Annotated in this window: 63 protein-coding genes (1 of these 63 only partly in view); 41 read left to right on the top strand and 22 right to left on the bottom strand. The window is 62.6% G+C overall.

Annotated elements, in window-relative coordinates; genetic code table 11:
* The 3 genes from tkt to FHX11_RS20480 form a co-directional block, all read left to right on the top strand.
* Positions 1-1,819: the 3' portion of a transketolase gene (tkt, locus tag FHX11_RS20490; RefSeq protein WP_184359988.1), read on the top strand. 164 nt of this gene lie to the left of the window's left edge; only the last 1,819 of its 1,983 coding nucleotides appear in the window; the start codon falls outside the window, past its left edge; the stop codon is at positions 1,817-1,819.
* A 64-nt stretch (positions 1,820-1,883) separates the two neighbouring features.
* The gene (gene gap, locus FHX11_RS20485; protein WP_184359987.1) at positions 1,884-2,894 is read left to right on the top strand and encodes a type I glyceraldehyde-3-phosphate dehydrogenase; all 1,011 of its coding nucleotides are present in this window, start codon (positions 1,884-1,886) and stop codon (positions 2,892-2,894) included.
* A 2-nt stretch (positions 2,895-2,896) separates the two neighbouring features.
* Positions 2,897-3,481, top strand: coding sequence for a putative glycolipid-binding domain-containing protein (locus tag FHX11_RS20480; protein WP_184359985.1), 585 nt, complete (start codon positions 2,897-2,899; stop codon positions 3,479-3,481).
* 9 nt (positions 3,482-3,490) lie between these two features.
* Here FHX11_RS20480 and FHX11_RS20475 read toward each other — a convergent pair whose 3' ends face one another.
* Both FHX11_RS20475 and FHX11_RS20470 read right to left on the bottom strand, forming a co-directional pair.
* Positions 3,491-3,850: a transcriptional regulator gene (locus tag FHX11_RS20475; RefSeq protein ID WP_184359983.1), complete on the bottom strand. Its 360-nt coding sequence runs from the start codon at positions 3,848-3,850 to the stop codon at positions 3,491-3,493.
* Entirely contained in the window at positions 3,837-4,130 is a 294-nt protein-coding gene (locus FHX11_RS20470) for a DUF6516 family protein (RefSeq protein WP_184359981.1), read from the bottom strand. The genes FHX11_RS20475 and FHX11_RS20470 overlap by 14 nt, the downstream gene beginning before the upstream one ends.
* A gap of 338 nt (positions 4,131-4,468) precedes the next feature.
* On the opposite strand from FHX11_RS20470, the gene FHX11_RS20465 reads away from it, so the two are divergent.
* The 4 genes from FHX11_RS20465 to FHX11_RS20450 all read left to right on the top strand — a co-directional run bounded on the left by FHX11_RS20465 (position 4,469) and on the right by FHX11_RS20450 (position 9,910).
* On the top strand, positions 4,469-6,298 hold the full coding sequence (locus FHX11_RS20465; protein WP_184359978.1) for a potassium/proton antiporter: 1,830 nt from the start codon (positions 4,469-4,471) through the stop codon (positions 6,296-6,298).
* 72 nt (positions 6,299-6,370) lie between these two features.
* Positions 6,371-7,573 carry a phosphoglycerate kinase gene (locus FHX11_RS20460; protein WP_184359976.1) on the top strand — a complete coding sequence of 401 codons (1,203 nt, stop codon included), beginning with the start codon at positions 6,371-6,373 and terminating at the stop codon, positions 7,571-7,573.
* 209 nt (positions 7,574-7,782) lie between these two features.
* The gene (locus tag FHX11_RS20455) at positions 7,783-8,805 is read left to right on the top strand and encodes a class I fructose-bisphosphate aldolase (RefSeq protein ID WP_184359974.1); all 1,023 of its coding nucleotides are present in this window, start codon (positions 7,783-7,785) and stop codon (positions 8,803-8,805) included.
* A 187-nt stretch (positions 8,806-8,992) separates the two neighbouring features.
* Positions 8,993-9,910, top strand: coding sequence for a PhzF family phenazine biosynthesis protein (locus FHX11_RS20450; RefSeq protein WP_184359972.1), 918 nt, complete (start codon positions 8,993-8,995; stop codon positions 9,908-9,910).
* Positions 9,911-9,944: 34 nt separating this feature from the next.
* On the opposite strand, the gene FHX11_RS20445 is transcribed toward FHX11_RS20450, so the two are convergent.
* On the bottom strand, positions 9,945-10,106 hold the full coding sequence (locus FHX11_RS20445; protein WP_184359970.1) for a hypothetical protein: 162 nt from the start codon (positions 10,104-10,106) through the stop codon (positions 9,945-9,947).
* Positions 10,107-10,333: 227 nt separating this feature from the next.
* On the opposite strand from FHX11_RS20445, the gene FHX11_RS20440 reads away from it, so the two are divergent.
* On the top strand, positions 10,334-11,608 hold the full coding sequence (locus tag FHX11_RS20440) for an MFS transporter (protein ID WP_184359967.1): 1,275 nt from the start codon (positions 10,334-10,336) through the stop codon (positions 11,606-11,608).
* 133 nt (positions 11,609-11,741) lie between these two features.
* The gene (locus tag FHX11_RS20435; protein WP_184359965.1) at positions 11,742-11,933 is read left to right on the top strand and encodes a DUF1192 domain-containing protein; all 192 of its coding nucleotides are present in this window, start codon (positions 11,742-11,744) and stop codon (positions 11,931-11,933) included.
* 157 nt (positions 11,934-12,090) lie between these two features.
* On the opposite strand, the gene FHX11_RS20430 is transcribed toward FHX11_RS20435, so the two are convergent.
* On the bottom strand, positions 12,091-12,324 hold the full coding sequence (locus FHX11_RS20430) for a hypothetical protein (RefSeq protein WP_184360717.1): 234 nt from the start codon (positions 12,322-12,324) through the stop codon (positions 12,091-12,093).
* Between FHX11_RS20430 and FHX11_RS20425 the strand changes: the two genes are divergently transcribed.
* The gene (locus tag FHX11_RS20425) at positions 12,302-12,814 is read left to right on the top strand and encodes a DUF1465 family protein (protein WP_184359963.1); all 513 of its coding nucleotides are present in this window, start codon (positions 12,302-12,304) and stop codon (positions 12,812-12,814) included. The genes FHX11_RS20430 and FHX11_RS20425 overlap by 23 nt on opposite strands.
* A gap of 101 nt (positions 12,815-12,915) precedes the next feature.
* Here FHX11_RS20425 and FHX11_RS20420 read toward each other — a convergent pair whose 3' ends face one another.
* A complete protein-coding gene (locus FHX11_RS20420; RefSeq protein ID WP_184359961.1) occupies positions 12,916-13,200 on the bottom strand; it encodes a helix-turn-helix domain-containing protein in 285 nt (94 codons plus the stop codon).
* 187 nt (positions 13,201-13,387) lie between these two features.
* Here FHX11_RS20420 and gstA point away from each other — a divergent pair, with 187 nt between their 5' ends.
* Positions 13,388-14,017: a glutathione transferase GstA gene (gene gstA, locus FHX11_RS20415; protein ID WP_184359959.1), complete on the top strand. Its 630-nt coding sequence runs from the start codon at positions 13,388-13,390 to the stop codon at positions 14,015-14,017.
* Positions 14,018-14,133: 116 nt separating this feature from the next.
* Here gstA and rpmE read toward each other — a convergent pair whose 3' ends face one another.
* Positions 14,134-14,355, bottom strand: a complete 222-nt coding sequence (gene rpmE / locus FHX11_RS20410; RefSeq protein WP_104824196.1) for a 50S ribosomal protein L31 — start codon at positions 14,353-14,355, stop codon at positions 14,134-14,136.
* Between the two features lie 193 nt (positions 14,356-14,548).
* On the opposite strand from rpmE, the gene FHX11_RS20405 reads away from it, so the two are divergent.
* From FHX11_RS20405 to FHX11_RS20390, 4 genes are all read left to right on the top strand, one after another.
* Positions 14,549-16,351 carry an ABC transporter transmembrane domain-containing protein gene (locus FHX11_RS20405; RefSeq protein ID WP_184359956.1) on the top strand — a complete coding sequence of 601 codons (1,803 nt, stop codon included), beginning with the start codon at positions 14,549-14,551 and terminating at the stop codon, positions 16,349-16,351.
* Between the two features lie 108 nt (positions 16,352-16,459).
* Entirely contained in the window at positions 16,460-16,648 is a 189-nt protein-coding gene (locus FHX11_RS20400) for a YegP family protein (protein ID WP_015341032.1), read from the top strand.
* Positions 16,649-16,899: 251 nt separating this feature from the next.
* On the top strand, positions 16,900-17,238 hold the full coding sequence (locus tag FHX11_RS20395) for a YciI family protein (protein ID WP_184359954.1): 339 nt from the start codon (positions 16,900-16,902) through the stop codon (positions 17,236-17,238).
* Between the two features lie 7 nt (positions 17,239-17,245).
* Positions 17,246-18,484, top strand: a complete 1,239-nt coding sequence (locus FHX11_RS20390; protein WP_184359952.1) for a DUF6596 domain-containing protein — start codon at positions 17,246-17,248, stop codon at positions 18,482-18,484.
* Positions 18,485-18,547: 63 nt separating this feature from the next.
* Here the strand turns inward: FHX11_RS20390 and FHX11_RS20385 are convergent, their stop codons facing one another.
* The 5 genes from FHX11_RS20385 to FHX11_RS20365 all read right to left on the bottom strand — a co-directional run bounded on the left by FHX11_RS20385 (position 18,548) and on the right by FHX11_RS20365 (position 23,612).
* Entirely contained in the window at positions 18,548-19,579 is a 1,032-nt protein-coding gene (locus FHX11_RS20385; protein ID WP_184359950.1) for a peptidoglycan -binding protein, read from the bottom strand.
* A 3-nt stretch (positions 19,580-19,582) separates the two neighbouring features.
* Complete coding sequence (locus tag FHX11_RS20380; protein ID WP_184359948.1) at positions 19,583-20,626, bottom strand: flagellar motor protein MotA; 1,044 nt, start codon at positions 20,624-20,626, stop codon at positions 19,583-19,585.
* A 122-nt stretch (positions 20,627-20,748) separates the two neighbouring features.
* The gene (locus FHX11_RS20375) at positions 20,749-21,549 is read right to left on the bottom strand and encodes an inositol monophosphatase family protein (protein WP_184359947.1); all 801 of its coding nucleotides are present in this window, start codon (positions 21,547-21,549) and stop codon (positions 20,749-20,751) included.
* A gap of 173 nt (positions 21,550-21,722) precedes the next feature.
* Positions 21,723-22,949: a tetratricopeptide repeat protein gene (locus FHX11_RS20370; RefSeq protein WP_246781095.1), complete on the bottom strand. Its 1,227-nt coding sequence runs from the start codon at positions 22,947-22,949 to the stop codon at positions 21,723-21,725.
* A gap of 9 nt (positions 22,950-22,958) precedes the next feature.
* On the bottom strand, positions 22,959-23,612 hold the full coding sequence (locus FHX11_RS20365; RefSeq protein ID WP_184359945.1) for a thiamine phosphate synthase: 654 nt from the start codon (positions 23,610-23,612) through the stop codon (positions 22,959-22,961).
* A gap of 213 nt (positions 23,613-23,825) precedes the next feature.
* Between FHX11_RS20365 and FHX11_RS20360 the strand changes: the two genes are divergently transcribed.
* Positions 23,826-24,086, top strand: coding sequence for a metalloregulator ArsR/SmtB family transcription factor (locus tag FHX11_RS20360; protein WP_184359943.1), 261 nt, complete (start codon positions 23,826-23,828; stop codon positions 24,084-24,086).
* 280 nt (positions 24,087-24,366) lie between these two features.
* On the opposite strand, the gene FHX11_RS20355 is transcribed toward FHX11_RS20360, so the two are convergent.
* Positions 24,367-24,540: a DUF465 domain-containing protein gene (locus FHX11_RS20355; protein ID WP_184359941.1), complete on the bottom strand. Its 174-nt coding sequence runs from the start codon at positions 24,538-24,540 to the stop codon at positions 24,367-24,369.
* Positions 24,541-24,769: 229 nt separating this feature from the next.
* Here FHX11_RS20355 and FHX11_RS20350 point away from each other — a divergent pair, with 229 nt between their 5' ends.
* The 6 genes from FHX11_RS20350 (at position 24,770) to FHX11_RS20325 (ending at position 28,829) form a co-directional block, all read left to right on the top strand.
* On the top strand, positions 24,770-24,973 hold the full coding sequence (locus FHX11_RS20350) for a YdcH family protein (protein ID WP_184359939.1): 204 nt from the start codon (positions 24,770-24,772) through the stop codon (positions 24,971-24,973).
* A gap of 16 nt (positions 24,974-24,989) precedes the next feature.
* Positions 24,990-25,487, top strand: a complete 498-nt coding sequence (purE, locus tag FHX11_RS20345) for a 5-(carboxyamino)imidazole ribonucleotide mutase (protein ID WP_184359936.1) — start codon at positions 24,990-24,992, stop codon at positions 25,485-25,487.
* Positions 25,484-26,542: a 5-(carboxyamino)imidazole ribonucleotide synthase gene (locus FHX11_RS20340; protein ID WP_184359934.1), complete on the top strand. Its 1,059-nt coding sequence runs from the start codon at positions 25,484-25,486 to the stop codon at positions 26,540-26,542. Before purE ends, FHX11_RS20340 begins: the two co-directional genes overlap by 4 nt.
* 265 nt (positions 26,543-26,807) lie before the next feature.
* On the top strand, positions 26,808-26,933 hold the full coding sequence (ykgO, locus tag FHX11_RS20335; RefSeq protein ID WP_003582204.1) for a type B 50S ribosomal protein L36: 126 nt from the start codon (positions 26,808-26,810) through the stop codon (positions 26,931-26,933).
* A 123-nt stretch (positions 26,934-27,056) separates the two neighbouring features.
* Positions 27,057-27,686 carry a hypothetical protein gene (locus FHX11_RS20330; RefSeq protein WP_184359932.1) on the top strand — a complete coding sequence of 210 codons (630 nt, stop codon included), beginning with the start codon at positions 27,057-27,059 and terminating at the stop codon, positions 27,684-27,686.
* Positions 27,687-27,776: 90 nt separating this feature from the next.
* A complete protein-coding gene (locus FHX11_RS20325; protein WP_184359930.1) occupies positions 27,777-28,829 on the top strand; it encodes an alpha/beta hydrolase in 1,053 nt (350 codons plus the stop codon).
* On the opposite strand, the gene FHX11_RS20320 is transcribed toward FHX11_RS20325, so the two are convergent.
* Positions 28,808-29,749 carry a LysR substrate-binding domain-containing protein gene (locus FHX11_RS20320; protein WP_184359928.1) on the bottom strand — a complete coding sequence of 314 codons (942 nt, stop codon included), beginning with the start codon at positions 29,747-29,749 and terminating at the stop codon, positions 28,808-28,810. The two genes, FHX11_RS20325 and FHX11_RS20320, sit on opposite strands and share 22 nt — an antisense overlap.
* Before the next feature lie 109 nt (positions 29,750-29,858).
* Here FHX11_RS20320 and FHX11_RS20315 point away from each other — a divergent pair, with 109 nt between their 5' ends.
* From FHX11_RS20315 to FHX11_RS20300, 4 genes are all read left to right on the top strand, one after another.
* Complete coding sequence (locus tag FHX11_RS20315) at positions 29,859-30,248, top strand: tautomerase family protein (protein ID WP_184359926.1); 390 nt, start codon at positions 29,859-29,861, stop codon at positions 30,246-30,248.
* Between the two features lie 5 nt (positions 30,249-30,253).
* A complete protein-coding gene (locus tag FHX11_RS20310) occupies positions 30,254-30,649 on the top strand; it encodes a cupin domain-containing protein (RefSeq protein WP_184359924.1) in 396 nt (131 codons plus the stop codon).
* A 3-nt stretch (positions 30,650-30,652) separates the two neighbouring features.
* The gene (locus tag FHX11_RS20305) at positions 30,653-31,225 is read left to right on the top strand and encodes a DUF4865 family protein (protein ID WP_184359922.1); all 573 of its coding nucleotides are present in this window, start codon (positions 30,653-30,655) and stop codon (positions 31,223-31,225) included.
* 87 nt (positions 31,226-31,312) lie between these two features.
* On the top strand, positions 31,313-32,284 hold the full coding sequence (locus tag FHX11_RS20300; protein ID WP_184359920.1) for a threonine/serine dehydratase: 972 nt from the start codon (positions 31,313-31,315) through the stop codon (positions 32,282-32,284).
* A gap of 3 nt (positions 32,285-32,287) precedes the next feature.
* On the opposite strand, the gene FHX11_RS20295 is transcribed toward FHX11_RS20300, so the two are convergent.
* From FHX11_RS20295 to FHX11_RS20285, 3 genes are all read right to left on the bottom strand, one after another.
* A complete protein-coding gene (locus FHX11_RS20295; protein ID WP_184359917.1) occupies positions 32,288-32,923 on the bottom strand; it encodes a LysE family translocator in 636 nt (211 codons plus the stop codon).
* 151 nt (positions 32,924-33,074) lie between these two features.
* The gene (pyk, locus tag FHX11_RS20290) at positions 33,075-34,514 is read right to left on the bottom strand and encodes a pyruvate kinase (RefSeq protein WP_184359915.1); all 1,440 of its coding nucleotides are present in this window, start codon (positions 34,512-34,514) and stop codon (positions 33,075-33,077) included.
* On the bottom strand, positions 34,514-35,002 hold the full coding sequence (locus FHX11_RS20285) for a DUF1036 domain-containing protein (protein WP_184360666.1): 489 nt from the start codon (positions 35,000-35,002) through the stop codon (positions 34,514-34,516). Before FHX11_RS20285 ends, pyk begins: the two co-directional genes overlap by 1 nt.
* Before the next feature lie 201 nt (positions 35,003-35,203).
* On the opposite strand from FHX11_RS20285, the gene FHX11_RS20280 reads away from it, so the two are divergent.
* From FHX11_RS20280 to copC, 6 genes are all read left to right on the top strand, one after another.
* Entirely contained in the window at positions 35,204-36,001 is a 798-nt protein-coding gene (locus FHX11_RS20280) for an N-formylglutamate amidohydrolase (protein ID WP_184359914.1), read from the top strand.
* 10 nt (positions 36,002-36,011) lie between these two features.
* Positions 36,012-36,317, top strand: a complete 306-nt coding sequence (locus FHX11_RS20275) for a DUF1244 domain-containing protein (RefSeq protein ID WP_184360663.1) — start codon at positions 36,012-36,014, stop codon at positions 36,315-36,317.
* A gap of 251 nt (positions 36,318-36,568) precedes the next feature.
* Positions 36,569-36,823 carry a DUF2312 domain-containing protein gene (locus FHX11_RS20270; RefSeq protein ID WP_184359912.1) on the top strand — a complete coding sequence of 85 codons (255 nt, stop codon included), beginning with the start codon at positions 36,569-36,571 and terminating at the stop codon, positions 36,821-36,823.
* Positions 36,824-37,054: 231 nt separating this feature from the next.
* The gene (locus tag FHX11_RS20265; protein WP_184360660.1) at positions 37,055-37,438 is read left to right on the top strand and encodes a hypothetical protein; all 384 of its coding nucleotides are present in this window, start codon (positions 37,055-37,057) and stop codon (positions 37,436-37,438) included.
* Positions 37,439-37,660: 222 nt separating this feature from the next.
* On the top strand, positions 37,661-39,025 hold the full coding sequence (locus tag FHX11_RS20260; RefSeq protein ID WP_184359911.1) for a PepSY domain-containing protein: 1,365 nt from the start codon (positions 37,661-37,663) through the stop codon (positions 39,023-39,025).
* 57 nt (positions 39,026-39,082) lie between these two features.
* Positions 39,083-39,451 (top strand): copper homeostasis periplasmic binding protein CopC, encoded by a 369-nt coding sequence (gene copC / locus FHX11_RS20255; RefSeq protein WP_184359910.1) that lies wholly within the window; start codon positions 39,083-39,085, stop codon positions 39,449-39,451.
* An 88-nt stretch (positions 39,452-39,539) separates the two neighbouring features.
* Here the strand turns inward: copC and FHX11_RS20250 are convergent, their stop codons facing one another.
* From FHX11_RS20250 to FHX11_RS20225, 6 genes are all read right to left on the bottom strand, one after another.
* Positions 39,540-40,241, bottom strand: a complete 702-nt coding sequence (locus tag FHX11_RS20250; protein WP_184359908.1) for a polysaccharide deacetylase family protein — start codon at positions 40,239-40,241, stop codon at positions 39,540-39,542.
* Positions 40,242-40,252: 11 nt separating this feature from the next.
* Complete coding sequence (locus FHX11_RS20245; protein WP_184359906.1) at positions 40,253-41,089, bottom strand: glycosyltransferase family 25 protein; 837 nt, start codon at positions 41,087-41,089, stop codon at positions 40,253-40,255.
* A 224-nt stretch (positions 41,090-41,313) separates the two neighbouring features.
* Positions 41,314-41,931, bottom strand: a complete 618-nt coding sequence (locus FHX11_RS20240) for a hypothetical protein (protein ID WP_184359904.1) — start codon at positions 41,929-41,931, stop codon at positions 41,314-41,316.
* 68 nt (positions 41,932-41,999) lie between these two features.
* The gene (locus tag FHX11_RS20235) at positions 42,000-42,596 is read right to left on the bottom strand and encodes a formyltransferase family protein (RefSeq protein ID WP_184359902.1); all 597 of its coding nucleotides are present in this window, start codon (positions 42,594-42,596) and stop codon (positions 42,000-42,002) included.
* A gap of 124 nt (positions 42,597-42,720) precedes the next feature.
* Positions 42,721-44,679: a DUF882 domain-containing protein gene (locus FHX11_RS20230; protein ID WP_184359900.1), complete on the bottom strand. Its 1,959-nt coding sequence runs from the start codon at positions 44,677-44,679 to the stop codon at positions 42,721-42,723.
* A gap of 174 nt (positions 44,680-44,853) precedes the next feature.
* Positions 44,854-46,437, bottom strand: a complete 1,584-nt coding sequence (locus FHX11_RS20225; RefSeq protein WP_184359898.1) for a sigma-54 dependent transcriptional regulator — start codon at positions 46,435-46,437, stop codon at positions 44,854-44,856.
* A gap of 222 nt (positions 46,438-46,659) precedes the next feature.
* On the opposite strand from FHX11_RS20225, the gene FHX11_RS20220 reads away from it, so the two are divergent.
* The 9 genes from FHX11_RS20220 to FHX11_RS20180 all read left to right on the top strand — a co-directional run bounded on the left by FHX11_RS20220 (position 46,660) and on the right by FHX11_RS20180 (position 54,578).
* The gene (locus FHX11_RS20220) at positions 46,660-48,513 is read left to right on the top strand and encodes a M3 family oligoendopeptidase (RefSeq protein ID WP_184359896.1); all 1,854 of its coding nucleotides are present in this window, start codon (positions 46,660-46,662) and stop codon (positions 48,511-48,513) included.
* A gap of 141 nt (positions 48,514-48,654) precedes the next feature.
* Positions 48,655-49,815 (top strand): aminodeoxychorismate synthase component I, encoded by a 1,161-nt coding sequence (locus tag FHX11_RS20215; protein ID WP_184359894.1) that lies wholly within the window; start codon positions 48,655-48,657, stop codon positions 49,813-49,815.
* Complete coding sequence (locus FHX11_RS20210; RefSeq protein ID WP_184359893.1) at positions 49,800-50,441, top strand: aminotransferase class IV family protein; 642 nt, start codon at positions 49,800-49,802, stop codon at positions 50,439-50,441. Before FHX11_RS20215 ends, FHX11_RS20210 begins: the two co-directional genes overlap by 16 nt.
* A 4-nt stretch (positions 50,442-50,445) precedes the next feature.
* On the top strand, positions 50,446-50,730 hold the full coding sequence (locus tag FHX11_RS20205; protein WP_184359891.1) for a YciI family protein: 285 nt from the start codon (positions 50,446-50,448) through the stop codon (positions 50,728-50,730).
* A gap of 18 nt (positions 50,731-50,748) precedes the next feature.
* The gene (locus FHX11_RS20200; RefSeq protein WP_184359889.1) at positions 50,749-51,117 is read left to right on the top strand and encodes a nuclear transport factor 2 family protein; all 369 of its coding nucleotides are present in this window, start codon (positions 50,749-50,751) and stop codon (positions 51,115-51,117) included.
* 9 nt (positions 51,118-51,126) lie between these two features.
* On the top strand, positions 51,127-52,020 hold the full coding sequence (locus FHX11_RS20195; protein ID WP_184359887.1) for a DUF3445 domain-containing protein: 894 nt from the start codon (positions 51,127-51,129) through the stop codon (positions 52,018-52,020).
* Between the two features lie 196 nt (positions 52,021-52,216).
* Entirely contained in the window at positions 52,217-53,671 is a 1,455-nt protein-coding gene (locus FHX11_RS20190; RefSeq protein WP_184359885.1) for a homospermidine synthase, read from the top strand.
* 178 nt (positions 53,672-53,849) lie between these two features.
* Positions 53,850-54,233, top strand: coding sequence for a hypothetical protein (locus FHX11_RS20185; protein WP_184359883.1), 384 nt, complete (start codon positions 53,850-53,852; stop codon positions 54,231-54,233).
* Between the two features lie 24 nt (positions 54,234-54,257).
* A complete protein-coding gene (locus FHX11_RS20180; RefSeq protein WP_184359881.1) occupies positions 54,258-54,578 on the top strand; it encodes a hypothetical protein in 321 nt (106 codons plus the stop codon).
* The last annotated feature ends 71 nt before the right edge of the window (positions 54,579-54,649 follow it).

Genomic DNA, 54,649 nt, shown 5'->3' with positions numbered 1-54,649 from the left:
GCTTTGGCCGGATCGCGACCGCTTCGTGCTCTCGGCCGGCCACGGCTCGATGTTGCTCTACTCGGTCCTCTATCTGACCGGCTATCCCGACATGACCGTCGAGGAGCTGCAGCGCTTCCGCCAGCTCGGCTCCAAGACCGCAGGCCATCCGGAATATGGTCATGCCACCGGCATCGAAACCACCACCGGCCCGCTCGGCCAGGGCATTGCCAACGCTGTCGGCATGGCGATCGCCGAACGCAAGCTGCGCGAGGAATTCGGGTCTGAGCTTCAGGATCACTATACCTATGCCATGTGCGGCGACGGCTGCCTGATGGAAGGTATCAGCCACGAAGCCATCGCGCTCGCCGGCCACCTCAAGCTCAACAAGCTCATCCTGTTCTGGGACAACAACTCCATCACCATCGACGGCGCCGTCTCGCTGTCGGATTCGACCGACCAGATCATGCGCTTCAAGGCCGTTCACTGGAACACGATCGAAGTCGACGGTCACGACCAGGCCGCCATCGCCGCCGCCATCGAGGCTGCCCACAAGTCAGACCGCCCGACACTGATCGCCTGCAAGACCATCATCGGCTTCGGCGCTCCGAACAAGCAGGGCACCCACAAGGTCCACGGCTCGCCGCTCGGCGCCGAGGAAATCGCAGCAACCCGCGTCGCGCTGAACTGGCCCTACGAGCCCTTCGTCATTCCGAACGACGTTCTCGCCGATTGGCGTGCCGCTGGCGAACGCTCGATCGGCGTCCGCGAAGCCTGGGAAGGTCGCCTTGCCGCGGCCGACGCTGCCAAGAAGGCCGAGTTCACCCGCCGCTTCGATCACAAGCTGCCGGCCGGATTCGACGCCGCCATCAGCGACTACAAGAAGAAGCTCGCCGAAACCAAGCCGACGCTTGCCACCCGCAAGGCTTCGGAAGACGCGCTCGAAATTATCAACGGCTTCATCCCGGAAACGCTCGGGGGCTCCGCCGACCTGACGCCGTCGAACAACACCAAGACCAGCCAGATGAAGTCGATCACCCCGACCGACTTCTCCGGCCGCTACGTGCATTGGGGCATCCGCGAACACGGCATGGCCGCCGCGATGAACGGCATTTCCCTGCACGGCGGTCTCATCCCCTATTCGGGCGGCTTCCTGATCTTCTCGGATTATTGCCGTCCGCCGCTGCGCCTCGCCGCCCTGATGGGCATCCGCGCCATCCACGTCCTGACGCATGATTCCATCGGCGTCGGCGAAGACGGCCCGACCCACCAGCCGGTCGAGCAGGTCGCCAGCCTGCGCGCCATCCCGAACTTCCTGCTGTTCCGCCCGGCGGATGCGACGGAAACGGCCGAATGCTGGCAGATCGCCGTCAAGACGACCAACCGCCCGTCCGGTCTCGCGCTCACCCGCCAGAACCTGCAGGCCGCTCGTACCGAATATAGCGAGAAGAACCTCTGCGAACTCGGCGCCTATACGCTGGCCGGCAATGCCGACGCCAAGGTGACGATCTTCGCTTCGGGCTCCGAAGTCGAACTTGCCGTCGCCGCCCGCGCGACGCTCGAAGGCAAGGGTATTTCCACCCGCGTCGTTTCGGTTCCCTGCACCGAACTCTTCTTCGAGCAGCCGGAAGCCTACCGCAAGGACGTCATCGGCAACTCGCCGGTCAAGGTCGCCGTCGAAGCCGGCGTTCGCGAGGGCTGGGATGCCTTTATCGGTCCGGAAGGCGCCTTCATCGGCATGAAGGGCTTCGGCGCTTCCGCTCCGTACAAGGACGTCTACAAGCATTTCGGCATCACGACCGAAGCTGTCGTCGCCGCCGCCGAGGCAAAGCTTTCCTGAGGGCGCTGACAAGCGCTCTCAATTCCACTAGATAAACCGCCCTGAGTAAACGGGAGTGAATTGAATGACTGTAAAAGTTGCCATCAACGGCTTCGGCCGCATCGGCCGCAACGTTCTGCGCGCCATCGTCGAGTCCGGCCGCACCGACATCGAAGTCGTCGCGATCAACGACCTCGGCCCGGTCGAGACCAATGCCCATCTGCTGCGCTACGACTCCATCCACGGCCGTTTCCCGGCTGACGTGAAGGTCGAGGGCGACTCGATCATCATCAACAACGGCAAGCCGATCAAGGTTACCGCCATCAAGGACCCGGCAACCCTGCCGCACGCCGCCCTCGGCGTCGACATCGCGCTGGAATGCACCGGCATCTTCACCGCCCGCGACAAGGCTGCGCTGCACCTGACGGCAGGCGCCAAGCGCGTTATCGTCTCGGCTCCCGCCGACGGCGCCGACCTGACCGTCGTCTACGGCGTCAACCATGACAAGCTGACCCGCGACCACCTGGTCATCTCCAACGCATCCTGCACGACGAACTGCCTGGTTCCGGTCGTCAAGGTTCTGAATGACCTCATCGGTGTCGATCATGGCTTCATGACCACGATCCACTCCTACACCAACGACCAGCCGTCGCTCGACCAGATGCACAAGGATCTGTACCGCGCCCGCGCTGCCGCCCTCTCGATGATCCCGACCTCGACGGGCGCCGCCAAGGCCGTCGGCCTCGTGCTGCCGGAACTCAAGGGCAAGCTCGACGGTTCTTCGGTCCGCGTTCCCACCCCGAACGTTTCCGTCGTCGACCTCAAGTTCGTCGCCAAGCGCGCCACGAGCGTCGAGGAAATCAACGAAGCCATCAAGGCGGCCGCCAACGGCCCGCTGAAGGGCGTTCTCGGCTACACCGACGAGCCGCTGGTTTCGCGCGACTTCAACCATGACAACCACTCGTCGATCTTCGCGACCGACCAGACCAAGGTCATGGAAGGCACCTTCGTGCGCATCCTGACCTGGTACGACAACGAGTGGGGCTTCTCCAACCGCATGGCCGATACGGCCGTCGCGTTTGCCAAGCTGATCTGATCATGGCCTTCCGCCCTCTCCTCCCGACGACAGTCCGCTGGCGTCCGCTGGAGGGAGACGGGCTGGAGCATCTGACGATCGCTCCCATCGACACGGCCACCGGCGCGGCCATTCGCGCCTGTGGCACCATTATCGGCGGCCGTGGCGGCGCACCCTACGGCGTCTTCTATCGCATCGACTGCACCAGCGACTGGCGCGTCCTCTCCTTCTCGGTCGATGCCACCGATGGCCGGCGCCTTGCCTTGCGCTCCGACGGCGAAGGCCACTGGCATGACGAAAACGGCCGCGCCCTTCCGCAATTCGACGGCTGCATCGACATCGATCTCTACGGATCGCCCTTCACCAACAGCCTGCCGATCCGCCGGCTCGAGCTTGCGCCGGAAGACGGAACGGTGAAGCTCTCCATGCTCTACATTCCCTTCGACAGTTTCGAACCCGTGCGGGATGGCCAGCGCTACACCTGCATCACGCCGCAAAAGCTTTACCGCTACGCCGCGGAAGACCGGACCTTCACCGTCGACCTGCCCGTCGACGACGACGGCCTGGTGATCGACTATCCGATCTACTTCAAGCGCGTGGATATTTGAGACTGCCGATCAGGCCGCAGCCTCGATATCGAACTCGACATGTATCCGATCGTAGGGAAAGACGATTCCATTATTCGTTTTGTCGATGACTCCGTTGCGCAGTAAGAGCTCGACATCGGCGTGAACGCCCTTGAAGTCCCGCTCCACCCGGCGCGCCACTTCACGCATGCTCATTGGCCCCTGCCCACTCATGGCTCGCAGGATTTCAAGGCGCTTGGGTGCGAGGACACGATGCATCATATCCCATGACGCAAACGCAAGGCTCTCATCGGCCACGGCCTTCTGTCCGGCCTCTCCGGACTTCCACGCCTCCGCCGCGCGACTTAACGTCTCCTCCATCGTCTCTATTCTGACCTTAAGCGTCGTCATTGAACCATCCTTTCACGTCCTGCATGAAATCGGCGAGCAGCTTGTCGACATTCTCGAAGACGTAGGGCATCTCGATGGCCCCCAAATGTTTGTGATCGCCTTTTCCCGCCTCGTTGTCGTAATAACGCAGAACACAAACATTTTCGACAACGAGCGCCAGCCGGTATTTTATCGTGTGCTGGCTGCCGCGCAGTGGAACAGGCACCTGCCAGAGCACAATTTCGACGAACGCCCCTTCACGGAGCTGACGCCTCGTCTTCTGGATCAGCTTCGCTTCCATGATGGAATCAGTACCATCAGATAGGATTGATGTAAATTACCACATCACCTTAAAAACATCTCAAATCTTTCCTCCTCCTGCCCTGCTATCGTCCAGATTCACCAATAAATTTTTGATAGGAATTTCCCCTGGCATTCCCGGCCGATTCGTCGTTCTGGCGAACCGCATCACACCATGAAGTCGCAACCGTCGGAGCGGGTCTCTATCCCTGCCTCCGCCTCGCTCATATTTTGTGTTTGCGAATTCGAGCGGTGCGGCAGCATGATGGACCAAGGGGGAATGACGGATGATCCGGACGGGCGGTCCGGACAGCGGCGCGCGGGAAAGGGGAAGATCGAGTGGAGGCATTTTACGTCATCGTGCTGGTGAGCACGGTTCTGATCCTGATCGCGGCCTTCTCCAGCCTGCTGGCCTTCCGTTTCGGCGCGCCGTTGCTGCTCTTGTTCCTGATGATCGGGCTGATGGCCGGCACGGACGGGCTCGGCATCGAATTCTCCAACAATTATCTCGCCTATATCCTCGGCTCCCTCGCCCTCGCCATCATCCTCTTCGACTCCGGCTACGGCACGCCGATCCAGGCCTTCAAGCTCGCGGCCGCGCCGGCATTGACCATCGCCTCCGTCGGCGTCCTGGTGACGGCGGCGTTGTTCGGCCTCGCTGCCACCTGGCTTCTCGGCTTCACCTGGCTGCAGGGCCTGCTGCTCGGTTCGATCGTCGCCTCGACGGATGCCGCTGCCGTGTTCTTCCTGCTGCGCATCGGCGGCATCAACATCCGCGACAAGGTACGCTCGACGCTGGAGGTCGAATCCGGCACCAACGACCCCATGGCGATCTTCCTGACGCTGGCGCTCGTCGAATTGCTGGCAAGCGGCGAAGGCTATGGCGGCATCAATCTTGCGATGCTGATCACCTTCGTCCAGCAGATGGGTCTCGGCGTCATCCTCGGCCTGCTCGGCGGCATGATGATCGTGCTGATCGTCAGCCATCTGGAGACCGATCGCGGCCTGACGCCGATCTTCGTACTGGCGCTTGCCCTGCTCGTCTTCTCCTTCACCGGTGCTGTCGGCGGCAGCGGCTTCCTCGCCGTCTATGTCGCCGGGATTTACGCCGGCAATCGCCGGATGCCGGCCTCCGCCAGCATCAAGCGCTTCCAGGACGGCATGACCTGGCTGGCGCAGATCATCATGTTCCTGGTCCTCGGCCTACTCGCCACGCCGTCGCAATTTCCGGCCATCGCCATTCCCGCGGTGGCGCTGGCGCTGTTCCTGATCTTCATCGCCCGTCCCATCGCCGTCTGGCTCTGCCTGCTACCCTTCGACTATACGCAGCGGGAAACCGGCTTCGTCGCCTGGGTCGGCCTGCGCGGCGCCGTCTCCATCCTGCTCGCCATCATGCCGATCCTCGGCAATCTCGAGAGCGGGCAGACCTATTTCAACGTCGCCTTCATCGTCGTGCTGGTCTCCCTGCTCGTCCAGGGCTGGACGATCAAGCCGATGGCCCGCCGGCTCAACCTCATCGTGCCGCCGCGCATGGGCGCGGTCGACAAGGTCGAGGTCGATCTGCCGGGCGCGGTCAACCATGAACTGCTGTCCTACCGCGTCGTCAAGGACAGCCCGGTCCTGCGCGGTGAACGCATCCCGCGCTGGGCCATGCCGTCCCTCATCGTGCGCGACGGCAAATCCATGCGCTATCAATATGCCGGCCGCCTGCGGGAGAACGATCTCGTCTATCTCTTCATCCCGCCCAGCTATTCGCGGCTGCTCGACCGCCTCTTCGCCAGCCGCGCCCCCGTCGATCCGGACGATGCCGATTTCTTCGGCGCCTTCTCGATCTCGCCGCTGCGCCCCGCCGCCGATCTCGATGCCGCCTATGGGCCGGGGCTTCTGAGCGAAGCGGAGAAGGGCCTGACGATCGCCGAGCTCATGCGCCAGCGCCTTGGCGGCAAGGCCGATTATGCCGACCGCGTCCGCCTCGGCGAGATCATCCTGATAGTCCGAGATCTCGACGAAAACGACCATATCCAGTCCGTCGGCATGTCGCTGGAGGCGCTGGAACCGGCGATGACGTTGCCGATTTTCGCCAATCTGCACGACATCCTGAACGGCATCCGCAGCCTCCTGCGCAGGCGCCGGGAGCGTGCCGGCGAGGCGGGCAAAAACGACGCCTGAGATGCCTTGCGTCTCAGATCATCCGTAGTATGGTCGGCGCACTTCACGCCACCAACAACATTGGATCCTCCCATGCCAGCCTTCAAGACCCTCGACGACCTCACCGACATCACCGGCAAGCGCGTGCTCGTGCGCGTCGACCTCAATGTGCCGGTCAAGGACGGCAAGGTGACCGATGCGACCCGGATCGAGCGTGTCGCGCCGACCATTCTCGAATTGTCCGGCAAGGGCGCCAAGGTCATCCTGCTGGCCCATTTCGGCCGCCCGAAGGATGGTCCCTCGCCGGACCTGTCGCTGTCCCTGATCGTCCCGGCCGTCGAGGAAGTGCTCGACCACGCCGTTCTCTTCGCCTCGGACTGCATCGGCCAACCGGCCGCGGAGGCGGTGGCGAAGATGAACAACGGCGATATCCTGCTGCTTGAAAACACCCGCTTCCACAAGGAAGAAGAGAAGAACGATGCGGCCTTCACCAAGGCGCTGGCCGCCAATGGCGACCTCTATGTGAACGACGCCTTCTCGGCCGCCCACCGCGCCCATGCCTCGACCGAGGGCCTTGCCCACCACCTGCCCGCCTATGCCGGCCGCACCATGCAGGCCGAGCTCGAAGCGCTTGAAAAGGGCCTCGGCAATCCGGTCCGCCCGGTCGTCGCCATCGTCGGCGGCGCCAAGGTTTCGACCAAGATCGATCTCCTGCAGAACCTGGTCAAGAAGGTCGATGCCCTGGTGATCGGTGGCGGCATGGCCAACACCTTCCTCGCTGCCCGCGGCACCAATGTCGGCAAGTCGCTCTGCGAACATGACCTGGCCGAAACCGCCAAGCAGATCATGATCGAGGCCGCGGCCGCCGGCTGCGCCATCGTCCTGCCGGAAGACGGCGTCGTCGCCCGTGAATTCAAGGCGGGTGCCGACAACGAGATCGTGCCGATCGAAGCCATTCCCGCCGACGCCATGGTCCTCGATGTCGGCCCGAAATCGGTCGAAGCCGTCAAGGCTTGGATCGAACGCGCCACGACACTGGTCTGGAACGGCCCGCTCGGCGCCTTCGAAATCGCCCCCTTCGACGCAGCCACCGTCGCGGCCGCCAAATACGCCGCCGAACGTACCAAGGCCGGCAAGCTCACCTCGGTTGCCGGCGGCGGCGATACGGTTTCCGCGCTGAACCACGCCGGCGTCGCCGACGACTTCAGCTATGTCTCGACGGCGGGCGGCGCCTTCCTCGAATGGATGGAAGGCAAGGTCCTGCCGGGCGTCGCCGTTCTCACCGCCGCGAAATAACGGCCGCGCAGTGACGATCGGGAAAGCCGCGATGACAAGAGTTTCGCGGCTTTCCTCCAGAGGCCCGAACAGTCTCCAAAACTTTCAAACGGTTGAAATCATTTCAATCGTTTCAATTAGTTAGCTGCCCATTTCCCTCCTCCTCCACTTCTGTTATCGGCGATTCATATTCCACTCGTCGCTGACTGAAATCGCCTTGGAGAACGAAAATGAGCGAAAGAATTGAAGACATTGCCGTAAAGATGGTTGCCGATGGCAAGGGCCTCCTTGCCGCGGACGAATCCACCGCCACGATCAAGAAGCGCTTCGATACGATCGCTCTCGCCTCGACCGAAGAGAGCCGCCGCGACTATCGCGAAATGCTCTTCCGCTCCGACGACGCGATGAAGAAGTACATCTCCGGCGTCATCCTCTATGAGGAAACCCTCTTCCAGAAAGCTGCGGACGGCACGCCTTTCGTCGACGTCATCAAGGCCGCCGGCAGCATTCCGGGCATCAAGGTCGATGTCGGTGCCAAGCCGCTGGCCGCCTTCCCCGACGAAACCATCACGGAAGGCCTCGACGGCCTCGCCGACCGCCTGGTGAAATATTACGATGCCGGCGCTCGCTTCGCCAAATGGCGCGGCGTGATCGCCATTTCCGACACGCTGCCGACCTATGGCGCGGTCAAGGCCAACGCCCACGCGCTCGCCCGCTACGCCGCTCTTTGCCAGCAGGCCAAGATCGTGCCGATCGTCGAGCCGGAAGTGCTGATGGACGGCGTGCCCGGCACGCAGGATCTCGACCGCAGCGAGGAAGTCACCCGCTGGGCGCTGCAGATCGTCTTCCAGGAACTCGCCGAAGCCCGCGTCAGCCTTGAAGGCATGATCCTGAAGCCGAGCATGGTCATCGACGGCAAGAAGGCCCGCAAGGCCTCCGTCGAGCAGGTCGCCGAGCGCACCGTCAAGGTGCTGAAGGAAACCGTTCCCGCCGCCGTTCCGGGCATCGCCTTCCTCTCCGGTGGTCAATCGCCAGAAGAAGCGACCGCGCATCTCTCCGCCATCAACGGCTACGATCTTCCCTGGTTCGTCACCTTCTCCTATGGCCGCGCCCTTCAGGACAGCGCGCTCAAGGCATGGGGCGGTAAACTGGAAAACGTCGCTGCCGGCCAGCGCGCCTTCACCCACCGCGCCGAGATGAACTATCTTGCCGCCAAGGGAAACTGGACGAAGGAACGCGAAAAGGCTGCTTGATTTCAGGCGGCATTTCGAACGGATGGAAGCCCCGATCGCGATGCGGTCGGGGCTTTTTATCTTTACCGATGTTGTGCATAGCCCGAGAATGCCGACCGCGAAGTTGTCACCCGCACAAGTTTCAGCTTCCGGCGGCAAACGGCAGGCGCTTATATCCTGATCATTTCTTGATGAGCAGGAGCCGCCCATGCCCACCGTCGCCTATTTCACCATCGACGTCTTCACCTCCGAACGCTTTGCCGGCAATCCGCTCGCCGTCATTCCCGATGCGCGGGGCTTGAGCGACGAGGCGATGCAGAAGATCGCGACGGAGTTCAATTATTCCGAAGTGACCTTCGTGCTGCCGCCGGAGAATCCGGACAATACGGCGCGCGTCCGCATCTTTACGCCGACCAAGGAAATCCCCTTCGCTGGCCACCCCAATGTCGGCACGGCCTTCGTGCTCGGACGGCAAACGGAGATCTTCGGAAAGGCGCCGGGCGACAGGCTTCTCTTCGAAGAGAAAGCCGGGTTGGTGGATGTGCAGCTCCTGCGCAACGGCACCGAGGTCAGCGGCGCGAAGATACGGGCGCCCGGCGCGTTGCGGGTGGGCAGCGCCATCGCCGGCGAGCTTGTCGCCCGCTGTGTCGAGATCGATCCCGCATCCATCCGTCATGAAACGCACAGCCCGACATTCGCCTCCGTCGGGCTGCTCTTCGCCTTTGCCGAAGTGGATGGTCTCGAAACCCTCGGCAAGGCCCGCCCGAATGCAGCCGTCTTCGCCGAAGCAGCCGCCCGCCATCAAGACGAGAAGACCGATTTTTCGCTGTTCCTCTATACGCGCTCGGCCGACAAGCCCTGGCATATCCGCGCCCGCATGTTCGCGCCGCTGGACAATGTTCTCGAAGATCCGGCGACCGGCAGCGCCTCCGCCGCCCTTGGCGCCTATCTGGCCTCCTTGCTGCCCGAGAGTGACACGAAGCTGGACATCACCATCGAACAGGGCGTGGAAATGGGTCGGCGCAGCCTGATCGATCTCGATGTCAGGAAATCCGCCGGCTCCGTCACCGACGTCTTCGTCTCGGGCGATTGCGTCAGCGTCATGCGCGGCGAAGTCACCTTTTAGGCCAGATCCAAGACCCCAGCTTGGGACCCGTGCGTCAAAACGTCTCGTTGATGACCAGCGCGATGGTCCAGGCCACGAAGGCGATGATCGCAAGCTTCCAGAAATCAGAACGCCGCCGGAGCCCAGGCAGCCCGAGCGGCTTGATGATCTGCACCGCCATGGCCAGCATCAGCAGCGCCGCGATCGCTTTTGTCACGCTATTTTTCCCCGTTTGCGCAAGAGTGAGCACGCTCTGTCGAAAAAGCCGCAGCGCAGTTTTTAAGATCATGCTCTAATCGTCATAGGACGGACATTTTTCCGCGCCAACAGACTGTTTCTACACGCCGATAGCGGCAATCCGGGGCACAATCAATAGCGAAAGCTGGCAGGGCGCGTTTCCTGCCTTATCGGTTCCTTAAGCGGAATCGAACGAAAGTGGGGGACATGAAAAGAAATATTTTGCCCGTTCTCGCCCTGCTGTTCGGTACGCTCTTCCTGTTCACGGGAAATGGCCTGCACGGCCTGCTCCTGCCCGTGCGCGGCACCGCCGAAGGCTATGCCACGACGACGCTCGGCTTGCTCGGCACCACCTGGGCCACCGGCTTCGTGCTCGGCTGCCTGACGGCGCCGAAACTGGTGCGGCGCATCGGCCATGTGCGCGCCTTTTCCGGCTTCATCTCCGTCATCGCCATCATCGCGCTTCTGACCGGCATCATCGTCGATCCCTATTGGTGGGTGGCGCTGCGCGCCGTCACCGGCTTCTGCACCGCCGGCACCTCGATGATCATCGAAAGCTGGCTCAACGAGCGGGCGACCAACGAGAGCCGGGGAGCGATCTTTTCGCTCTATATCGGCATCACCCTGATCGGCGCCGTCGCCGGGCAGATGATGGTTCCCTTCGCCGACGTGCATACGCCCATCCTCTTCATGATCTGCGGCATCTGCTATTGCGTCGCCATGCTGCCGACGACGCTGTCGACCGCGGCGTCGCCGCAGCCGCTGAAAACGGTCAGCCTCGACCTGAAGGCGCTCTATCGCAATTCGCCGGTCGCGTCCCTCGGCATCCTGCTCGTCGGCATCGCCAACGGCGCCTACGGCACGCTTGGCGCCGTCTTCGGCGCCAATGCCGGCCTGCCCGAGCGCGATATCGCGCTGATGATGAGCTCGACCATCTTCGCCGGCGCCCTGATGCAGCTTCCGGCCGGACGCCTTTCCGACCGCATCGACCGCCGCTATGTGCTCGCCGGCATGGCCGCCATCGCGGCACTCGACGGCCTGCTGCTCTTCCTGTTGCAGCCGGGCAGCCCCTATTTTCTGATCGGCATGGTGGTCATCTATGGCGCGGTCGCCAACACGCTCTATCCGATCGCCGTCGCCCATGCCAACGACTTCGCCGCGCCCGAGGATTTCGTCAAGGTTTCCGGCGGCCTCCTCCTGCTCTACGGCATCGGCACGATCATCGGCCCGACGCTCGGCGGCCCGGTCATGTCGGTCATCGGTCCCTACGCGCTGTTCTTCGTCACCGCTGTCGCCCATGTGCTGATCACCGCCTATGCGATCTTCCGCAGCCGCCAGCGCGCCGCCAAGCCCGCGAGCGATCGCGACACCTATACGACCATGCCTTCGGCCAACGCGCAGATGATCACGCCCGAAAGCATGGCGCTTGCACGCAGTGACCCTTCAAAAAAAGACGATACCACTGTAAATTACGGCACCTGAACCCACTGGAGCATCTTGTCCGCTTTCAGGCTGCATCCCTGCAAGCGGACAAGATGCTCTGGATTCGAAAGGCTGGAGCCATCCTTACCGTGCGGATGAACGCGCGGCGCTCCAGCGGCAAGGAGGAGCCGAGATGAGCATTTTCGACGACGACCGCCCACAGCAGCCATCCGCCCATGAGATCGGCAGCGATCTGTCGCTGCTCTCCGTCGATGAGCTCAAGAACCGCGTCGCGCTTCTGCAGGCGGAGATCGCCCGGCTGGAAGAGGAAATCGCCGCCAAGGCATCCGGACGCAAGGCGGCCGAGAATCTCTTCCGCTTCTGAGCCCCTCGTCCGCTCGAAATTCGTGGCTGCGAGACACGGGCGAAGATATGCTCAACAGAATGTTAAGCTTTACGACATATTACTATGTCCATCCAGATTTGCTCTGGACTCAGACGATTCCTCCACTTGTCGAATTGGTCTGATTTTTCTCCCTGTTTTACCTTGAGAGCCGCTTTTGCGGCTCTTCTTTTTCGCCTTTTTCAGGTGGTTTCGACGAAACTGTGGAGATTAACCCTTTCTTAAGAATCGCCTTGCGAATTTCAGTTAAAACCAGCATCCTGAAGTCATAAGAACGGGTGCCGAGAGTTCTCTTGGACTTGGCCGGCTTTTCCTGAACAAAAGTGTTGCGTGAAGCAGGGATTTCTTCGATGTCGGAACTTGGGTTGAACACGATCAGCTTTGCTGGCCATGCCGCGTCGTCGGCGCAGTTCAGAATGCTTTACTCCGAAGGCATGTCCCTGGTCGAGGAAACCGCGGCCTATCTTGATGGACAGGGACGCGTCGCCTCCAAGGCCCTGCCCCGCATGGCCTCCGTTCTCTACGCAGCCGAATCCATGCGGCTCACCACCCGCCTGATGCAGATGGCCTCCTGGCTGCTCCTGCAGCGCGCCGTCAACAATGGCGAAATGTCGCGCGATCAGGTGCTGGCCGAAAAGAACAAGGTTCGCCTCGACGGCTTCAACGTCGACCGCAACGCTCCCGGCTGGAACGACCTGCCCGAAGCCTTCCGCGACCTCGTCGAGCGCTCGCTGCGCCTGCAGAACCGCGTCGCCCTGCTCGATCGCGAAATCTATCGCCCGACGGAAGCCCCGATGGTTCCGGACAACCAGAACAGCGTCAAGGCGCAGCTCACCCTGCTGCAGACGGCTTTCGGGGAATAAGCGAATCGCTTTCGGATGTGCTGGCAGTTTGAACCGGTCGTGTTTCGCACGGCCGGTTTTGCATTCCGGAAGCCGGCAGATGGAAAATTATCGGCGAGCATCTAGGCCGCGTAGCGCTGCTTCAGCCAAAGTCCGAATTCCTGAATAACGGCAACGACGTTCTTCAGTCTCTGACCATCCTCCGTCAGCGCATATTCCACCTTGACCGGCACTGTAGGATATACGGTACGCACCACGAGGCCCGCCTCCTCAAGGGCGCGGAGGTCCAAGGTCAGCATCCTCTGGGAGATCCCCGGCACATCCCGCCGGAGTTCGTTGAAGCGCTTCGGACCATCGACCAGATAGGATACCAAAAGCAGGCGCCAACGCCCGCCCAACAGGTGCATTGCCTCCTCGACGGAACAGCCGCTTACATTTTTTTCATAGAAACCTCCAGGCGCATTTAAGTATATTTTATGTACCTAGATGTCAAACTAGTGCCTTCTTACTTTTATATACTGCTTCGACTACATGGCGTGAAGCCGCCTTTCAGCGTGAAGGCAGGCAGTCGAAAATCCGCCATGGAGATTGCAAGTGAAGCTCTATTACATGCCCGCCAGTTGTTCCCTTTCTCCCCATATCGTCATCAATGAGCTCGGTCTCGATGTGACGCTGCTCAAAGTCGATCACGGCAAGCATATGATCGAAGGCGGCGACGACTATTACGACATCAATCCCCTTGGCTATGTTCCGGTCCTCGAACTGGACAGCGGCACAAGGCTGCGCGAAGGGCCGGTGATCGTGCAATATCTGGCCGACCTCAAGCCGGAACGAGGCCTGGCCTCGCCAAACGGCACGATGGAACGCTACCGCCTGCAGGAATGGCTCAATTTCCTGGCAACAGAGATTCACAAGGGCTTCATCCCGCTTCTATACGCGCGACTGGCAGGCAAATACGTGGAGACCGCGACGCCGAAACTTGAAAAGCGCTACGCCTGGATAGACGAACAGCTTGCCGATCGCGACTTTCTCATGGGCAGCACCTTCACCGTGGCCGACGCCTACCTGTTCGCGCTCACCGGCTGGGGCCAGGCAGGCTGGCTGAAGTCCTACTACAAGGCAGACATCCATTTCGATCGACTGGACAATCTCAGGGCGTGGTATGGACGCATGCGCGAACGCGATTCGGTCAGGAAAGCGCTTCGGGAAGAGGGGTTGGAATAGCCCTGTCATTGGGCAACCGTGTGCCGTCGCTCATCCGGCGGCAGTTTCCCCGCCAGAAGGTAATAAAAAAGCCCGGCAAAACCGGGCTCTTTTCAAAATATCGGCTCGCGAAGCGATTAGATGCCGAGGCCGCCGAAGCGCTTGTTGAACTTCGAGACGCGGCCGCCACGGTCCATGAGCTGCTGGTTGCCGCCGGTCCATGCCGGATGCGACTTGCTGTCGATTTCGAGGTTCATGACAGCGCCTTCAGAACCCCAGGTCGAGCGGGTTTCGTATTCGGTGCCGTCGGTCATGACTACCTTGATGGTGTGGTAGTCGGGATGGATGTTGGCCTTCATAACAATCTTCCTGTCATGCCAGGGTCCATTTGTCGCAAGCCATTGCGGCAACCGAACCGATTGAATAAATGAAGCCGCAGACCGATTGAGGCCACGGCTTCCAATTAAGATGGCGTGCCTATACATGAAGGCGGCAAGGATAACAAGGGGCGAAACGGCAAAGTCCCTTGCTGAGATGGGGATTGGAGACGACTTGTCAGAGACGAGCCAGACAGACGACAAAAAACGCGGATCCATCCGGCCCCTGGGACGGCTGGTGCCCTATCTCAAGCGTTACCGTGGCATGGTGGCGGGCGCCATCGTCGCGCTGGTGGCGGCCGCCGTCACGTCCCTTGCCTTGCCGCTTGCCGTCCGGCGTATGATCGACCACGGCTTCGACCACACCGACCGTGGCCTCATCGACAGCTATTTCCTCGCCATCATGGCGATGGCCGTCGTGCTGGCTGTCGCAAGTGCAATGCGCTACTATTTCGTCATCACCATCGGCGAGCGCATCGTCTCGGATATGCGCCGTGAGGTCTTCGACCATGTGACGCGGCTGTCGCCCGCCTTCTTCGATATCAACCAGTCCGGCGAGATCGTCTCGCGCCTGACGGCCGATACCACGCAGATCAAGTCCGCCGTCGGCGCGACCGCCTCCGTGGCGCTGCGCAACCTCATCCTCTGTCTTGGCGCCGTCGGCATGATGATCGTCACCAGCCCGAAGCTGTCGAGCATCGTGCTGGTCGCCATTCCGGTGATCGTGCTGCCGCTCGTCAGCTTCGGCCGCTCGGTGCGCAAGCGCTCGCGTGCCGCGCAGGACACCCTCGCCAATGCCTCGGCCTACGCCAACGAAACCATCGCCGCCAGCCGCACCATCCAGGCCTATAACGGCGAGGCCGCCGCGGGCGCGCGATATGGCGCGGCCGTCGAGGACGCCTATCAGGCGGCGCGCGCCGCGATCAAATCCCGCTCGCTGCTGACCGGCTTTGCCATCACCATGATCTTCGGCAGCGTCGTCGCCGTCCTGTGGGTCGGCGCCCAGAATGTGCTGGCCGGGACGATGTCGGCGGGCACGCTCGGGCAGTTTCTGCTCTATTCCGTCATTGCCGGCACATCGCTCGGCTCGCTGTCGGAAGTCTGGGGGGAACTCTCGCAGGCCGCCGGCGCCGCCGATCGCCTGGGCGAGCTGCTGGCCGAGGTGTCGCCGATCGCCGCCCCTGCCAACCCGCTGCCCCTGCCCCAGCCGCCGCAAGGCCGCGTCGATTTCTCCGACGTGCATTTTTCCTATCCGTCGCGGCCGGGAAAATCGGCGCTGCATGGGCTGTCGCTTTCGGTCAAGCCGGGCGAAACGGTCGCGATCGTCGGCCCGTCCGGCGCCGGCAAGAGCACGATCTTCTCGCTGATGCTGCGCTTCTACGATCCGCAGCAGGGCAGCGTCGCCATCGACGGCATCGATGCCCGCAAGGTCTCACCCGATGCCCTGAGGGACCGCATTGCCATCGTGCCGCAGGACACGACGATCTTTGCCGCCACGATCCTCGACAATATCGCCTTCGGCCGCCCCGGCGCCACGCGCGACGAAATACGGGCAGCGGCGATCGCCGCCCAGGCGGACGAATTCATCTCGCGGCTGGATCGCGGCTATGACACGCCCGTCGGCGAGCGCGGCATCACCCTTTCGGGCGGCCAGCGCCAGCGCATCGCCATTGCCCGCGCCATCCTGAAGAATGCGCCGATCCTGCTGCTCGACGAAGCGACATCGGCACTCGACGCCGAGAGCGAGACGCTGGTCCAGAAGGCGCTCGACGGCCTGATGGAGACCCGCACTACGCTTGTCATCGCCCATCGCCTGGCGACCGTTCTGAAGGCCGACCGCATCCTCGTGCTCGATCAGGGCCGCATCGTCGAGGAAGGCACGCACCAGAGCCTCATCCACCAGGGCGGCATTTACGCCAAGCTGGCCCGGCTGCAATTCGACGCCGGGATCGACGAGCGCATGCTTGCCGTGAAATAACAAGGGATTAATCAAGTCAAGTTGAATACAACAGGTGGAAATAGCTTTGAAGTTAAGCTAGATTTCCCGCGTCATCTCGCGCTGATGCGATTCTAGGAGACGGGAACGATGTATAAATTTGAAGTCTACAAGGACAAGGCTGGCGAATTCCGATTCCGGTTCAAGGCCTCGAACGGCGAAACCATGTTCGGTTCCGAAGGTTACAAGGCGAAAGCCTCGGCCTTGCACGCCATCGAATCCATCAAGGCCCATGTCGGCGGCGCCGTCATCGACGATCAGACCACCGCTACCGCCTAAGACATCGCGTCTAGCGCCTGTTAGAACAGCCTTTTACGGCCGGCCGCCTTCTGGTGTGCCGGCCGTTTTTATTTGATCGTCAAAGAAAATTGGAAAATTCGCACCGATCTGTCGAAATCACCGGCACTCGCGGTTCATTGTATCGGAAGGCATGAAGCCGCTCCACCGGCGAGGCGCCGCATTTCGACATTTGCCTATTGGATGCGCCGCAGGACCGGGAATACTGTCACACGCAGAGCAGGAGATATCCCATGCAATATGCTTTGATCATTCGTGAATCGGCTGAGGATTTTAAGAGGCGCGAGGACCCCGCCTACAGGAACGGCTGGATCGCCTATACGCAGGCGCTCGTCCAGGCCGGCATCATGACGGGCGGCGCCGGACTGACCGCGCCCGAGACGGCGACGACCGTCCGCCGCCGTGGCGAGGATCACGACGTCCAGGATGGACCCTACCCGGAAGGCAAGGAACAGCTCGGCGGTTTCTATCTGATCGACGTGCCGGATCTCGACACCGCGTTGGAATGGGCTGTGCGCGTGCCGGTTTCCCCGCAAGGTTCCGTCGAAATACGGCCGCGTCTCTTGATATGAAACGACCATGAGCGCCGACGTTGAGCGCGCCGCCGAGCGGGTGGCGCGCCAATCCTATGGCAAGCTGGTCGCTTTTCTGACGGCGCGCTCAGGCGACGTGCCGGCGGCGGAGGATGCTCTTTCCGAGGCTCTCGCCGCAGCTCTGCGCGTCTGGCCGGCAGATGGCATTCCCGATAGTCCCGAAGCCTGGCTCCTGGTCGCGGCAAGGCGGAATCTCTATCGAGCGGCAAGGCACGCAAAAGTCAAAGCCGCCGCCCAGGACCGGATCGCCATGGCATTCGAGGAAGCACAGGAAAGCATGAATGCGGACAGTCCGGCCTTTCCCGACGAGCGATTGAAGCTGTTGTTCGCCTGCACCCATCCCGCCATAGATCGGTCGATGCACACGCCGCTGATGCTGCAGACGGTTCTCGGCATCGATGCCAGGACGATGGCTCGGGCCTTCATCGCTTCGCCGGAGGCGATGAGCCAAAGGCTGGTGCGGGCAAAGACCAAGATCCGCGAGGCCCGTGTTCCGTTCACCGTTCCCGAGCGCTCGATGCTGCCGGAACGGCTGACCGGCGTACTGTCGGCGATCTATGCCGCCTACGGTCTCGGCTGGGACGGCCTCGACGGCGAAGCGGACAAACGTGGCTCGTTGGCGCAAGAGGCCATCTGGCTCGGCCGTGCCCTGCTTGCCATCCTACCGGAAGAGCCGGAAGCGGCCGGCCTCCTGTCCCTGATGCTCTATTGCGAAGCCCGTCGCGACGCGCGTCGGGATACGGTTGGCCGCTATGTGCCTCTCGACGAGCAGGACGTCGCGCGCTGGAATGCCGTCATGATCTCTGAAGCCGACGATCTGCTGCGGCAGGCGGGACGTTGCGGCCGGCTTGGCCCGTTCCAGTGCCAGGCGGCAATCCAGTCCGTCCACGCCGAACGCCGCCGCTCAGGCATCACCGATTGGACGGCTCTGGTCACGCTTTACGACGCGCTCGTACTGATGACGCCGACGACAGGTGCCCGCGTCGGCCGCGCCACCGTCATCGGCCGGGCTCAGGGGGCAACGGCCGGATTGCATCAACTGAATCTGCTGGCCGAGCGGGATGTCGCCAGTTACCAACCCTATTGGGCCGTGCGCGCGCATCTGCTGAGCGAGACGGGCGACATGCCGGGCGCCGCCAGCGCCTATCGGACCGCGATCGGCTTGAGCGACAGTTCCACGGTCCGGGAATTCCTTTCCGCGCGGCTGGCTGCCCTCATGGATTAGCCACGTCGCAACCGCGGAATACGCCGAAAGCACCCACTTAGTCCTCCAGCCGGAAGCGGACGCTTACTTCTCCGTCAGCTTCAGCTCGATACGCCGATTGGTGGCGCGGGCTTCCGGCGTGTCGCCGGGCGCGATCGGCTGGAATTCGCCGAAGCCGGCGGCGACGAGACGGTCCGAGGGCACACCCTGGGCGATCAGGAACTTGACGACGGCGATGGCGCGCGCCGACGACAGAGCCCAGTTGTCGGGATAGCGGCCGTTGCCCGACAACGGCACATTGTCGGTATGTCCATCGACACGCAGCACCCAGTTGATCTCGGGCGGAATTTCCTTGGACAGATCGATCAGGGCGGCGGCAAGCTTGGCCATCTCCGCCTGACCGGCCGGATTGAGATCGGCCGCGCCCGAGGGGAACAAGACTTCCGACTGGAAGACGAAGCGGTCACCGACGATGCGGATATTGTCGCGGTCGGAAAGGATCTCGCGCAGCCGTCCGAAGAAGTCGGAGCGATAGCGGTTCAGTTCCTGCACGCGCTGTGCCAGCGCCACGTTCAGCCGCCGGCCGAGATCGGCGATCTTCACCTGCGAGGACTGATCCTTGGCCTCCGAGGCCTGCAGCGCCGCTTCGACGGCGGCGATCTGGCTGCGCAGCGCGGCGATCTGCTGGTTGAGGAGATCGATCTGGCTTAGCGCGCGGGCGCTCGTCTGCTTCTGATCGTCCAGCTCCTGTGTCAGCGTGCCGACACGCTGCTGCGCCGCCTGGCTATTGCCGGAGCCGGTCGCAAGCAGGGTTTGCAGGCGCGAACGCTCGGTCTCCGCGACAGACAGCGATGCCTGCAGGTTGGCGACGGTATCTTCGAGATCCTGCTTGCCGCTCTTTTCCAGCGCCAGTTGCTCGACCAGATCGTTGATGCGGCTGTTGAGGCGGTTCAGCACCTCGTCGCGGCCGGAAATCTCGCGGCTCAGGATGAACTGGCCGACGACGAACACTGTCAGCAGGAACATGATCGCCATCAGCAGGGTGGACAGCGCATCGACGAAGCCCGGCCAGTAATCGACCGATCGCTGATGGCGGCGGTTTCGCGCAAGCGCCATGACTTATTTGCTCCCGGTCTTCTCGGTATGGCCGATGCGGTCGGCGAGGCGATCGAGCGTGCGCCGCATCGACTTCGCCTCCTCCTGTTGCGCCTCGATCCAGTCGCGCAGCATCTGCTGCTCGTTGCGCATGTTCTTGACCAGGCCCTGAATGCCTTCGGCGAGGTTTGCCATGGCCGTCACCGACCGCTGGCCGCCACCCTCGTCGGCGATCTTGCGCAGATAGTCCGAAAGGGCGCGCACATCCTCGGAGGAGGCACCATTGGCACCCTCGATGACCGGAGCGAGATCCGAGCCGACATCGGTGACGGAGGACAGCCAATTTTCCAGTTCGGTGTAGAACCGGTTCTGCGCGCGGCCGGCCTGCAGATCGAGAAAGCCGAGGATCAGCGAGCCGGAAAGGCCGAGCAGCGAGGAGGAGAAGGCCGTGCCCATGCCGACCAGCGGGCCGGACAGGCCGGATTTCAGCGCGCCGAGAATGTCGCCGCTGTCGCCGGAGCCGACATCCAGGCTCTGGATGACGTCGTTGATCGAGCCGATCGTGCCGATCAGGCCCCAGAAGGTGCCGAGCAGGCCGAGGAAGACGAGCAGGCCGATGAGATAGCGCGAGGTGTCGCGCGATTCATCGAGGCGGGTGGCGATGGAATCGAGAATCGAGCGCAGCGTCGCCGTCGAAAGCTGCATGCCGCGGCGGTTACCGATCAGCGCCCGCATCGGCGCCAGCAGCCGCGGATCGCGGCCGACCTTGTCGGCATTGCCGGCGGCGCGGAAATGATTGAACCAGCGGACTTCGGGCCGCAGCATCAGCACATGGTTGAAGACCAGCAGGATGCCGACGGCCAGCACACCGAGGATCAGGCCGTTGAGGCCGGGATTGTGCAGGAAGGCGACTTGCGCCTGACGAAACAGGATCGCGACGATAAATCCGACGATCACCAGGAAAAGGATCATCGTCCAGAAGAAGGCCATCGGGCTGGAGAGCTTGTAGACATAATCGCCCGACACATTGTCGGTCGACCCCATATCCCGCAGGTTCACATTTTCCATTGCACGCTCAGCCTCCGGATGTTCCGTAGCCGGAGACTAGTGCAACATTGCGCCGAATTGAAGAGACGCAAAGCACAAAACAGGCCGTTGGCAACAGCCCGTTTCATGGCGCGGCGGCAGGCTTATTTCGACGGGATCGGCCGCTTGACAACCTCGGCGAGCGCCTTCTGGATATGCTCGTTGCCGCAGATGATCGAGCCGGTGACCAGCATGTCGGTGCCACCGTGGAAATCCGATGAGAAGCCGCCGGCTTCGCGCACCAGCAGAATGCCGGCGGCCATGTCCCACGCCGACAGATCGGTTTCCCAGAAGCCGTCGAAACGGCCGGCGGCGACATAGGCAAGATCGAGCGCGGCCGAGCCGAGACGGCGCATGCCGGCGACCTCGCCCATGACATGGCGCAGCTCCACCAGGAACTTGCCGTGATTGCCGCGGCCGAGATGCGGAACGCCGCAGCCGATGACGCTGTCCGACAGCACGCGGCGCGAGGCCACACGCAGGCGACGGTCGTTGAGGAAGGCGCCGCCGCCACGCTCGGCGGTGTAGAGCTCGTCCGTTGCCGGATTGAAGACGACGCCGGCGACGATCTCGCCATTGCGCTCCAGCGCGACCGAGACGGCAAACATCGGAATGCCGTGCAGGAAGTTGGTGGTGCCGTCGAGCGGATCGACGATCCAGCGATGCGCGCCGTCGGTACCCTTGATCTCTTCGCCTTCCTCACCGAGGAAGCCATAGGTCGGCCGCGCCTTCAGGAGCTCGTCGCGGATGATCTTCTGCGCCTTCAGGTCGGCCTGGCTGACGAAATCGCCCGGTCCCTTCACCGAAACCTGCAGGTTCTGCACTTCGCCGAAATCGCGGCTGAGCGACTTGCCTGCCTTGAGGGCAGCCTGAACCATGACATTGAGAAGAGCAGAACGGGCCATCGGATTTCCTTGGGTAATACAGAAGGCACTGACCGGACCCGGAGAAGGCCCCGGCGGAGCGGGATCGGCAGCGCAATAAAAGATTGGCGGCCTCAAGACCACAAAATCGCGGGAATTTCAAGTGCCGAGGGACAGGCGGACGTCAGGAGAATGAGAAGTTCGCCCTTCGCGCTCTATCGCGCCCGGCGGAATCTGTTGGCGGCGTCGATGGCAGCCTTCTGCTGATAATCCTCGATGCCCTGGTAGAAATCCTCGAGCTCCGGGTCCTTGAGACCGGCGCGGCGGGAGATGACATACCAGGTGGCGGCCGCGACCGGGTCCTGCTTCGTGCCGAGCGCATTGATATAGAGATGCGCGAGCTTGTTCTGGGCAACCACATTGCCGCGATAGGCGGCGACGCGCATCCAGTTGAAGCCGTTTTCCAGATCCTGCTTGCCGCCCGTGCCGTTGATCAGCCAGACGCCCATGTCGAGCTGGGCGGTATCGAAGCCGGCATTGGCGGCGCGCGACAGCCACATGCGGGCCTGCTGCTTCTTTTCCGGCGGCAGGTCGGGCATGTTGAGATAGAGCTGCGAGACGGCATATTGCGCGTCGGCGATGCCCTGTTCGGCGGATTGTTCATAATAGGGAAGCGCCATCTGCAGGCCCTTGAGGCCGGGATTTTCCGCGGTCAGGATCTGCCCCCAGTTGAATTCGGCGGAGGCCTGGCCGGCATCGGCCGCCTTCTTCATCCACTCATCCGCCTTCTTGCGGTCGCGTGGCACCTCGCGCCCCTCCATCAGGATCAGTGCGTATTTGAACATCGCGGTGGCGTCGCCGCCCTCGGCCGCCTTGCTGTACCAGAAAGCGGCGCTCTTATTGTCGCGCTTGACGCCAAGCCCCTCGGACATCAGCTCGGCAAGCAGGGTCTGGGCGGCGGGGTCGCCAAGCTGTGCCCGCGGCAGGGCCCTCTGGAACGCGGTGAGGTAATAGCCGCGCTGGAAGGCGCCATAGGCATCGTCGACCTTGCCCTTGAACGGCTTTTCCGGCGGCAGGTCCGGCAGCTTCGCACCCATGCGGTCGAAAACGCCGACCCCTTCCGACGGCATGACGTTATCGGCTTTCGGCTCGGCGCTGGGCTGGATCTTCTCGGTCTTGAAGGTGCTCGCATCGGCGCCCAGCGGCCGTGTCACGACGCTCTCGTCATTGGCGGCGGCACCATCGTCCGGCGGCACGGTGGTATCGTCGGAACTCCCGTCATCGACGGCAGGGCGGTCGCCCTTGTCGGATTGCGCGGCCACTCCGGGCAGCGCCGTACCGCTATCGCCCGATTGCGCCACCGCCAACAACGGCAAGGCCGTCAGCCCGAAAGCGAGCACAGCAAGGAAGGAATGGTGACGGAATCGAGGCGTAAACGACATGGATTGCTATCAATCTTCAAACCGTGGCGCTTTTTCGTCCAGAAGCGCATTCACTTCCGCAACGATCGACGGCGCCGCCGACGGATCGGCGAAAACGGCGCTGCGCAACGCCACGAATTCGGCACCAGACAGGGCCACCTCCAGCGCCGACTTCGGGTCGGTGCCGCCCATGACGATACAGGGAATCTCGATCATCGACGCCCACCATTCGCCGAGCGCCACGTTCTTCGGATGCGCTTCCGGCTTGATGTCGCCGTCGAGCTTGCCGAAGAAAATATAGTCCGGGCGCAATTCGCCGACCTCCAGCGCATGGTGCCTGTCGGTGGCATTGCCGCCACCGACGATGAGCTTCGGCACGAATTTCTCCACCGCCTCCGTCAGCTCGGCGAGATTGCCGGTAATGTGCAGGCCATCGGCCTTGGCGCGGCCGGCCACGCGGCTGTCGCCGGCAATCAGGGCTGCCGCGCCGGCCGCCTGCACCACCGGCACCAGCTTCTCCGCATGTTTCTGGAAGGTCGCGTCGTCGAGCCCATATTGCGGGATGATGACCGAAGCCACGTCTCCGCCCCTCAAGGCATCAGCCACCACTCTCGCCCGTTCCTCGGCATCGGCGATATCGGGAACGACAAGAACGAGGCGGCAGCGATCTTCGGGCGAGGTCATCGGGAGTTTCCATATTTACGGGTTCGTTCGTCAGGGATGGCGCACCCATTCGATGCTTGTGAGTAAATCCATAGGGACTGTCTGACAAGGGGCACGGCACGGAAACCATCTGACCGCCTCCATCCCCCGGGGATGACGCGAAACCGCCGAGAAGGCATCATTGCAACGCACAATTGACTTGCCGCTCCCCCAGGTTTGACGTAGCTTTTTGCCATGTCGACCATGGACCCCTTTGCAGCCATCGCGGATCCGAACCGGCGTCATCTGCTGGAGGAGCTGCGCCGCGCGCCGAAAACGGTCAACGAGCTGGCGCAGGGCCTGCCGATCAGCCGCCCCGCCGTGTCGCAACACCTGAAGGCGCTGCTCGACAGCAATCTCGTCTCGGTGACCTCCGAAGGCACGAAACGTATCTACGCGGTCAATAGCCGCGGTTTCGACAAGCTCAATTTGTGGCTGGATCAGTTCTGGGCCTGAAGACGACCATCGAAGCGCCCAAAGCATGCCATGATCGCAAAATCAACGAATCTGAAGCGCGAGACGCGAATCTGAAGGATCGCGACGCGCTTTGGCGCCGATTGCGCGGCATATCTCGAAAAAATTTGCGCCAACCTCCTACCCCTGACGTCGTGAAGTTGGCGCATTTTGATTTGACTGGAGTTGCCGCCGTTGCCTGCGGTGGGATTACCTGGGAGCCTTTCGACCCATCTGTCCTGGCTTGCCGCGATCGGTGGCTGTTGTCCTTGGAAAAGATCGATCAGTGAACTGATGTTTTCAGACGATGGATTTCGTCCTTGAGGCGCAGCTTCCTGCGCTTGAGGTCGGCAATATGGGTGTCATTGATAGAGGGAGATGTCAGTGCGGAATGGAGCTCCTCCTCCAGAGCGACATGCTTCTTTTCGAGCGATTCAAGATGAGCTTGAACAGACATATGACCCTTCCTTCCTCTTGGGAGCCACGGCCATCCATCACCGGGGCTCTAGGTGTCAACCCTACCAGTGTGCCACAAGATTAGGTCCTTGTCGAAGGCCAAAACGTGGCTTATGGGCGGCAAATTCATGATGAAGGATAACTTCCCGTTATCGTCATTTGGTGATAGGAGCTTGCGGAATTCATGAGGCGGAACGAACGCGATTCCGCGAGGCATTGGGGACATAAGCATGGCCGATCAGGAACAGGCGGAAATCAGACTGGCCGTGGCGCGGCTGCGCCAGGAGCATGAGGATTATGATGCCGCGATCAACGCCATGATCCAGACGGGCTGCGACGCCCTGCGCGTCCAGCGCATGAAGAAGAAGAAGCTCGTCATCAAGGACAAGCTGACCAAGCTGGAAGACCAGATCATTCCCGACATTATCGCCTGAGGAGCAAGACGCGACGATGATCACAGAAAGACCGCCCGTCGCCATCATCATGGGCAGCCAGTCCGACTGGGAAACCATGAAGAACGCCGCCGACACGCTGGAAGCGCTTGAGATCACCTATGATGCCCGCATCATTTCGGCGCATCGCACGCCGGACCGGCTGGTGAATTTCGCCAAGGGCGCCCGCGACGAGGGCTTCAAGGTCATCATCGCCGGCGCGGGCGGCGCCGCCCACCTTCCGGGCATGGCCGCCTCGATGACGCCGCTGCCGGTCTTCGGCGTGCCGGTGCAATCGCGCGCGCTGTCGGGCCAGGACAGTCTTCTTTCCATCGTGCAGATGCCGGCGGGCATTCCCGTCGGGACGCTGGCGATCGGCAAGGCCGGCGCGATCAATGCCGCGCTGCTGGCCGCCGCCGTGCTGGCACTCGGCGACGAGGAGATTGCCGACCGGCTTGACGAATGGCGCGAACGGCAGAGTGCGGCGGTCGCCGAATATCCGATGGACGACCTATGAGCGCAAAGACGATCGGCATCATCGGCGGCGGCCAGCTCGGCCGCATGCTGGCCATGGCCGCGGCCCGGCTGAATTTCCGCACCGTCATTCTCGAACCGCAGGCCGATTCTCCCGCGGCCCAGCTAGCCAACGAACAGATCGTCGCCGCCTATGACGACGCGGCCGCGCTGGCGGAACTCGCGAAGCGCTGCGACGTCGTCACCTATGAATTCGAAAACGTGCCGGTCGCGGCCGCCGAAGAATTGGCCAGGCATGTTCCCGTCTATCCGCCGCCGAAGGCGCTGGAGATGGCGCAGGACCGCCTGACCGAAAAGCGCTTCATCAACGGTTGCGGCATCCCGACCGCCCGCTTCCACGCCGTCGACAGCCAGGTCGATCTCGAAAAGGCGCTCGCCGATTTCGGCGGACAGGGCGTGCTCAAGACCCGGCGTCTCGGCTATGACGGCAAGGGGCAGCGCGTCTATCGCTCCGCCGCCGACAGCGCCGAAGGCGGCTTCGAGGCGCTCGGCGGCGTGCCGCTCATCCTCGAAAGCTTCGTGTCCTTCGAGCGGGAAATCTCGATCATCGCCGCGCGCGGCCTCGACGGCAGCATCGCCTGCTACGACCCGGCCGAGAATGTCCATCGCGACGGTATTCTTCATACATCCACCCTGCCGGCAAGCATCTCCGCCGCGACGGCTGCCGCGGCCCGCGAGGCGGCGGAGAAGATCCTGGCCGCGCTCGGCTATGTCGGCGTCATCGGCATCGAGTTCTTCGCGCTTGCCGACGGCAGCCTGATCGCCAACGAGATGGCGCCACGCGTGCATAATTCCGGCCATTGGACGGAAGCTGCCTGCGTCGTCTCGCAATTCGAGCAGCATATCCGCGCCGTCGCCGGCCTGCCGCTCGGCAATCCCGTTCGCCATTCCGATTGCGTGATGCAGAATCTGATCGGCGACGACATCCTCTCCGTCCCCGACTGGCTGCGCCGGGACGAGGCGCTGGTGCATCTCTACGGCAAGACCGAGTCGCGTCCCGGACGGAAAATGGGGCATGTCACGCAGCTTCGCCGCTAGAGCCGGATGATTTTGGGTCTGTTCGACCTAAAATCTGAATCCGCTCTAGAATCAAAGAAGAGAGCATGATGTCGTCCGAAAACCGCTCACACTTTTCGGCATCATGCTCTAACAGCCCCGGGAAAAAGGCCCTGACATGGTTGACAGGCCCGGTATGACAAGGTATTTGCTCCCCACCCTAAAGAGCGCGCCCTGAGCGCGCTTTTGATTGTTAAAAGATACGGGCGAATGTGACATTCCCCCTCAGAGATCGCGGATCAGAAAAATGAAGATCAAGAATTCGCTCAAGTCGCTCAAGGCGCGTCACCGTGACAACCGTCTGGTTCGCCGCAAGGGCCGCATTTATATCATCAACAAGCTGAACCCGCGCTACAAGGCTCGTCAGGGCTGATTGCGCGGAACCTGGCCTGCGGGCCAGGCGGACCGTTTGACGGCTGGGCTATGATGTTTCCGTCATAGCCGTTCAGGATGATCACATCAAAATTGTTTTGATCTTCGACATTGGCGGGCTACTATGCCCGCCATGCGCATTTTTGCTTTGTCATATCGGACCCTGCCGATTCTCCTCGCCCTGACCGTCGTCGCACCGCAGACCGCCATGGCGGACGATTCGGGTGTCGCGGAGAAACAAGACCGCAACGCGCCCGTCAGCGGCCTTTCACCGAAACAGCAGCTCGACAATCTCTTCACGGCGCTGAAGCGCCAGCGCGACCCGGATCAGGCCAACCTCATTGCCGACCAGATTCGCGTGGAATTGAACGATTCCGGCAGCGCCACGGTCAATCTCCTGATGCAATGGGCCGACAAGGCGATCGAGGAGAAGCGCAATGCCGCGGCCATGGATTTTCTCGATCAGGTCATTTCGCTGAAGCCGGACTATGTCGAAGGGTGGAATCGTCGCGCGACGCTCAATTACGCCATCGGCGATTATCGCAAGGCGATGGAAGACATCAATCAGGTGCTGCGGATAGAGCCGCGCCATTTCGGCGCGCTTGCCGGCATGGCCGCGATCCTGGGCGAGACCGGCAAGGACGAGCTGACGCTGAAAGCCTGGGAACGCTTCCTGGAGATCTATCCGGCAAATCGCGCCGCCCAGGAGCAGATGAATGCGCTCTCGGAAAAAATCGCCGGGAGCCGGACCTAGTATCTGTCGACAACATAGGCCCAGCCTGCGACGGACGAGAGGTCATGAACGTCGGATAGGCTGTCACCCCAGTATCTGCCCCGTATCGCGATGATCCATGTGCTGCTTTACGCCCTTGTTCTGCTTCTTGTCCTCGCCGTCGGTTTTTCGGCCTACAAGACGCGCGCCATAGAGCAGGCCTATCCCAATATCGGCGAATTGACGGATATCGACGGTTTCCGCATGAATGCGTTGCACCTGCAGCGCCCGGCCACTGCCGACCTGCCGCCACTGATCTTCATCCATGGCGCCAGCGGCAATCTGCGCGACCAGTTCGAAGCCTTTGCCGGTCCGCTTGCCGGTCGCGCCGAAATGCTCTTCGTCGACCGGCCCGGCCATGGCTATTCCGAACGCGGCGGCCCGGAAAATGCCCTACCCTCCGGCCAGGCGGACGCGATCGCCCGGCTGATGGAAAAGCGCGGCATCGAGAGCGCCATCATTGTCGGCCACTCGTTCGGCGGCGCCATTGCCGCCTCCTTCGGCTTGCGTCATCCGGATAAGACCGCCGGCCTGCTTTTCCTCGCGCCGGCCACGCATCCCTGGCCCGGCGGCATCGACTGGTACTATACGCTGGCCGCCATGCCCGTCGCCGGCTGGCTTTTCGCCCATCTGCTTGTCATGCCGATCGGCCTGCGCCGGGTGGATCGCGGCACGCTCAGCGTCTTCCGCCCGAACGCGCGACCCGCCGATTACATAGCGAAGACGGCGCCGGAACTGGTACTGCGGCCGAAGACATTCCGCCACAACGCGACCGACGCCGCCAATCTGCTCGCCTATGTTTCCGCCCAGGCGCCGCGCTATAGCGAGATCAAGGCGCCGACCATCATCATCACCGGCGACAGCGACGACATCGTCATGGAGGAGCTGCATTCGCGCGGCCTTGCCCGCGATATCGCCGGTGCCGAACTCGTGACCATCCGCAATCTCGGCCACAAGCCGGACTATGTGGCGACCGATGTCGCCATCGCCGCCATGGAGCGGCTTGCCGGTCAGCCGCGCGATCTCCAGGCCCTGGCGCAGCAGGTAGAGGCACGCATCGCGCGCCTGGAGGACCCGATATTGGACGAGGCCGGCACGTCGTCTCAGGCCGTCACGACCTCGTAAGCCGGCGCGGCGGTGAGAACCCGGCCCTGGGGCGTCGCCTCCACCACCTGACGGACCGATTGCAGGATGAGGCCGGCAAGCCGCTCCGTCGCCGGATTGGCCTCGGCTTCGGCGCGGTGCAGCACCAGATCGAGCTTCGGCAGCAAAGGCAGACCCGCCTCGCCGGCCGCGAGCGGACGCACCTTGGCCGGCAGACCGAGCGGCGTGCGGATCGTCAGGCCCAATCCCGCCGCCGTCGCTGCCCAGAGCCCACCGAGACTGGGACTGACGAAGGAGATCCGCCAGCCGACCCCGGCATGATCCAGCACCTTCGTCGCGATCGACCGCAGCAGGCAGGGAGCCTCCAGGGAGGCGAGCGGCAAGGGTTCGCCGTCGCCGGCACGCCAATGGATTTCACCATCGGCCGGACCGACCCAGCACATCGGCACCTCGGCGATCCGCTCGGTATGGGCGGTGCGGAAGCCATCGCTCCAGGCAAGCGCCAGATCGAGCCTGCCGGACGTCACCCGCTCGATCAGCTCGGCATTACGGACGACGCGCGCCTCGATGCGCACCTTCGGATGAGCGCGGGCAAAGCGACCAAGCACTTCCGGCAGCAGGGTCTCGCCGAAATCCTCCTGCAGGCCGAGACGCACCCAGCCTTCCAGATCCGCGCCATGAATCGCGGTCGCCGCCTCATCGTTGAGATCGAGCAGGCGGCGCGCATAGGCGAGCATGGTCTCGCCCGCCTCCGTCAGCGCCAGCCCGCGCCCGGCCTTGCGCAAGATCGACGTCCCCGCCTGCTCCTCCAGCTTCCGGAGCTGCGCGCTGACCGCCGATGTCGAACGCCCCAGCCGCTCGGCCGCCCTGGCGAAACTGCCCAGTTCCATGCCGATGACGAAGCTACGCAGGACATCGAGATCGAAGATCACTTTCCGCATGGAAATCGTCCATATTTTCGGGACTATTTGTCCAGTATTATCTGATTTTTCGAATGATTATCCCGTGGCATGGTGTGGCCGTCAAGTAGACCCATGACAGGAGCCTCCCATGCCCTTCACCCGCATCTCCCTTCTACGCGGCAAATCGCCCGACTATCTGCAGGCGCTCTCGGACAATCTTCACCGCGCCATGGTCGAGACCTTCGACGTGCCGCCGACCGACCGTTTCCAGGCGATCCAACAATTGGAGCCGAACGAGCTGGTCTTCGACCGCACCTATCTCGGCGGCCCGCGTTCCGACGACTACGTCTTCTTCCAGATCACTATCGGCAAGCCGCGCTCGACGGAGGTCAAGAAAACCTTCTACCGCCGCCTCGTTTCCCTTTTGGCCGATGCGCCGGGCCTGCGCCCCGAGGATGTGATGGTCAACATCGTCACGACGAGCCGCGAGGACTGGTCCTTTGCCGACGGCATCGCGCAGATGATCGAGCAGGCCTGACGACGATGAACCGGACAGGCATTCAAAAGTCCGCGCCCATTCACCGTGCCGGCACGGCCACGCAACGCTCCCCCGAAGGCATCGCCACCGCCCCCTTCTGGGTGGAGACGCTGGTTCAGGACGAAGCCGACGGCGGCCTGACCGCCATGCGCTGCACACTCGAACCCGCCACCATGACACGCTGGCACACGCATCCGCATGGCCAGATCCTCTATGTCCTCTCGGGCGTCGGCCTTGCCGAGCGCGACGGCGGAGCCGTGGAGGAGTTACGCGCCGGCGACTGCATCAGCTTCGCACCGGATGAGCGCCATCGGCATGGCGCGCATCCGGACAGCAATTTCGCCTACATCAGCATTCAGGCTATCCGGAACGGCGCTGCCGTTACCTGGCTGGAGGATTGAACCATGATCGCCATGCAATATAGCTTCACCCTGGCCGCCGATTACGACATGGCGATCATCGACCGCCGCATCCGCGAAAAGGGTCCCTTGCTCGACAATCTGCCCGGTCTCAAGTTCAAGGCCTATCTCACCGCCCGCAAGGGCGATGCGGCTACGGGGAGCAGGGACAATTTCTACGCGCCCTTCTATGTCTGGGACAAGGACGATGGCCTGAGTGATTTCCTCTGCGGCCCCGGCTTCGCCGGCGTGACGGAGAGCTTCGGCTGGCCGCAAGTGAAGACCTGGGTGGTCTGGCGCGCGGAGATCTCTCCGGAGATTCGCAAGGCTCGCTTCGCCACAAGAGAGCTCATCCAGACGGAACCCTATGCGCCGCTTGCCGAGATACGCCGGCAGGAGAGCGAGGAAGCCGCCGACGAGGTTGCACGCGGCGAAGCGCTCGCTTCCGTCGCCGCCTTCGAACCGACGAGCTGGACGCGAGTGCGTTTCCGACTGTTGGCCGATCTGCCGAAAGACGCGCTGCGGCCGGGCGTGCAGGCCTACGATGTCGGCCATCTTTCCGCGCCCGGCGCAAGCTGAAGTGTCACGGCGACAAAGTCGTTGTTTTAAAGAGGTTCGCGGCGTTCTATGGATGGGGTAGCCTTTCCAGCAGAAGAGTGATCCCCCATGGTCGATATTGCAATGATCGAAGCCGCCCGCGCTCGCATCGGCGGCCGCGCCCGCCGCACGCCCCTCCTCTCCTCGCCTTTCCTCGACGAGATCGCCGGGCGGCGGCTGTTCGTGAAAGCCGAATGCCTGCAGCATTCCGGCTCCTTCAAGTTTCGCGGCGGCTGGTCGGCGGTCTCGGCGCTCGAGCCTTCGGTGCGCGCCCGAGGCGTCATCGCCTTCTCCTCAGGCAACCACGCCCAGGGCGTGGCGCTGGCCGCCCGGCTGCACGGCATTCCCTGCGTCATCATCATGCCGACAGATGCGCCCAAACTGAAGATCGCCAATACCCGCGCCTTCGGTGCCGAGGTGGTGCTCTACGACCGCGTGAAAGAGGATCGCGACGAGATCGGCGCGCGGCTGTCGAAGGAGCGCGGCCTCACCCTGATCAAGCCGTTCGACGAGCCGCAGGTGATCGCCGGCCAGGGAACGGTCGGCCTGGAAATTGCCGAGCAGGCGGCGGAAGAGGGTATCGAGGCCGCGCATGTCTTCGTTCCCTGCGGCGGTGGCGGCCTGACCTCCGGCATCGCGCTGGCGCTCGAAAGCCGCGCTCCCGGCTTCAAGGTTCACCCCTGCGAACCCAGGGATTTCGAGGATACGACCCGCTCGCTCGCCTCCGGCCGTATCGAGCGCAATGCCGCGCTGCAGGGATCGATCTGCGACGCCATCATCACGCCGCAGCCCGGCGACATCACCTTCCCGATCCTGAAACGCCTCTGCGGCCCCGGCCTGGTCGTGACCGACGAGGAAGCGCTTCACGCCATGGCGCTCGCCTTCACGCGGCTCAAGATCGTCGTCGAGCCCGGCGGCGCCGTGGCGCTGGCGGCAGCCCTCTTCCACGGGAACGAGATCGAAGGCGACACGGTGATCGCCGTGACGTCAGGCGGCAATGTCGATACGGATGTCTTCGAGACGGCCCTAAACCGCCATTAAACTTCAGTTCGCGGCGCGGCGATAAAGCGCCAGCGATCCCGCCAGGGCCAGGAGCGCGCCGCCACAGCCGCGCTCCAGCCATTTCGCGCCTTCCGCCTTCAGGAACCGCACGGCCTGCGAGCCGAAGGCGGCATAGCCGAACATGATCGTGAAATCGAGCGCGGCGAAGACCAGCGCCAGGATGGCATATTGCTGAAGCAGCGGCGCGGCCGGATCGATGAACTGCGGCAGGAAGGCCGAGAAGAACAGATATCCCTTGGGATTGGTCACCGCCACCATGAAGCTTTTCAGTCCGATGGAAAGCACCGTCCCCTTCGCCTGCCCGCCACTGGCCCTCAGCATGCCATCGATCGTTCCTTTCGAACGCAACATCATGATGCCGAGGAAGGCGAGATAGGCCGCACCCACCCATTTCAGCATCGAGAACCAGAATTCCGATGCCGCCAGCAATGCGCCAAGCCCGACGGCGACGGCACCGATCAGCACGAAATCCGACAATACGGCACCGACCATACCCGCCAGCGCGCGCCGCACGCCGAAACGAGACCCGTTCGTCAGGGCCAGCAGCACGGTCGGTCCCGGCGTCGCGATGCCAATGAAGGAGACGGTGATAAAGGCAAGCAGAGTGGTGGCGTGCATGGTTTCCTCCCCACGGTTGCCGCAAGCTTGCATGCGCTGACATGCTTGGCAAGTGCATGCCCTTCCCGCGGATACGGTGATCTGCCCGCAAGAAAAAACCCGCCATCTTGCGACAGCGGGTCCAGGATATTCTCGAAAGCGACGACGGATATCAGACGCCGGACTGGCCGTCCGAACCGATATAGGCGATGCGCAGCATGTTGGTGGCACCGGGAGTGCCAAGCGGCACGCCGGCCGAGATGATGATGCGGTCGCCCGGCTTGCCGAAGCCTTCCTCGGCAACGATGCGGCAGGCATTGTTGACCATGTCGTCGAGGTCGGTCGCGTCATGGGTGACGACGCAATGCATGCCCCAGACCACCGACAGGCGGCGTGCCGTCTGGATGATCGGCGACAGGGCCAGGATCGGAACCTGCGGACGCTCGCGCGAGGCGCGCAGGCCGGTCGTGCCCGACGAGGTGTAGCAGACGATGGCGGCAAGCTTCAGCGTCTCGGCGATCTGGCGGGCGGCAAGCGAGATGGCATCGGCGCCGGTCGCTTCCGGCTGGGCGCGCTGGGCGTAGATGATGCCCGGATAATGCGGCTCGCGCTCGATGGTGCTGGCGATCGAGGCCATCGTCGATACGGCTTCGACCGGATAGTCGCCCGAGGCGGATTCGGCCGACAGCATGACGGCATCGGCGCCTTCGAAGACGGCAGTGGCGACGTCGGAGACTTCGGCGCGGGTCGGAACCGGGGACGAGATCATCGATTCCAGCATCTGCGTTGCAACCACCACCGGCTTGCCGGAACGGCGGCAGGCGCGGATCAGCTGCTTCTGGATGCCGGGGACGGATTCGAGCGGCATTTCGACGCCGAGATCGCCGCGGGCGACCATCAGCGCGTCGGAAAGCTCGATGATCTCCTCGATGCGCTCGACAGCCTGCGGCTTCTCGATCTTCGACATCAGGCCAACACGGCCGCGCGAGATCTTGCGGACTTCGGACAGGTCTTCCGGGCGCTGGATGAAGGAGAGCGCCACCCAGTCGACTTCGCCGGTCGCGAGCACGGCATCGAGGTCGGTGCGGTCCTTGTCGGTCAGCGCGCCGACGCCGAGCAGCGTGTCAGGCAGGCTGACGCCCTTGCGGTCGGAGATCTTGGTACCGGAAATGACCGTCGTGACGATGCTCTTGCCGTCGCATTTTTCGGCGCGCAGCGCGAGCTTGCCGTCGTCGATCAGCAGGCGGTGGCCGGGCTGAACCGATTCCAGGATTTCCGGATGCGGCAGGAACACGCGGGTGTTGTCGCCGGGCGTGTCCTTGTTGTCGAGCGTGAAGGTCTGGCCGGGCTTGAGATCGACCTTGCCTTCGGCAAACTTGCCGACGCGCAGCTTGGGACCCTGCAGGTCGGCAAGGATACCGATCGGACGGCCACAGCGGGTCTCGACGGCACGGATGCGCTGGATCAGCGTCCGCATCACATCATGGCTGGCATGGCTCATGTTGATGCGGAACAGGTCGGCGCCGGCTTCGTGAAGCTTCTGGATCATCTCCTCGGAGGAAGAGGCCGGACCCAGCGTCGCTAGGATTTTGACTTTTCTATTGCGTTTCATCAATTCTGGCTTTCTTGGCTGCCCGGAGTATCGGAGAGCTGAACCATCCAGCTCGCCTGACGCCCCGTGTCGTATTCCTTGAATCCCATCTTCTGGTAGCCGCGTGCGTAGCAATCTTTCACGCCAGGGATCTTGAATTCATTTTCCGCCACGCACATTTCGACGTCACCCGTCCAGCGGCCGCCACGGGCCGCATCTTCTGCGTAGAGGTAATAATAGCGGGATTGGAGCGGTCCCTCGATCAGGGTCGCGCAGGTGGTGGCCGGAACCTGCCACCATCCCTCCGTTACCCAGCCGTCCTTCGCACGATAACCGATCGCCACACCGACGAGATTCTGCGTGCCGTTGCAGACGCGAAAATCGGCATGGGCTGCATTCGGCGTAAAGAAAAACGGCGCGGCGGCGGCAAGGATGAAAAAAGCGAATCGGGCAAGCGGCCCGGACCGCGTAACGAAACTTGGCGCGACTTGGCTGGACACGGCTTCCAATGGGCTCCCGGTTATTCGTTGTTGCGTCTTCTTGCGCTGCCATCCTTCGAATGTCAACGCAACTCTAATCGATTATATTTTCTTCACGGGATGGTGACGGCCTCCTCCGGCCGCCCTTGCCCGATCACCAGGCGAGCCTTGCACCTTCCGCCCTCGCATGCAATCAAACAAAGAGCTGAAATGCAATAATCGACATTCCTCATGAACGACTTCCAATCATTTGAAATCCTATCCGGCAATCGTGACAAAGGCATGGTCATTCTCGGCGACCATGCCATGCGCCGTCTTCCCGAGACTTATGGGCGGCTCGGCTTGCCGGAAACTGCCTTCTCGCGCCACATCGCCTACGACATCGGCATAGAAGGACTTTGCCGCGCGCTGTCGGCCAGGCTCGACGTGCCGGCCGTGCTTGGCGGCTTTTCCCGCCTGCTGATCGATCCCAATCGCGGCGAGGACGACCCGACGCTGATCATGAAGATTTCCGACGGCGCGATCATTCCCGGCAATCACCCGATCAGCGAGGAAGAGTGGAATTATCGCATCGAAACCTTCCACCGGCCCTATCACCGCGCCGTCAGCGAAACGATCGCGTCGGTCGCCGCCGCCACGGGCAAGGCGCCGCTGGTGCTGTCGCTGCACTCCTTCACGCCGTTCTGGAAGGGTGTTCCCCGCCCCTGGCACGCCAGCGTGCTCTGGGATAGCGACGATCGCGCCGTCCTGCCGCTGCTTGCAAAGCTCGGCGCGAATACCGATCTCGTCATAGGCGACAACGAACCCTATGACGGCGCGCTGAAGAACGACACGATGTATCGCCACTGCATGATAAAGGGCATCGCGCATGCGCTGCTGGAGGTGCGCCAGGACCTGATCGGCGACGAGGCGGGGATCGCCGAATGGGCCGATCGGCTGGCGCCGATCTTCGCCGAGATGAACGACGATCCGGCGCTGCACGAATACAAGATCCATTCGTCCCGCACCGGCCCGTACGAAGACAATTGAGGAAGCCATGATGAGCACGCTCAGCAAGCAACAGCAGACCGAACTGGAAGCCGCCGCCTTCCGCCGCCTCGTCGCGCATCTGCGCGAACGCAGCGACGTCCAGAACATCGACCTGATGAATCTTGCCGGTTTCTGTCGCAACTGCCTGTCCAACTGGTATCGCGAGGCGGCCGAGGACGCGGGCCTGCCCGTCACCAAGGACGAATCGCGCGAGATGGTCTACGGCATGCCTTACGAGGACTGGAAGAATCTGCATCAGTCCGAGGCGTCGGCTGTGCAAAAAGCCGCTTTTGAGCGGAACAAACCGAAAGAATAAGTCCACACCCATCGAGACGGCTTGACCTCGCGCGCCATTCGCGGCAGGTCAACGGCCCAACCGAGTCCGAAATCCCATCGGGGGAGCAAGGACATCAGGGGCTCTTGGCGCCGCCCGCGACCAGCCTCGCGCTTTCGTTGAGCGTGTCGCAGCGGCAGGCGCAGATCCGGAATTTTGTAATTCCCGCCTGGAAACAGGGAATTACGCGAACCACAAAGCAGCGCAGGCTGTTGCCTTGAAAGGAAAAGAAAATGGACGACACGTCGAGTGTTGAGAATGTCGCCGCCGCCGAACTGCGGGCGTTCATCGAGCGTATCGAACGCCTCGAGGAAGAAAAGGCCGCCATCCAGTCCGACATCAAGGACGTGATGGGCGAGGCAAAGGGCCGCGGCTACGACACCAAGGCGATCCGCACCATCATCCGCCTGCGCAAGAAGGACGCCAACGAGCGCCTCGAAGAAGAATCCATCCTGCAGACCTACATGGCTGCCCTGGGCATGGAATAGGTGGCGGGCGCCCACGGGCGCCCTGCCATATCGCTATCGGCAGCCGGTCATATCCGGCTGCCGGCACCACCCACGCTTGACGGGAAATTTTGCGCGAGATACAATCCGAAAGTTGCACAGGATAAGATCCGCGTACCAAATTGCCGCATTGAGCATATCTGCCGAATACCGTAGGGGCTGAGCCTGTAACAGGTGACGGGGACGAGCGTGGGGAAGACACTCTCCAGGACAATGCAATGGCTGGTGCGCATTCTATGCGCCGTCGCCCTGCTGTCCGTCGGCTTCGCCCACCAGCCGGCCATCGCGAACACCGGCGAACCCACCGAGCTCGAGCTTGCCCAATACCGGTTGCCGGACGGCAGCCTGCCGGTTCTCTGCATCACCGAACGGACGCCCGACGGCAAGGAACACGGCAAGGCCTATATGCCCGGCTGCGAGGCCTGCCGGATTGCAGCGGCAGCCCTGCTTCCGCTGCCGCCGACGGATATTTTCGCGCATCTCGGCTTCGTAACATCCGATGTTCCCGCCCCGACAAGCGAAGCCTTCCACCGCCAGCTCTATCCGCCGAATACCGGCCCGCGCGCGCCACCCATCCTCCAGATCCGCATTGCCTGAGCCTGCGTTGCGGCATGCGCCGTGACGCTTGTCGTCAACGGCGGCCGAACCAAGCACGCAATCCGTGCCGGCTGTGGGCGGACTGCCTTCCTGCCGATCATCGCCACGCGAAACGGGCTGCCACGGCCGCCCCCGCGCCGGAAAATCCGTACAAGGCGATGACCGAAACAGTCCTTCCGCAAGCAGGTTTCGTGCCGCCAGCCGGACTTCCGGAGGATCGTCATGTCAACCGTCACCGCGGCCGAAACCGCCGCCGCATCCACCGACACTATTTCGCTCTATCGCGCGATCTGGCGCTGGCATTTTTTCGCCGGCCTGCTCGTCATCCCTTTCATGCTCAATCTGGCGATCACCGGGTCGCTCTATCTCTTCAAGAACGAGATCGACACCACATTCTATGCCCATCGCCATGTCGTCGCCGATAGGGGAGCGATGCTGACGCCGCAGCGGATCGTCGATGCGGCCGTCGCGGCGATGCCTGGCGCCCGAGCCACCTCCTATCGCGAAGCGCCGGCCGGAAATCGCTCGGCGGCCGTCACCGTCTCGAAAGGCGGCCAGTCGACGGTCGTCTATGTCGATCCGCATGATGGCGCGGTGCTGGATTCGGTCGGCGCGAAGGAGGATTTCGGCTGGATCGTCCGGCGCATCCACAGCCTCGACTATTTCGGCACATGGGCCAATCGCATCATCGAGATCGTCGGTGGCTTCGCACTCGTCCTCGTCGTCACCGGCATCTATCTCTGGTGGCCACGCAAGCAGACCGGCGGGGTCGTCAGCATCCGCGGCAATCCCTCGCGCCGCGTTTTCTGGCGAGACCTGCATGCCGTCACCGGCGCGGCGGCCGGCCTGCTCATCTTCTTCCTGTCGCTCAGCGGCATGCCGTGGTCCGGCTATTGGGGCGCCAATGTCAAAGGCTGGCTGGCCACCCATGATCTTGGCTTTCCCACCGCGCTGTGGGACGAAGTGCCGAAATCGGCGAAGGTGACCGACGATATCCTCCCCGCACCCGGCTGGATCGTCGAGAAGGCGCCGGTGCCGCTGTCCACGCCCGTCGGCGCACAACCGATCGGCATCGACAAGGCGGTGGAGATCGCCAAGGGGCTCGGCATGGCGCCGGGCTTCGCGCTCGCCATCCCCGCCGACAAAACCGGCGTCTACACCGCCGCCCTCTATCCCGCCGACCTTGCCGACGAGCGCACCATCCACATCGACCAATATTCCGGCAAGCCGCTCGTCGATCTCTCCTTCAGCCAGTATCCCGCCCTCGGCAGGGCGATCGAATGGGGGATCAACGTCCATCTGGGCCAGGAATGGGGCCTGTTCAACCGGCTTCTGATGCTGGCAACCTGCCTGGCGATCATGCTGAGCTGCGTGACGGCCGTCGTCATGTGGTGGAAGCGGCGTCCGGCCGGACGCCTCGGCGTGCCGCCCATGCCGCCGCGGCGCTCCGTCTATATCGGCCTATGGCTGATCGTCATCGCCTTCGGTGCCGCTTTCCCGCTCACCGGGCTTGTCATCGTCGCCATGCTCACCCTCGACCAGCTCCTGGTGCGCTTCGTGCCGCCGCTGCGGCGCTTCCTCTCCTGATGCCTCAATCCTCTCTCGGACAACGAGCAAATCACCCCAATTGAAAGGACAATCATCATGCTTCGGACGACGAAAATCCTGATCGCAGCCTTCGCGGCCACCATCATTCTTACGGGTCAGGCCCTCGCCCATGCCCATCTCAAATCCAGCACTCCCGCTGCCGACAGCACGGTCAAGCAATCCCCTGGGGAAATCGACCTGACCTTCAGCGAGGGCCTGAATCTCAAATTCAGCGGTGTTACCGTCACAGGCCCGGGCAAGGCGGCCGTGAAGACCGGCAATCCCATGCTGATGAATGGCGATAGCACGCTGATGATCCCGGTCACGGACAAGCTGGCTTCGGGCAAATACACCGTGGAATGGCGCGTCCTCTCGACCGACGGTCACAAGACCAACGGCAGCTATAGCTTCACCATAGCACCGTGAAAGGCCTCACGACCTCCGACCGGCGAAAAGGCGAAGTCCTGTCGCCGGTCGCTCCCCCGCGCGATTGCCCATGGATTGCGCGGCCGGGCTATCCGGCCATGCATTTCCGGATGAAATGCAGCCAGCTGTCGTTGCGGCGAACGGTTGCCCGCGGCAGGCCGAAAGGGTCGTCATCCTGCCGCGCCCGTCCACGTCGCGTCGTCGTTGCCGCGCTGTAGCCGGCCTCGTAGGCCAGCACGCGGTCGAGCGGCATCTCATCACCATAGGGAAAGCAGAAGGAGGAGACGATCTCGTCGAGCATATCCTCCAGCAGCTCCCGGGACTGGGCGATCTGGCGGCGCGCCTCCTCCATCGGCACCTGCGGCAAATGCACGTGGTCGAGCGTATGCGAGCCGACTTCATGTCCAAGACGGACCCATTCGCGAAGCTGCTCCAGCGACATGCAGGGCGCCTGCGCTATGCCCAGGGGGACATCCCAGACATTGCTGCCGCCGACCTGATTGGCGACGACGAAATTCGTGGCGGTAAAGCCGAACTCCTGCAGGATGGGCAAGGCGTTTTCGTAGACATTGGCATAGCTGTCGTCGAAGGTGATGGCGGCGACCTTGCCGGTCTTGATGCCCTGGATGTAAGGCAGCGCCTCCCGCAGCGACAGCCCCTGGATACCCAGCCTTTTCAGCCATGCCATCTGGCGATGGAAGGCTTGCGGGTGCACTGCCATGCTTCGGAACGGCGCCCGGCGCGAAGGCGGGGCGGCGATCTGATGATAGAGAAGAATGGGAACGGCCAAGTTGGATGATCTCAGCTCGAGCGCCGGGAGCGCATTGCGATCCGGGCGCGGTATAGCGGCCGCAATATTTCCCTGGAAAGCTTCTCGACCGCCGTCTTGCGTCCCTTGATGGTGCTGCCGCCGAGCTGCGCGGAGACTTCATGCACACCGCCAGGCATGACCGCAAGCGGCGACAGGCGGGTGACCCAGCGCATCTGGACGATGGTGTCGACGGGCCGGTCGAACAAGGCGGTCGCCTCCAGCAGGCGGATGGCAGCATCGCGGCTGACAAGCTGCGCCACCATGCCCAGACCGACGCGACCCGGCCGGATGACCCTTGCCTGGCCATGCGTCAGGACGCATTCGCCATGCTCCTTGCCCATCCGGAAGGGAAAGCGGATGAAGGCGCCCGGCGTCAGGCATGCTCGCGCGGCGGCAAAGGCTGCATGAAAGGATGCATCGATCTCCACATCATCCTCGAAGACAAGGCCGGCATCGACACCCTGCTCGACGATTTCAGCCCATGCCTTGCGGTGCGAGAGGAAGCAGGCGATCTCACCGATGCTCATCTCGAAGGGATACGGCGGACTATGGAGATGGCGCCGGTAGACCTGATCTATCTCCGCCCCGGATAAGGTGCCGGCATCAACGGCACTGATGACCTCGCTTGCCACCGGCAGCATGGCGGTCAGCCTTTCCACCTGGGGCAGACGGTCGCGGGCGCGATCCAGATGGATGATGAAGCCGCGGATATTCGCTTCATCCGGCTGATGGCGGGTCGTGCCCAAGGGGGCATGATCCAGCTCCAGCCCGGTATGAATTCTTTCAAGTGGCATCGCTGGCGACGGGCCGAACTGATAGGTCTGCATCGGAGGAATCTCGGTGTCAAAATACGAGAATCTCCGTAGCAATCCTGCATGAAGGCGGGCTTAGGCAGACATGAAGCGAAACTGAAAACCGGCATCTTCCATGATGCCGTGCAGGGACGCCTGGAGCATGTCGCGCAAAAGTGTGCAGCGGTTTTGCAGTGACGACATGCGTAAAATCAAAGGCCTGAAGCGCAGAGAGCGAATCTGAAAGATCGCGATGCGCTTTAGCCGATCATGCTGATGAGGCCATTCGCGATCTTGCCTTCGACCCAGCGGCGCTCGTCCTGCCAGGCATGGCGTTTCCACCCCTCCCAACTGAAACCGCAGAGCTTCACGTCCCATTCGCCTGCGGGAAGACGCGTCAGAGCATGGCAAATGCCGAGAAAGCCGGTGCTTGGAAAGACGTCACGCATCCTCGATTCCGTCACGCCAAGGGCCGCGCAGCCGGACAGGTAGAATTGCGGCGGCATGACGCGAACTTCCTTGCCGGCACTGCCGATCAGCTCGATCGCCTGCATCGTCCAGTCGGCCCGCCTGCCCCTGAGGCGCGAAAGCATATTCGGCTTGGGATGGTATTTGCGGATGATGCCGGGATGATAGACGAGCATCACCTCCCTGGCGGCCTTGAAGGCGACATTGTCCCAGAAGGCCGGATCGGCCAGCCGCCGCTGCATCGATTTGCTCGACGCCGCCAGCATCAGAATATCCGTGCGCGTGCCGCTCATGCCGGACGACAGGTTCGGCGCGTTGAAGCGCATCGCGAAATCGGCATTGTCCACGATCCCCGAGAGATCGCGGTGCAGTTTGCCATTGCCGATGATAACAGCCGTCTTGCGTGTCAATCGAGGATATCCAGCCCTGTCGGCAGATGCACTAGCAGCGCTGCATGAGCCGGGAATGAAGCTGGAGCCTACAAGGGCAACGAAAGCGCGCCCGCCGCAATTCTCTCCACCGTCTGGATGAAGAGAGCGCATTCCGCCTGCATCACACGTTGCTCGAGGGCAGCGGCATCGTCCGAAGGGTCGATCCGGACTTCCTCTGCTGCAATGATCCGGCCCTGATCGTATTCCGCATCCACCAGATGGATGGTCGCGCCGGTCACGGCCTCACCCGCCTCCAGCACGGCCTGATGCACTCTCCGGCCATACATGCCCGGCCCGCCATATCCGGGCAAAAGCCCCGGATGCACATTGAGGATCCTTCCTTGGAAAGCCGACAGCGTCTTCGGACCCAATTTACGCAGATATCCCGAGAGAATGACGAGATCCGCACCGGCAGCGATGAGAGCGTCCCGAAGCATCTCGTCGGCCGCATCTTCGACGCCCTTCGTCGGAATATGCAGGGTGGCAATGCCGCGTGCCCGGGCATGATCGAGCGCGGACGCATTCGAACGATTGCTCACCACAAGAGAGACGACCGCCGCATCCAGCCGCCCCTCGTCAATCGCCGCGGCGATGGCGCGGAAGGATGAACCATTGTTGGAGGCGAGAGCTGCGATGCGAAGCATTGTCGTCGGTGCCCGGTCGGTATTTCCACATGATCGGTGGCGCGGAAAAGAAAATCGCCCGCGGCGCAGTGCTGCAGGCGATCTCCTATCCGATTTCACGATTCCGGCGCCCTAAGGCCTGCCGCTATTCGACCGAGTTGAACTTCTTGACCTGCATGAAGTTGACAGCCGTGCCGCTGAAGCGCTCGGGGTCGATCGAGGCGGTCTGGACCTTGAAACCATCCGTGTAGACGGCCGTCGGCTGGGCGCGCAGCGTCGGGCTGACGAAGCGCGGCGCCTTGACCGGGCGATTGACGATTTCAACACGGGCATTGGCGATCGCCCATTGCGAGATCATCTTGTCCGTCAGCTTCGGCGGAGTGGTCACCGTCGCGCGGCCGGCATCCGCGACCGCGGCATCCTGCCGGCTCGGGCGGCCGCCCTTGGTCGCGACATTGGCAACAGCGCCATGATCCTGCGGCGCCGTCACTTCAAAACTATCGTTGAAACGATTGCTGCTGACTTTGACGTCGCGGGGCGTCGGCGCGAGGGCTGCCATCTGCGTCGGCATCTTCTGCTCCGGCCGCTTCTGCGGCAGGGCGGCGGCAATGGCGCGAATGGCGTCGTTTCCGGCCGCGGCATTATCCGTCGGCGGCACCTCATCCTTGGAGGCGACATCATTGGCGGCCGCGGTAACGGGGACGCCGGTATTGGCGGCCATCTGATCGGAGCGGCGCTGCTCGAGCGCGGCGACGATCGCGGGCGACAGAGTATTCGCGTCGGCGACATCGTCGATCGCATCCGGATCGGCGTCGGCCGACGCAAGCAGGCTCTCGGCGACTTCCGGACGCTCCGCCGGGACGGGCACGCCGACGGCAACCTGATCGTTCACACCGGGTTCTGCGGATGCCACTTCGGCATCGCCGGGCGAACGGCGGTTGAGCAGGGACGGCACCGGAACACGATAGTCGCGCAGGTCGGCATATTGCTGCTGCTGGTCATCCGTGGCCGGCATCGCGGCGGCAAGCGCGTCCTGCGCGGCATTACGCGGCGGCGACATCAGGGCCGACGCGACTTCGCTGCCGGCTGGCTGGTTGCCGAAGGCCGGCCGCACCTGCGGAACCGGCGCGTTTATGCTTGCAACCTGCACCGATGCAGCCGGTGCTGCGGGCGCCGCGCTATCGTCACCGTCATCCGACGCGGCGGGTGCCGGCTGGGTGTTCTTGGCGACCAGGGTGGTCGGCGCTGCCGCTGCCGGCGCGCCGCTATCCGCATTGTCCTCTTCCTCATCCGCGCCACCGCCGAACAGTCGCGCGAAGAAGCCGCGGCGAGGAGACGACGAGCTGGCGATCTGGATATCGTCGGACGACATGCGGCGCTTGTAGTCCGCAACCGCCTGCTGATACCCCGGCAACGGCCTGCCGTCGGCCGGAATATGCATGGTCTTGCCGTCGGGGAACAGGCGCACCAGTTCCTGGCGGTCCATGCGCGGCCATGCGCGCACGCCGCCGACGTCCATATGCACGAAGGGCGAACCCGAGGTCGGGTAGTAGCCGACGCCGCCGACCTGAAGCTTCATGCCGATTTCGCGCAGCTTCGAAAGCTTGACGTCGGGAATGTAGAAATCCATCGCGTTGCCGAGCATATGCTGGCTCTTCTTGGCAACGCCCGTGTGGGCCGACCGCGTGCGCAGCATCTCGTTCGTGCCGGGAGACCGGAAACCGCAGACGACATAGATGAAGTCGCTCGAGCCGCTGTTGCGATAGACCTGCCAGATGAGGTCGAACAGATGCGGGTTCATCTTGGTCGGCTGGTTCTTGCGCCAGTCGCGCAGGATGCGGTTCAGCTTCTCCAGACCGGCCGGATCGAACTTCCCATCGCGCTTGTAGGTGATGACGGCCTTTTCGCCGGTATGGACGAAATAGATCTTGAGGCTGCGGGTTTCGCCGCTCGCCTTCGACGGCGAGCCAACGAATACGGGAGTGGAAACGGCCATGGCCAGCAGGCTCACGGCAACGACCTTGGCCACCTTGCGAAATATCTCAGAGCACGCAGAATGCCAGCTCAAGCTATTGGGCTTGGTATTTCCACTCAAATTCGGCAATTCGATCCCCGTCCGACAGACAATGTCGCATCGTGTTCCAAATGGCTGTCAATTGCGGTGACACGATGGCAAAAATGCCACACATGGCCGCCCCCTTCATACATGGTGAACGATGCACTAACAAGTGCTTTACGACAGGTAACAAAATATGCTTGCCTAAAGGTTAAGCTGCGCTCAGGCAGCGCTTTTCTGCGGGTCATCCGGGTCTATCCCATAGTCTTTCAACTTGCGATAGAGCGTCGAACGGCCGATTCCGAGCTTCCTGGCAACCTGACTCATTTGTCCCCGATAGAATTTGAGGGCGAACCGAATGAGCTCTTCCTCGACATCCGCAAGCTTTCTGACGTCACCGGCCGGGTCCGTGCTGACGATGACATTGTCGGACATCTGGGCCGCCGCAATGTCAGCGACCGAGGCCGGCAGGGTTGCCACATCCTCCGCGGCCACGACATACGCGCCGCGCTCGAACCTGTCCGCAACCATGGCGTCAATGCCCTGGGGCCGGGAATTATCCACAACTAAGGTCGGTTGCTCGCCGGTGAAATAGCCCGGCAGCTGCGCCGCGATCTGCGGGAAATCGCTCTCCACCAGTTCCGACCCTTCCGTCAGCACCACGGCACGGAAGATGGCGTTCTCGAGCTGACGGATATTGCCCGGCCAGTCATAGGCCGTCAGCAGCGCCAGCGCGCCGTTGCTGATCGACAGCGAATGACCGAGCTTCTGTTCGAGCGCAAAGCGATCGGCAAAGGCCCGCGCCAGATGCGGGATATCCTCCTTGCGCCGACGCAGCGCCGGCATGGTGATCGGGAAGACGTTCAGGCGATAGTAGAGGTCTTCGCGGAAGCGTCCGGCCTTCACCTCTTCGATCAGGTCCTTGTTGGTGGCCGAGATCAGCCGCACATTGACCTTCTGCGCCACGCGGGCGCCGACCGTCTCGATCTCGCCCTGCTGCACGGCGCGCAGCAGCTTGACCTGCACCTCCAGCGGCAGATCGCCGACCTCGTCGAGGAACAGCGTGCCGCCGTCTGCCTCCATGAACTTGCCGACATGCCGCTCGGCCGCGCCCGTGAAGGCGCCCTTCTCATGGCCGAACAGGATGCTTTCGACCAGATTATGCGGAATGGCGCCGCAATTGACGGTGACGAAGGGTTTGCCGGCACGATCGCTCGCCGCCTGAATGGCGCGGGCCACCAGTTCCTTGCCGACGCCGGATTCGCCTTCCAGCACCACGGGAATGTTCGACTGCGCGGCGCGGTGAGCGAGATCGATCACCCGCATCATCGCCGGGCTCGCCGAGACGATGTCGTCAAAGGTGATCGCACCCGAGCGCGACTTGCGTCCGGCACGGGCCTTCGCCTCGCGCTGGTCGAGCTTCAACGCATTCGCGATCGAAGCGGAAATCCGCTCCGGCGACACCGGCTTGACGACGAAATCGAAGGCACCGGCGCGCATCGCCTGCACCACGGTCTCGATACCGCCCTGCCCTGTCTGGACGATGACGGGAATATCGGTACCCATGTCGCTGAGCGCGCTCAGAAACTCCAGGCCGTTCATTTCCGGCATCATCAGATCGAGCACGATCACGTTGATCTGCTCGCCATTGCGCTTCAGGAACTCGATCCCGAACCGGCCGTTCTCCGTCAGATGAGCGACGTGTCCGTGCCGTTCGATGGCATTCTTCAGCAGACGCCGCTGGATCGGATCATCCTCAACAACGAGAACCTGCGCGCTCCCCTTGGCGCTATTCAATACGGTCATTGGTGCCTCACTTCATGCGAAACCTGAGGCGAACCTTGGCAGAAAGGCTTGAACACGAAGTTTTGCCAAACCATCGTATTTTAATCATTATGTCGAATGTAACATCGCTTATGACGTCATCGTCCGACCCCGAAAAATCCGCCCTTGCCGAGGCCTTTTCAGCCGAATAGACACGGATGGACCGGATCGTCCCGAACAAGAAAAGCAGAGGAAATATTGCCCATGAGCCCGACCTCGCTCCATCAGTCCCTTCATTTTTCCGCCGGCCCCGCCACCGCCGCGGCCAATGCCGCGCTGGGGGAGCTGCCGGCCTGGAAGCTCAGCGACCTCTATCCATCTGCCACCTCCACCGCTTTCACCGGCGACATGGAAAAGGCCGGCAAGCTCGCCATCGCCTTTGAGGAAAAATGGAAGGGCAAGCTCGCCGACGCCGCCACCAAGACCGGCGATGCCGGCATCGGTGCGGCATTGAAGGACTATGAGGCGCTCGACGACATCATGGGCCGCCTCGGCTCCTTTGCCGGACTCACCTATTTCTCCAACACCAGCGATCCGGCCAACGGCAAACTCTATGGCGACGTGCAGGCGCGGCTGACGGACTATGCCGCTCACCTCCTCTTCTTCCCGCTGGAACTGAACCGCATCGACGATGCCGTGATGGACGCCTGCATGGCGAAGGACCCGGCCGCCGGCCACTACCGGCCCTGGCTCGTCGACCTGCGCAAGGACAAGCCCTACCAGCTCGACGACAGGCTGGAGCAGCTCTTCCTGGAAAAATCCATGACGAGTGCCGCCGCCTTCAACCGCCTGTTCGACGAGACCATGGCGGAGCTGCGCTTTGACATCGACGGCGAAAAGGTGCCGCTCGAAGTCGCGCTGAACATGCTGCAGGAGCAAGACCCGGAGCTGCGCCGCAAGGCGGCGATGGCGCTCGCGGCGACCTTCAAGGCCAATCTGCGCATCTTCACGCTGATCACCAACACGCTCGCCAAGGACAAGGACATCGCCGACCGCTGGCGCGGCTTCGAGGATATCGCCGACAGCCGGCATCTCGCCAACCGCGTCGAGCGCGAGGTGGTCGATGCGCTGGCCGCCGCCGTTCGCGAGGCCTATCCGCGCCTGTCGCACCGCTATTACAAGATGAAGGCCAAATGGCTCGGCATGGAACAGATGAATTTCTGGGACCGCAACGCGCCGCTGCCGGAAACACCGACCGCCCTCATCCCCTGGACCGAAGCCAGGGAAACCGTGCTGTCCGCCTATGGCAATTTCGCCCCGGAAATGGCCGATATCGCCAAGCGCTTCTTCGACGAGGAATGGATCGACGCACCGGTGCGCCCCGGCAAGGCGCCGGGCGCCTTCGCCCATCCGACCGTGCCTTCGGCCCACCCCTACGTGCTCGTCAATTATATGGGCAAGCCGCGCGACGTGATGACGCTCGCCCATGAACTCGGCCACGGCGTGCATCAGGTTCTGGCCGGCGGCCAGGGCGCGCTGATGTGCCAGACGCCGCTGACGCTCGCTGAAACCGCCTCGGTCTTCGGCGAGATGCTGACCTTCCGCGCGCTGCTCGACAAGACCACCGACAAGCGCGAGCGCAAGGCGATGCTGGCCCAGAAGGTCGAGGACATGATCAACACGGTCGTGCGCCAGATCGCCTTCTACGAATTCGAGCGCAAGGTGCATAGCGCCCGCAAGAACGGCGAACTGACATCGGACGATATCGGCGAGCTGTGGCTCTCCGTACAGTCGGAAAGCCTGGGGCCGGCCATCAGGATTTCCGAGGGCTACGAGACCTATTGGGCCTATATCCCCCACTTCATCCATTCGCCCTTCTACGTCTACGCCTATGCCTTCGGCGATTGCCTGGTGAACTCGCTCTACGCCGTCTACCAGAATGCCGAACAGGGTTTTCAGGCAAAGTATTTCGAACTGCTGAAGGCCGGCGGCACCAAGCATCATTCGGAACTCCTCAAGCCTTTCGGCCTCGACGCCACCGATCCGTCGTTCTGGAGCAAGGGATTGTCGATGATCGAAGGGCTGATCGACGAGCTGGAGGCGCTTGATAAAGGTTAAGACTGTTCGCCTGCTCGGAGGAGAGGCAGGTCAGGCATGTCCGCCATTGCCGCGCCTTTGTGCCTGGCCAGGCACACAATCGCGACAAGCGCGAACACGCCTGACAATCGACTTAACAAGACACCAGATCGAAATCTGCGCATGGCCGATACCGAACACTATGTCCTCTTCAGGGACGACAGCACAGGACAGGTGATGCTCTTTGCCGAACCGGCTGAGATCATCACCGCCCGGACGCGCGCGGAATTCTCTAGAGCACTCGACCGCATGGAAGTGGCGAAAGCGAAAGGAAAATGGCTGGCGGGCTATATGGCCTATGAAGCCGGTCATCTGTTCGAGGAAAAACTCGCCGCCTTCGCCGAGGAGGACCGCGAGACGCCGCTGCTCTGTTTCGGCGTCTTCGACGCGCCGGCCGCCGACGACCATCCCCTTGCCCAGCCACGGCAACGCGTTGAAAACCAGGAATTCCTGACCGATGCGACTGCCGCCTGGGACTTCGCCGCTTATAAAGAGAGATTCGACCGGCTGCATTGGCATCTACGCCAGGGCGACTGCTATCAGGCGAACCTCACCATGCCGATCTCGGCTCGCTGGAATGGCGATATCAAGGCCGCCTTCTGGTCGCTGATCGAGCGCCAGCCGGTAAAGTACGGCACACTGGTCGATCTCGGCGGCCCGATCTTGCTGTCGCGCTCGCCCGAACTCTTCTTCCGCACCGACGATGACGGCTGGATCGAGACGCATCCGATGAAGGGGACGGCCAGGCGCGGCGCCGATGCCGCCGAGGATGCCGAGATCATCCGCGCCATGCTTGCCGACGAAAAGACGCAGGCCGAGAACCGCATGATCGTCGATCTCCTGCGCAACGACATCTCACGCATCACCGAGGTCGGTACGCTCGATGTGCCGAAACTCTTCGAGATCGAGACCTATCCGACCTTGCATCAGATGGTCAGCCATGTGCAGGCGAAACTGCGGCCCGAAACGACCGTCCGCGATATCTTCGCGGCGCTCTTCCCCTGCGGCTCGATCACCGGCGCGCCGAAAATCCGGGCGATGGAGATCCTCCATGATCTCGAAGAAGGCCCGCGCGATGCCTATTGCGGAGCGATCGGCATGATCTCACCCACGGGCGCCATGCGCTTTTCCGTGGCGATCCGCACCATCACCCTGTTCGAGGACGGCCGCGCCGTCTTCAATGTCGGCGGCGGCATCGTTTTCGATTCGACGGCGGAAGCGGAATATGAAGAATGCCTCCTGAAGGCGCGCTTCGCCGTGGGGGATCGATGGATCAAACGCTAGAGGATTTTTCGCTGATCGAGACGCTGCGTTACGAGCCGCAAACGGGCTTCGTGCGCCTGCGCCTGCATCTGGCCCGCCTGCAGCGCTCTGCCCGCAGGCTGGGCTTTCCCGCACCGAAGGATGCGCTGAGCAAGCTGGATGCGGCGGTTGCCGGCGCGACGACACCGCTGCGGGTGCGGCTGACCTTCGACCGAACAGGACAATCGGCGGTCACGACGGCCGCTTTCGCGCCGCTGGCTGCCGATACCATCTGGCGCGTCCGCCTGGCGCAGACCCGGATCGATTCCACCGACACGCTGCTGCGCGTCAAGACCACCCGCCGATCCGTCTATGAAGCCGCCCGCGCCGAATATCCGGCGGAGGCGGCCGACGAAGTGCTGCTGCTCAACGAAAAGGGCGAGGTCTGCGAAGGCACGATCACCTCGATCTTCCTCGACAACGGCTCGGGCCAGCTGCGAACGCCGCCCATCTCCTCCGGCCTGCTCGCCGGGGTGCTGCGCACCGAGCTCATCTGCCAGCGCAAGGCGCGCGTCGGCCGGATACGATCGGAGGAGCTGGCAGACGGCACGCTCTACGTCGGAAACTCCCTGCGCGGCCTGATCCGCGCGCAACTCCTATGGAACTGATGCAATGTTCATTCTTTCGCTGACCTATCTCAAGGGCAATGACGAAGCCGACAAGCACATGGAGCCGCATATGGCCTGGGTGAAGGAAGGCTATGCAAAAGGCTGGTTCCTCGCCTCCGGCCGCAAGGTGCCGCGCACCGGCGGCATCATCTTCGCCCGCGGCGAGCGCGCCGAACTGGAAGCCTATGTCGCCGCCGACCCCTTCACCATCCACGGCGTCGCCGCCTACGAGGTCACCGAGATCGCCCTGACGACGGTGACCGAGGGGTTCGAGGCGCTGAAGAGCTGAGAGGCGAAAGACGCGCCGATGGATGAGCTGCACACGCATTTGAAAGATCTGGAGGAACGGCTCTTCGACCCGGCGGTGCGCGGCTCGCGGCAAGCCTTGGCCGACCTGCTCGCCGCCGACTTCCGAGAGATCGGCAGTTCCGGCCAGCTCTTCGATCTGGAGAATGTCCTGACAAGCCTTCCGACGGACCCGGAGAACGCTGTCTTGCGGACGCTCGATGATTTCGATGCCCGCCTGCTCTCCGGCGGCATCGCCCTCGTCACCTATCGGGCCACCCGCATATTTCCCGACAAGCCGGCGGTCCGATCGCTCAGAAGTTCGATCTGGCGGCTGGAGACGGACGGCAAGTGGCGAATGACCTTCCATCAGGGAACGCTGACGCGATAAGTTCTATCCATGACACACCCGACCCACACACCCTATGACGGCTCGGCCAAACCCTTCACCATCGGCCTTATTCCGCTCGATCTCACCCGCTGGATCGAGCCGGATGCCGATCTCGGCCGCTATCTCGATGAAAAACAGCGTCTTTTCCGGGAGCACCTGAGCGAAATCTTTGTCGCTGAGGAGGATACGCAGGCGACGCAGCAGGAGGTGCTGGATCTGCTGAGCGCCTATCTCACGGACCATCATCCCCAGACGTTCCGGCGCGACGGCGATCTCGTCTCCGTTGCCGACCATAGCGTCGACCTTGGCGATCCCTCGCTGCCGCCGCTGCTGAAAGCCGGCACGCTGGTGGCCGACGATCTCGTCATCATGCGCCGCAAGGAGGATGGCTGGCATCTCGTCGCCGGCCATGTCGCCTTCCCCTCCTCCTGGTCGCTTCAGGAAAAGTTCGGCCGGCCGATGCAGGCGATCCATGCCGACGTGCCCGGTTTCGGCGAGGGCACGCGCAACGCCACCCTGATCACCCGCATCTTCGACAATCTGCAGGTGTCCCAACCCGTCGAACGGCTGAACTGGTCGGTGAACACCACGGGCGAACTCTTCCTCTCCGCCTCGAAACACCGCCGCCCGCAGGTCGCCACGCCGCCCACGCTCGAAACGCGCTTCGCCCGCGTCGAGCGCCAGACGCTGCGCAAGCTGCCCGTCTCCGGCGACATCCTCTTCACCATCCGTGTCTATGTCGATCCGATCGCCATCATCGCCAGCCATCCCAGAGCCTTGGCCCTGGCATCGAGCTTCGCCGCGCAACTGGAGGCGCTCGACGAGCATCAGACCGCCTATAAGGGGCTGATCCATCAGAAAGCGGAACTGGTGAGGCAATTGCGGGCCTTGGCCGCCACGTAACCGCGCGCCGAAGCAACAAACCCGTCGCATATTATGTGTATGGTGCCATCCTATTGACTTTCCGGGGCTTACCCCGGACAGCTCTTTATTGTGACACCAATTTGTGGTTAGAGCCGTTCACCTCGCGCAATCCCCGCGCCAAGCCTGATTGATTTTCAAGGACCGAACGGCGTCCTGCCCTTCGAAGGAGACAAGAATGACGAAACAAAACTATCCGGTATATGCCGAAATTACCGGCCCGATCGTAATGATCGGCTTTGGCTCCATCGGCCGCGGCACCCTGCCCCTGATCGAGCGCCACTTCAAATTCGACAAGAGCCGGTTAGTCGTCATCGACCCCCGCGAAGAACCCGCCGACATGGAGATCCTCGCAAAGCACGGCGTCCGTCATATCAAGGAATATGTCACCAAGGAAAACTACAAGGATCTCCTGAAGCCGCTTCTGACGGAAGGCGGCGGCCAGGGCTTCTGCGTCAACCTTTCGGTTGATACCGGCTCGCTCGACCTGGTCAAGCTCTGCCGCAAGCTCGACGTGCTCTACATCGACACCGTCGTCGAACCCTGGCTCGGCTTCTATTTCGACAAGAACCTGAAGAATGCCGACCGCACCAACTACGCACTGCGCGAAACCATGCGCAAGGAGAAGGCGAAGAACCCGGGCGGCACGACGGCGGTTTCCACCTGTGGCGCAAATCCGGGCATGGTCTCCTGGTTCGTCAAGCAGGCGCTCGTCAATCTCGCCAAGGATATCGGCCTGAAGTTCGAAGAGCCGGATCAGCATGACCGCGAGGGCTGGGCCAAGCTGATGAAGAAGGTCGGCGTCAAGGGCATTCACATCGCCGAGCGCGACACGCAGCTCACCAAGCATCCGAAGCCGCTCAACGTCTTCTGGAACACCTGGTCCGTCGAAGGCTTCATCTCCGAAGGCATGCAGCCGGCGGAACTCGGCTGGGGCACCCACGAAGAATGGATGCCGAAGAACGCCAAGAAGCACAAGAAGGGCTGCAAGGCCGCCATCTATCTGGAACAGCCAGGCGCCAACACCCGCGTCCGCACCTGGTGCCCGACGCCGGGCCCGCAATACGGCTTCCTGGTGACGCACAATGAATCGATCTCGATCGCCGACTTCTTCACGGTCCGCGACAAGGACGGCGAAGTCACCTACCGCCCGACCTGCCACTATGCCTACCATCCGGCCAACGATGCCGTGCTGTCGCTGCACGAAATGTTCGGCAACGGCGGCAACCCGCAACCGGTTCACCACGTCCTCGACGAGCATGAGCTGGAAGACGGCATCGACGAACTCGGCGTGCTGCTCTATGGCCACGACAAGAACGCCTACTGGTACGGCTCGCGCCTGTCTCTCGAAGAGACGCGCCGCATCGCCCCCTACCAGAACGCGACCGGCCTGCAGGTGACCTCCGCCGTTCTCGCCGGCATGGTCTGGGCGCTGGAAAACCCGACCGCCGGCATCGTCGAAGCCGATGAGATCGACTACAAGCGCTGCCTCGAAGTACAGCTGCCGTATCTCGGTCCGGTTGAAGGCCATTATACCGACTGGACGCCGCTCGATGGCCGTCCGGGCCTGTTCCCGGAAGATATCGACACCAAGGACCCCTGGCAGTTCAAGAATATCCTGGTTCGCTCTTAAGAACGGAATTCGAATAGTCGGAAATTCGAATGCCCGCACAGGTCGTGCGGGCATTTTTGTTACGCTCGCGAGATAAATCAACATGATGGCTTCAAGTATCTTGCTTTCGGCAAAGGCTCGCGCCATCTTCCTCGCAACCGGTATGATGCCAATCCGCCTTTTATCGCGGGAGAGATTTATGAAGATGAAGACCTGCCTTGCCCTTGTCGCCGCCGCAGCCGCACTCTCCGCCTGCGTCGATTTCGGTGGATCGAGGCCACCGCCGGGCAGCATCGGCGGCGTTCAGCCGCGTGTCCAGACGGTCGAGGGCCGCTGGGCCGATTCGAACGGGCTCAACTCGACATTTTCGGGCGGCCGCTTCGAGACGCATACGACCGACGGCACGAACACGCAGATGGCGTCTGGCACCTACACGACCGATCCGTCGGGCATGATCCAGATCAACCTGTATTCGAATGTGAAGCGTACCAGTTCGAAGGTCAATTGCTTCATGGCCAATCCCAGCCAGCTGAATTGCACCTCGGAAACGGGCGGGCACTTCTCCCTCAATCGCCAGGGCTGAACCGACGCGAAGGGATAGAACGCCATGCGCAGGATGGCGCTCTATGTCATTCTCATCGCCGGCCTGCCGCTCGCCCTTCTGGCGGCGGCGCTCCCCGTCAACAGCTTTAAGGCCCAGGGCATCGACGCGCTCGATTGCGACGGTCCGGCGAGCGTTCTGATGATCGCCCTACCCGCTCTGCTGCTCTACGCCGGCGGCATGATCCTGCTCCATCGCGACCGGAGCCGGCGCTTTCATCGCGTCGCCGCGCTTTGCTGCCTGCTCATCTCTCTTGCTATCGGCTGGAACATCGCCGCCGCCCTGCGGGAATCCTATGGCGATGCCTCGATCGAAGCCTGCGCGTGAGGCCGTGGCGCTGCTGCCGTGATTTTCTCAAAATCCTAATGAACGCAACAGCTTTCGCTTGCGCTCACGTC

Origin of the sequence: Rhizobium sp. BK602, assembly GCF_014195095.1 — a bacterium.
In the GTDB taxonomy this organism is placed as follows: domain Bacteria; phylum Pseudomonadota; class Alphaproteobacteria; order Rhizobiales; family Rhizobiaceae; genus Rhizobium.
Note: the sequence above shows the minus strand (reverse complement) of the source record. Positions and strands in the feature narration are given on the sequence as shown.

Excerpts from the sequence above, each read along its gene's own strand:
- FHX11_RS20265 (WP_184360660.1), top strand. The coding sequence starts at position 37,055 with ATGCAATGGCTGGTGCGCATTCTATGCGCCGTCGCCCTGCTGTCCGTC.
- pyk (WP_184359915.1), bottom strand. The coding sequence starts at position 34,514 with ATGAAACGCAATAGAAAAGTCAAAATCCTAGCGACGCTGGGTCCGGCC.
- FHX11_RS20185 (WP_184359883.1), top strand. The coding sequence starts at position 53,850 with ATGAAGATGAAGACCTGCCTTGCCCTTGTCGCCGCCGCAGCCGCACTC.
- FHX11_RS20180 (WP_184359881.1), top strand. The coding sequence starts at position 54,258 with ATGCGCAGGATGGCGCTCTATGTCATTCTCATCGCCGGCCTGCCGCTC.
- FHX11_RS20325 (WP_184359930.1), top strand. The coding sequence starts at position 27,777 with ATGATCCATGTGCTGCTTTACGCCCTTGTTCTGCTTCTTGTCCTCGCC.
- FHX11_RS20385 (WP_184359950.1), bottom strand. The coding sequence starts at position 19,579 with ATGGCGCTTGCGCGAAACCGCCGCCATCAGCGATCGGTCGATTACTGG.
- ykgO (WP_003582204.1), top strand. The coding sequence starts at position 26,808 with ATGAAGATCAAGAATTCGCTCAAGTCGCTCAAGGCGCGTCACCGTGAC.
- FHX11_RS20270 (WP_184359912.1), top strand. The coding sequence starts at position 36,569 with ATGGACGACACGTCGAGTGTTGAGAATGTCGCCGCCGCCGAACTGCGG.
- FHX11_RS20480 (WP_184359985.1), top strand. The coding sequence starts at position 2,897 with ATGGCCTTCCGCCCTCTCCTCCCGACGACAGTCCGCTGGCGTCCGCTG.
- FHX11_RS20365 (WP_184359945.1), bottom strand. The coding sequence starts at position 23,612 with ATGACCTCGCCCGAAGATCGCTGCCGCCTCGTTCTTGTCGTTCCCGAT.
- FHX11_RS20355 (WP_184359941.1), bottom strand. The coding sequence starts at position 24,540 with ATGTCTGTTCAAGCTCATCTTGAATCGCTCGAAAAGAAGCATGTCGCT.
- FHX11_RS20320 (WP_184359928.1), bottom strand. The coding sequence starts at position 29,749 with ATGCGGAAAGTGATCTTCGATCTCGATGTCCTGCGTAGCTTCGTCATC.
- gap (WP_184359987.1), top strand. The coding sequence starts at position 1,884 with ATGACTGTAAAAGTTGCCATCAACGGCTTCGGCCGCATCGGCCGCAAC.
- FHX11_RS20330 (WP_184359932.1), top strand. The coding sequence starts at position 27,057 with ATGCCCGCCATGCGCATTTTTGCTTTGTCATATCGGACCCTGCCGATT.
- FHX11_RS20395 (WP_184359954.1), top strand. The coding sequence starts at position 16,900 with ATGCAATATGCTTTGATCATTCGTGAATCGGCTGAGGATTTTAAGAGG.
- FHX11_RS20195 (WP_184359887.1), top strand. The coding sequence starts at position 51,127 with ATGACACACCCGACCCACACACCCTATGACGGCTCGGCCAAACCCTTC.
- FHX11_RS20210 (WP_184359893.1), top strand. The coding sequence starts at position 49,800 with ATGGATCAAACGCTAGAGGATTTTTCGCTGATCGAGACGCTGCGTTAC.
- FHX11_RS20475 (WP_184359983.1), bottom strand. The coding sequence starts at position 3,850 with ATGACGACGCTTAAGGTCAGAATAGAGACGATGGAGGAGACGTTAAGT.
- FHX11_RS20340 (WP_184359934.1), top strand. The coding sequence starts at position 25,484 with ATGAGCGCAAAGACGATCGGCATCATCGGCGGCGGCCAGCTCGGCCGC.
- FHX11_RS20300 (WP_184359920.1), top strand. The coding sequence starts at position 31,313 with ATGGTCGATATTGCAATGATCGAAGCCGCCCGCGCTCGCATCGGCGGC.
- FHX11_RS20440 (WP_184359967.1), top strand. The coding sequence starts at position 10,334 with ATGAAAAGAAATATTTTGCCCGTTCTCGCCCTGCTGTTCGGTACGCTC.
- FHX11_RS20425 (WP_184359963.1), top strand. The coding sequence starts at position 12,302 with ATGTCGGAACTTGGGTTGAACACGATCAGCTTTGCTGGCCATGCCGCG.
- FHX11_RS20390 (WP_184359952.1), top strand. The coding sequence starts at position 17,246 with ATGAGCGCCGACGTTGAGCGCGCCGCCGAGCGGGTGGCGCGCCAATCC.
- FHX11_RS20220 (WP_184359896.1), top strand. The coding sequence starts at position 46,660 with ATGAGCCCGACCTCGCTCCATCAGTCCCTTCATTTTTCCGCCGGCCCC.
- FHX11_RS20310 (WP_184359924.1), top strand. The coding sequence starts at position 30,254 with ATGAACCGGACAGGCATTCAAAAGTCCGCGCCCATTCACCGTGCCGGC.
- FHX11_RS20420 (WP_184359961.1), bottom strand. The coding sequence starts at position 13,200 with ATGCACCTGTTGGGCGGGCGTTGGCGCCTGCTTTTGGTATCCTATCTG.
- FHX11_RS20215 (WP_184359894.1), top strand. The coding sequence starts at position 48,655 with ATGGCCGATACCGAACACTATGTCCTCTTCAGGGACGACAGCACAGGA.
- FHX11_RS20460 (WP_184359976.1), top strand. The coding sequence starts at position 6,371 with ATGCCAGCCTTCAAGACCCTCGACGACCTCACCGACATCACCGGCAAG.
- FHX11_RS20245 (WP_184359906.1), bottom strand. The coding sequence starts at position 41,089 with ATGCAGACCTATCAGTTCGGCCCGTCGCCAGCGATGCCACTTGAAAGA.
- FHX11_RS20350 (WP_184359939.1), top strand. The coding sequence starts at position 24,770 with ATGGCCGATCAGGAACAGGCGGAAATCAGACTGGCCGTGGCGCGGCTG.
- FHX11_RS20200 (WP_184359889.1), top strand. The coding sequence starts at position 50,749 with ATGGATGAGCTGCACACGCATTTGAAAGATCTGGAGGAACGGCTCTTC.
- FHX11_RS20315 (WP_184359926.1), top strand. The coding sequence starts at position 29,859 with ATGCCCTTCACCCGCATCTCCCTTCTACGCGGCAAATCGCCCGACTAT.
- FHX11_RS20435 (WP_184359965.1), top strand. The coding sequence starts at position 11,742 with ATGAGCATTTTCGACGACGACCGCCCACAGCAGCCATCCGCCCATGAG.
- FHX11_RS20260 (WP_184359911.1), top strand. The coding sequence starts at position 37,661 with ATGTCAACCGTCACCGCGGCCGAAACCGCCGCCGCATCCACCGACACT.
- FHX11_RS20295 (WP_184359917.1), bottom strand. The coding sequence starts at position 32,923 with ATGCACGCCACCACTCTGCTTGCCTTTATCACCGTCTCCTTCATTGGC.
- FHX11_RS20375 (WP_184359947.1), bottom strand. The coding sequence starts at position 21,549 with ATGGCCCGTTCTGCTCTTCTCAATGTCATGGTTCAGGCTGCCCTCAAG.
- FHX11_RS20225 (WP_184359898.1), bottom strand. The coding sequence starts at position 46,437 with ATGACCGTATTGAATAGCGCCAAGGGGAGCGCGCAGGTTCTCGTTGTT.
- FHX11_RS20235 (WP_184359902.1), bottom strand. The coding sequence starts at position 42,596 with ATGCTTCGCATCGCAGCTCTCGCCTCCAACAATGGTTCATCCTTCCGC.
- FHX11_RS20370 (WP_246781095.1), bottom strand. The coding sequence starts at position 22,949 with ATGTCGTTTACGCCTCGATTCCGTCACCATTCCTTCCTTGCTGTGCTC.
- FHX11_RS20450 (WP_184359972.1), top strand. The coding sequence starts at position 8,993 with ATGCCCACCGTCGCCTATTTCACCATCGACGTCTTCACCTCCGAACGC.
- FHX11_RS20305 (WP_184359922.1), top strand. The coding sequence starts at position 30,653 with ATGATCGCCATGCAATATAGCTTCACCCTGGCCGCCGATTACGACATG.
- copC (WP_184359910.1), top strand. The coding sequence starts at position 39,083 with ATGCTTCGGACGACGAAAATCCTGATCGCAGCCTTCGCGGCCACCATC.
- FHX11_RS20275 (WP_184360663.1), top strand. The coding sequence starts at position 36,012 with ATGAGCACGCTCAGCAAGCAACAGCAGACCGAACTGGAAGCCGCCGCC.
- FHX11_RS20455 (WP_184359974.1), top strand. The coding sequence starts at position 7,783 with ATGAGCGAAAGAATTGAAGACATTGCCGTAAAGATGGTTGCCGATGGC.
- purE (WP_184359936.1), top strand. The coding sequence starts at position 24,990 with ATGATCACAGAAAGACCGCCCGTCGCCATCATCATGGGCAGCCAGTCC.
- rpmE (WP_104824196.1), bottom strand. The coding sequence starts at position 14,355 with ATGAAGGCCAACATCCATCCCGACTACCACACCATCAAGGTAGTCATG.
- FHX11_RS20280 (WP_184359914.1), top strand. The coding sequence starts at position 35,204 with ATGAACGACTTCCAATCATTTGAAATCCTATCCGGCAATCGTGACAAA.
- FHX11_RS20400 (WP_015341032.1), top strand. The coding sequence starts at position 16,460 with ATGTATAAATTTGAAGTCTACAAGGACAAGGCTGGCGAATTCCGATTC.
- FHX11_RS20470 (WP_184359981.1), bottom strand. The coding sequence starts at position 4,130 with ATGGAAGCGAAGCTGATCCAGAAGACGAGGCGTCAGCTCCGTGAAGGG.
- FHX11_RS20190 (WP_184359885.1), top strand. The coding sequence starts at position 52,217 with ATGACGAAACAAAACTATCCGGTATATGCCGAAATTACCGGCCCGATC.
- FHX11_RS20360 (WP_184359943.1), top strand. The coding sequence starts at position 23,826 with ATGTCGACCATGGACCCCTTTGCAGCCATCGCGGATCCGAACCGGCGT.
- FHX11_RS20205 (WP_184359891.1), top strand. The coding sequence starts at position 50,446 with ATGTTCATTCTTTCGCTGACCTATCTCAAGGGCAATGACGAAGCCGAC.
- FHX11_RS20380 (WP_184359948.1), bottom strand. The coding sequence starts at position 20,626 with ATGGAAAATGTGAACCTGCGGGATATGGGGTCGACCGACAATGTGTCG.